The organism is Gordonia metallireducens, assembly GCF_021245825.1.
In the GTDB taxonomy this organism is placed as follows: domain Bacteria; phylum Actinomycetota; class Actinomycetes; order Mycobacteriales; family Mycobacteriaceae; genus Gordonia; species Gordonia namibiensis.
On sequence record NZ_JAJQJP010000035.1, the window covers coordinates 57,672 to 115,150 of the forward strand.

Annotated in this window: 49 protein-coding genes, 1 tRNA gene and 1 pseudogene (2 of these 51 cut by a window edge); 20 read left to right on the forward strand and 31 right to left on the reverse strand. The window is 68.2% G+C overall.

All coding sequences use genetic code 11. The features are described from left to right. Positions 1 to 1,633, forward strand: the 3' portion of a protein-coding gene (locus LQD00_RS14800; protein ID WP_232717943.1) for a class I adenylate-forming enzyme family protein. Its footprint begins 2 nt before the window's first position; 1,633 of the gene's 1,635 nt are visible here — the last part of the coding sequence; the start codon is cut by the window's left edge — 1 of its three bases falls inside, at position 1; its stop codon occupies positions 1,631 to 1,633. Here the strand turns inward: LQD00_RS14800 and LQD00_RS14805 are convergent, their stop codons facing one another. From LQD00_RS14805 to LQD00_RS14830, 6 genes are read right to left on the reverse strand one after another with little or no spacing between them, the layout of a single operon-like run. Continuing rightward, positions 1,634 to 2,275, reverse strand: coding sequence for a TetR/AcrR family transcriptional regulator (locus tag LQD00_RS14805; RefSeq protein ID WP_154883134.1), 642 nt, complete (start codon positions 2,273 to 2,275; stop codon positions 1,634 to 1,636). Positions 2,276 to 2,292: 17 nt separating this feature from the next. Continuing rightward, positions 2,293 to 2,913: a nitroreductase family protein gene (locus LQD00_RS14810; RefSeq protein WP_232717944.1), complete on the reverse strand. Its 621-nt coding sequence runs from the start codon at positions 2,911 to 2,913 to the stop codon at positions 2,293 to 2,295. A 53-nt stretch (positions 2,914 to 2,966) separates the two neighbouring features. Next, positions 2,967 to 3,365: an NUDIX hydrolase gene (locus LQD00_RS14815; RefSeq protein ID WP_232717945.1), complete on the reverse strand. Its 399-nt coding sequence runs from the start codon at positions 3,363 to 3,365 to the stop codon at positions 2,967 to 2,969. Further along, positions 3,362 to 4,831 carry an acetyl-CoA carboxylase carboxyltransferase subunit alpha/beta gene (locus tag LQD00_RS14820; protein WP_232717946.1) on the reverse strand — a complete coding sequence of 490 codons (1,470 nt, stop codon included), beginning with the start codon at positions 4,829 to 4,831 and terminating at the stop codon, positions 3,362 to 3,364. The genes LQD00_RS14815 and LQD00_RS14820 overlap by 4 nt, the downstream gene beginning before the upstream one ends. Before the next feature lie 45 nt (positions 4,832 to 4,876). Beyond that, on the reverse strand, positions 4,877 to 5,353 hold the full coding sequence (locus LQD00_RS14825; protein ID WP_232717947.1) for an RDD family protein: 477 nt from the start codon (positions 5,351 to 5,353) through the stop codon (positions 4,877 to 4,879). Further along, positions 5,350 to 6,033 (reverse strand): hypothetical protein, encoded by a 684-nt coding sequence (locus tag LQD00_RS14830; RefSeq protein ID WP_232717948.1) that lies wholly within the window; start codon positions 6,031 to 6,033, stop codon positions 5,350 to 5,352. Before LQD00_RS14830 ends, LQD00_RS14825 begins: the two co-directional genes overlap by 4 nt. Before the next feature lie 161 nt (positions 6,034 to 6,194). Here LQD00_RS14830 and LQD00_RS14835 point away from each other — a divergent pair, with 161 nt between their 5' ends. After that, on the forward strand, positions 6,195 to 7,256 hold the full coding sequence (locus tag LQD00_RS14835; protein ID WP_232717949.1) for a GmrSD restriction endonuclease domain-containing protein: 1,062 nt from the start codon (positions 6,195 to 6,197) through the stop codon (positions 7,254 to 7,256). A 79-nt stretch (positions 7,257 to 7,335) separates the two neighbouring features. Here the strand turns inward: LQD00_RS14835 and sucD are convergent, their stop codons facing one another. Together sucD and sucC are read right to left on the reverse strand one after the other, a co-directional pair. Continuing rightward, complete coding sequence (gene sucD, locus LQD00_RS14840) at positions 7,336 to 8,238, reverse strand: succinate--CoA ligase subunit alpha (RefSeq protein WP_232717950.1); 903 nt, start codon at positions 8,236 to 8,238, stop codon at positions 7,336 to 7,338. Positions 8,239 to 8,252: 14 nt separating this feature from the next. Beyond that, on the reverse strand, positions 8,253 to 9,416 hold the full coding sequence (sucC, locus tag LQD00_RS14845; RefSeq protein WP_006867802.1) for an ADP-forming succinate--CoA ligase subunit beta: 1,164 nt from the start codon (positions 9,414 to 9,416) through the stop codon (positions 8,253 to 8,255). A 445-nt stretch (positions 9,417 to 9,861) separates the two neighbouring features. On the opposite strand from sucC, the gene LQD00_RS14850 reads away from it, so the two are divergent. Then, complete coding sequence (locus LQD00_RS14850) at positions 9,862 to 11,019, forward strand: M23 family metallopeptidase (protein WP_232717951.1); 1,158 nt, start codon at positions 9,862 to 9,864, stop codon at positions 11,017 to 11,019. Between the two features lie 105 nt (positions 11,020 to 11,124). Here LQD00_RS14850 and LQD00_RS14855 read toward each other — a convergent pair whose 3' ends face one another. Further along, positions 11,125 to 13,635, reverse strand: a complete 2,511-nt coding sequence (locus LQD00_RS14855; RefSeq protein ID WP_232717952.1) for a UvrD-helicase domain-containing protein — start codon at positions 13,633 to 13,635, stop codon at positions 11,125 to 11,127. A gap of 195 nt (positions 13,636 to 13,830) precedes the next feature. On the opposite strand from LQD00_RS14855, the gene LQD00_RS14860 reads away from it, so the two are divergent. After that, a complete protein-coding gene (locus tag LQD00_RS14860) occupies positions 13,831 to 15,387 on the forward strand; it encodes a hypothetical protein (RefSeq protein WP_232717953.1) in 1,557 nt (518 codons plus the stop codon). A gap of 1 nt (position 15,388) precedes the next feature. On the opposite strand, the gene LQD00_RS14865 is transcribed toward LQD00_RS14860, so the two are convergent. After that, positions 15,389 to 17,191, reverse strand: a complete 1,803-nt coding sequence (locus tag LQD00_RS14865) for a hypothetical protein (protein ID WP_232717954.1) — start codon at positions 17,189 to 17,191, stop codon at positions 15,389 to 15,391. Positions 17,192 to 17,291: 100 nt separating this feature from the next. Here LQD00_RS14865 and LQD00_RS14870 point away from each other — a divergent pair, with 100 nt between their 5' ends. Together LQD00_RS14870 and pgi are read left to right on the forward strand one after the other, a co-directional pair. Then, on the forward strand, positions 17,292 to 17,651 hold the full coding sequence (locus LQD00_RS14870; protein ID WP_005201134.1) for a chorismate mutase: 360 nt from the start codon (positions 17,292 to 17,294) through the stop codon (positions 17,649 to 17,651). Between the two features lie 74 nt (positions 17,652 to 17,725). Then, entirely contained in the window at positions 17,726 to 19,423 is a 1,698-nt protein-coding gene (pgi, locus tag LQD00_RS14875; protein WP_232717955.1) for a glucose-6-phosphate isomerase, read from the forward strand. Positions 19,424 to 19,484: 61 nt separating this feature from the next. Here pgi and LQD00_RS14880 read toward each other — a convergent pair whose 3' ends face one another. The 4 genes from LQD00_RS14880 to LQD00_RS14895 all read right to left on the reverse strand — a co-directional run bounded on the left by LQD00_RS14880 (position 19,485) and on the right by LQD00_RS14895 (position 22,305). Continuing rightward, complete coding sequence (locus LQD00_RS14880; RefSeq protein ID WP_232717956.1) at positions 19,485 to 20,018, reverse strand: hypothetical protein; 534 nt, start codon at positions 20,016 to 20,018, stop codon at positions 19,485 to 19,487. Between the two features lie 20 nt (positions 20,019 to 20,038). Then, on the reverse strand, positions 20,039 to 20,557 hold the full coding sequence (locus LQD00_RS14885) for a hypothetical protein (RefSeq protein WP_232717957.1): 519 nt from the start codon (positions 20,555 to 20,557) through the stop codon (positions 20,039 to 20,041). 34 nt (positions 20,558 to 20,591) lie between these two features. Then, entirely contained in the window at positions 20,592 to 21,341 is a 750-nt protein-coding gene (locus tag LQD00_RS14890; RefSeq protein WP_232717958.1) for an SDR family oxidoreductase, read from the reverse strand. Positions 21,342 to 21,414: 73 nt separating this feature from the next. Further along, on the reverse strand, positions 21,415 to 22,305 hold the full coding sequence (locus LQD00_RS14895) for a DNA-formamidopyrimidine glycosylase family protein (protein ID WP_232717959.1): 891 nt from the start codon (positions 22,303 to 22,305) through the stop codon (positions 21,415 to 21,417). 25 nt (positions 22,306 to 22,330) lie between these two features. On the opposite strand from LQD00_RS14895, the gene LQD00_RS14900 reads away from it, so the two are divergent. Together LQD00_RS14900 and LQD00_RS14905 are read left to right on the forward strand one after the other, a co-directional pair. Further along, positions 22,331 to 23,071, forward strand: a complete 741-nt coding sequence (locus tag LQD00_RS14900; RefSeq protein ID WP_232717960.1) for a 3'(2'),5'-bisphosphate nucleotidase CysQ — start codon at positions 22,331 to 22,333, stop codon at positions 23,069 to 23,071. A 10-nt stretch (positions 23,072 to 23,081) separates the two neighbouring features. After that, on the forward strand, positions 23,082 to 23,831 hold the full coding sequence (locus tag LQD00_RS14905; protein ID WP_232717961.1) for an ABC transporter permease: 750 nt from the start codon (positions 23,082 to 23,084) through the stop codon (positions 23,829 to 23,831). Positions 23,832 to 23,837: 6 nt separating this feature from the next. Here LQD00_RS14905 and LQD00_RS14910 read toward each other — a convergent pair. From LQD00_RS14910 to LQD00_RS14925, 4 genes and pseudogenes are all read right to left on the reverse strand, one after another. Next, positions 23,838 to 25,441, reverse strand: a pseudogene (locus tag LQD00_RS14910) (DUF222 domain-containing protein). Positions 25,442 to 25,615: 174 nt separating this feature from the next. After that, the gene (gene cobF / locus LQD00_RS14915; protein WP_232717962.1) at positions 25,616 to 26,383 is read right to left on the reverse strand and encodes a precorrin-6A synthase (deacetylating); all 768 of its coding nucleotides are present in this window, start codon (positions 26,381 to 26,383) and stop codon (positions 25,616 to 25,618) included. A gap of 2 nt (positions 26,384 to 26,385) precedes the next feature. Beyond that, on the reverse strand, positions 26,386 to 27,195 hold the full coding sequence (locus LQD00_RS14920) for an SDR family oxidoreductase (protein ID WP_232717963.1): 810 nt from the start codon (positions 27,193 to 27,195) through the stop codon (positions 26,386 to 26,388). Between the two features lie 26 nt (positions 27,196 to 27,221). After that, the gene (locus LQD00_RS14925) at positions 27,222 to 27,437 is read right to left on the reverse strand and encodes a hypothetical protein (protein ID WP_232717964.1); all 216 of its coding nucleotides are present in this window, start codon (positions 27,435 to 27,437) and stop codon (positions 27,222 to 27,224) included. Between the two features lie 82 nt (positions 27,438 to 27,519). On the opposite strand from LQD00_RS14925, the gene LQD00_RS14930 reads away from it, so the two are divergent. Continuing rightward, positions 27,520 to 28,479: a GlxA family transcriptional regulator gene (locus LQD00_RS14930; protein ID WP_232717965.1), complete on the forward strand. Its 960-nt coding sequence runs from the start codon at positions 27,520 to 27,522 to the stop codon at positions 28,477 to 28,479. Between the two features lie 28 nt (positions 28,480 to 28,507). Here LQD00_RS14930 and LQD00_RS14935 read toward each other — a convergent pair. Then, a tRNA-Arg gene (locus tag LQD00_RS14935) sits at positions 28,508 to 28,583 on the reverse strand. 298 nt (positions 28,584 to 28,881) lie between these two features. On the opposite strand from LQD00_RS14935, the gene LQD00_RS14940 reads away from it, so the two are divergent. Beyond that, on the forward strand, positions 28,882 to 30,183 hold the full coding sequence (locus LQD00_RS14940) for an acyltransferase (protein ID WP_232717966.1): 1,302 nt from the start codon (positions 28,882 to 28,884) through the stop codon (positions 30,181 to 30,183). 33 nt (positions 30,184 to 30,216) lie between these two features. Here the strand turns inward: LQD00_RS14940 and LQD00_RS14945 are convergent, their stop codons facing one another. Next, complete coding sequence (locus tag LQD00_RS14945; protein WP_232717967.1) at positions 30,217 to 31,440, reverse strand: oxygenase MpaB family protein; 1,224 nt, start codon at positions 31,438 to 31,440, stop codon at positions 30,217 to 30,219. A gap of 151 nt (positions 31,441 to 31,591) precedes the next feature. Between LQD00_RS14945 and LQD00_RS14950 the strand changes: the two genes are divergently transcribed. After that, positions 31,592 to 32,284 (forward strand): TetR/AcrR family transcriptional regulator, encoded by a 693-nt coding sequence (locus tag LQD00_RS14950; protein WP_232717968.1) that lies wholly within the window; start codon positions 31,592 to 31,594, stop codon positions 32,282 to 32,284. A 54-nt stretch (positions 32,285 to 32,338) separates the two neighbouring features. After that, positions 32,339 to 33,967 (forward strand): MFS transporter, encoded by a 1,629-nt coding sequence (locus tag LQD00_RS14955; RefSeq protein WP_232717969.1) that lies wholly within the window; start codon positions 32,339 to 32,341, stop codon positions 33,965 to 33,967. Between the two features lie 7 nt (positions 33,968 to 33,974). Here LQD00_RS14955 and LQD00_RS14960 read toward each other — a convergent pair whose 3' ends face one another. Beyond that, positions 33,975 to 34,415: an SRPBCC family protein gene (locus LQD00_RS14960; RefSeq protein WP_232717970.1), complete on the reverse strand. Its 441-nt coding sequence runs from the start codon at positions 34,413 to 34,415 to the stop codon at positions 33,975 to 33,977. A gap of 140 nt (positions 34,416 to 34,555) precedes the next feature. On the opposite strand from LQD00_RS14960, the gene LQD00_RS14965 reads away from it, so the two are divergent. From LQD00_RS14965 to LQD00_RS14975, 3 genes are all read left to right on the forward strand, one after another. Beyond that, positions 34,556 to 35,929: an MFS transporter gene (locus tag LQD00_RS14965; protein ID WP_232717971.1), complete on the forward strand. Its 1,374-nt coding sequence runs from the start codon at positions 34,556 to 34,558 to the stop codon at positions 35,927 to 35,929. A gap of 16 nt (positions 35,930 to 35,945) precedes the next feature. Beyond that, positions 35,946 to 37,937 (forward strand): gamma-glutamyltransferase family protein, encoded by a 1,992-nt coding sequence (locus LQD00_RS14970; protein ID WP_232717972.1) that lies wholly within the window; start codon positions 35,946 to 35,948, stop codon positions 37,935 to 37,937. A 194-nt stretch (positions 37,938 to 38,131) separates the two neighbouring features. Continuing rightward, positions 38,132 to 40,303, forward strand: a complete 2,172-nt coding sequence (locus LQD00_RS14975; protein ID WP_232717973.1) for a glutamine synthetase III family protein — start codon at positions 38,132 to 38,134, stop codon at positions 40,301 to 40,303. Positions 40,304 to 40,574: 271 nt separating this feature from the next. On the opposite strand, the gene LQD00_RS14980 is transcribed toward LQD00_RS14975, so the two are convergent. Then, on the reverse strand, positions 40,575 to 42,182 hold the full coding sequence (locus LQD00_RS14980) for a PucR family transcriptional regulator (RefSeq protein WP_232717974.1): 1,608 nt from the start codon (positions 42,180 to 42,182) through the stop codon (positions 40,575 to 40,577). Positions 42,183 to 42,257: 75 nt separating this feature from the next. Between LQD00_RS14980 and pruA the strand changes: the two genes are divergently transcribed. Both pruA and LQD00_RS14990 read left to right on the forward strand, forming a co-directional pair. Further along, positions 42,258 to 43,910 carry an L-glutamate gamma-semialdehyde dehydrogenase gene (gene pruA / locus LQD00_RS14985; RefSeq protein ID WP_232717975.1) on the forward strand — a complete coding sequence of 551 codons (1,653 nt, stop codon included), beginning with the start codon at positions 42,258 to 42,260 and terminating at the stop codon, positions 43,908 to 43,910. Next, positions 43,907 to 44,857, forward strand: coding sequence for a proline dehydrogenase family protein (locus LQD00_RS14990; RefSeq protein WP_232717976.1), 951 nt, complete (start codon positions 43,907 to 43,909; stop codon positions 44,855 to 44,857). Before pruA ends, LQD00_RS14990 begins: the two co-directional genes overlap by 4 nt. A gap of 4 nt (positions 44,858 to 44,861) precedes the next feature. On the opposite strand, the gene LQD00_RS14995 is transcribed toward LQD00_RS14990, so the two are convergent. The 6 genes from LQD00_RS14995 to LQD00_RS15020 form a co-directional block, all read right to left on the reverse strand. After that, positions 44,862 to 45,410: a molybdenum cofactor biosysynthesis protein gene (locus LQD00_RS14995; RefSeq protein WP_232717977.1), complete on the reverse strand. Its 549-nt coding sequence runs from the start codon at positions 45,408 to 45,410 to the stop codon at positions 44,862 to 44,864. Further along, positions 45,410 to 46,999, reverse strand: a complete 1,590-nt coding sequence (locus LQD00_RS15000; protein WP_232717978.1) for an FAD-dependent oxidoreductase — start codon at positions 46,997 to 46,999, stop codon at positions 45,410 to 45,412. The genes LQD00_RS14995 and LQD00_RS15000 overlap by 1 nt, the downstream gene beginning before the upstream one ends. Then, positions 46,996 to 47,853 carry an FAD:protein FMN transferase gene (locus LQD00_RS15005; protein WP_232717999.1) on the reverse strand — a complete coding sequence of 286 codons (858 nt, stop codon included), beginning with the start codon at positions 47,851 to 47,853 and terminating at the stop codon, positions 46,996 to 46,998. Before LQD00_RS15005 ends, LQD00_RS15000 begins: the two co-directional genes overlap by 4 nt. A gap of 56 nt (positions 47,854 to 47,909) precedes the next feature. Continuing rightward, entirely contained in the window at positions 47,910 to 48,416 is a 507-nt protein-coding gene (locus tag LQD00_RS15010; RefSeq protein WP_232717979.1) for an FMN-binding protein, read from the reverse strand. A gap of 60 nt (positions 48,417 to 48,476) precedes the next feature. Next, positions 48,477 to 50,186, reverse strand: a complete 1,710-nt coding sequence (locus LQD00_RS15015; protein WP_232717980.1) for a substrate-binding domain-containing protein — start codon at positions 50,184 to 50,186, stop codon at positions 48,477 to 48,479. Between the two features lie 113 nt (positions 50,187 to 50,299). Then, positions 50,300 to 50,737, reverse strand: a complete 438-nt coding sequence (locus LQD00_RS15020) for a type II toxin-antitoxin system Rv0910 family toxin (protein ID WP_232717981.1) — start codon at positions 50,735 to 50,737, stop codon at positions 50,300 to 50,302. On the opposite strand from LQD00_RS15020, the gene LQD00_RS15025 reads away from it, so the two are divergent. Next, positions 50,715 to 51,356 carry a DNA-3-methyladenine glycosylase gene (locus LQD00_RS15025; protein ID WP_232717982.1) on the forward strand — a complete coding sequence of 214 codons (642 nt, stop codon included), beginning with the start codon at positions 50,715 to 50,717 and terminating at the stop codon, positions 51,354 to 51,356. The two genes, LQD00_RS15020 and LQD00_RS15025, sit on opposite strands and share 23 nt — an antisense overlap. Positions 51,357 to 51,364: 8 nt before the next feature. Here LQD00_RS15025 and LQD00_RS15030 read toward each other — a convergent pair whose 3' ends face one another. The 3 genes from LQD00_RS15030 to LQD00_RS15040 form a co-directional block, all read right to left on the reverse strand. Beyond that, complete coding sequence (locus LQD00_RS15030) at positions 51,365 to 51,655, reverse strand: antitoxin (RefSeq protein ID WP_232717983.1); 291 nt, start codon at positions 51,653 to 51,655, stop codon at positions 51,365 to 51,367. A gap of 73 nt (positions 51,656 to 51,728) precedes the next feature. Then, on the reverse strand, positions 51,729 to 54,218 hold the full coding sequence (locus LQD00_RS15035) for an HAD-IC family P-type ATPase (protein ID WP_232717984.1): 2,490 nt from the start codon (positions 54,216 to 54,218) through the stop codon (positions 51,729 to 51,731). After that, positions 54,215 to 55,399 carry an MBL fold metallo-hydrolase gene (locus tag LQD00_RS15040; protein WP_232717985.1) on the reverse strand — a complete coding sequence of 395 codons (1,185 nt, stop codon included), beginning with the start codon at positions 55,397 to 55,399 and terminating at the stop codon, positions 54,215 to 54,217. Before LQD00_RS15040 ends, LQD00_RS15035 begins: the two co-directional genes overlap by 4 nt. 175 nt (positions 55,400 to 55,574) lie before the next feature. Here LQD00_RS15040 and LQD00_RS15045 point away from each other — a divergent pair, with 175 nt between their 5' ends. Both LQD00_RS15045 and LQD00_RS15050 read left to right on the forward strand, forming a co-directional pair. Next, positions 55,575 to 56,234, forward strand: coding sequence for a TetR/AcrR family transcriptional regulator (locus tag LQD00_RS15045; protein ID WP_232717986.1), 660 nt, complete (start codon positions 55,575 to 55,577; stop codon positions 56,232 to 56,234). Beyond that, a protein-coding gene (locus LQD00_RS15050) for an alanine racemase (RefSeq protein ID WP_232717987.1) crosses the window boundary here: on the forward strand, positions 56,218 to 57,479 show its 5' portion. 34 nt of this gene lie beyond the right edge of the window; 1,262 of the gene's 1,296 nt are visible here — the first part of the coding sequence; its start codon is at positions 56,218 to 56,220; its stop codon lies off the right edge, out of view. The genes LQD00_RS15045 and LQD00_RS15050 overlap by 17 nt, the downstream gene beginning before the upstream one ends.

The following is a 57,479-nucleotide window of genomic DNA, read 5'->3' on the forward strand; positions in this document are numbered from 1 at the left end:
GAACGCCTACGAGAGCCGTCCCTGGCTGGCCAACTACCCGCCCGGACTCCCCGAGCACCTCGACCTCGAGTTCGGGTCCCCGCTCGAGGCGTTCGACGCCGCGCTCTCCGCGGCTCCCGACGCTCCGGCCGTCCACTACTTCGGCGCGACGCTGAGCTGGGCCGACCTCGACGCCGCCTCCGACGCCCTGGCCCACGCGCTCGGGGAACACGGCTTCGCGGCCGGCGACCGGCTGGGCATCGCGGTCCAGAACGAGCCGGCCATCATCCTCGGACTCCTCGCCGCCTGGAAGGTCGGTGGCGTCGCCGCTCTGATCAGCCCCATGTACAAACGCAGCGAATTCCGAAGGGCCCTCGACGATTTCACGCCGAGCGCCCTGCTCATCCTCGACGAGGTCCACGCGGAGGTCGTCGACGAGCTGGGGTCGATCGGACTCGTCATCACGGCCTCGCCGCTCGATTTCGCCGGCAGCGACGATCTGCAGCGCGTGTTCGACGTGTCCCGCGTGGCCACGGCAGGCACCGTCGAACTCCTCGACCTGATCGGCACCGGCGCGCGTTCGGTAATCCGGCACGTACCCGCACCGGATGACGTCGCGGTGCTGGCACCGACGTCGGGCACCACCGGGCCACCCAAGGGCGCGAAGCTGACGCACCGGAACCTCGCGTTCAGCGCGCAGGCCTATCGCACCTGGACCGGCCTGGAACCGGGCGAGCCGATCCTGTGCATGTCGCCGATCTTCCACGTCACCGGCCTGGTGGGCTCGGTGATGCTGGCGCTGTCCCTGCGCTCCCCGCTCGTTCTCACCCACCGATTCGACGCCGGCCTGGTCTTCGACGCGGTGCGTGCCTGGCGTCCGGCGTTCTCCGTCGCCTCGATCACCGCCTACATCGCGCTGGCCGACCATCCCGACGCGTCGCCCGAGGCGTTCGAGTCACTCCGACTCCGCTATTCGGGGGGCGCACCGGTCCTCCCCGACGTCGCCGAACGGATCGAAGAGCGCCTGGGCGGGATGATCCACAACGTGTACGGGCAGACCGAGTCCACCTCGCCGACCCACATGGTGCCGCCCGGTGTCCCCGCGCCGGTCGATCCCGAAACCGGTGCGCTGTCAGTCGGTCTGCCGATCTTCGACACGATGGCCCGGGTCGTCGACGAGCGCGGCGAACCGCTGCCGCCGGGTAATTTCGGCGAGATCGTCACGGCCGGACCGCAGATCGCCGCCGGCTACTGGGGTCAGGTCGACGACGACGGATCGGCGCTGCGCAACGGTGAGATGCGTACCGGCGACGTGGGTTTCATGGATGCCGACGGCTGGTTCTACGTCATCGACCGCAGCAACGACCTGATCAACGCATCCGGGTACAAGATCTGGCCGTTCGAGATCGAGCAGGTGCTGCAGTCGCATCCGGCGGTGCTCGAGACGGCTGTGGTCGGAATCCCCGACGACTACCGCGGTGAGTCGACCCGCGCCTACGTCGCCTTGCAACCGGGCGCGGAGGCCACGCCGACCGAACTCATCGAGTACTGCCGCGAACGGATGGCGGCCTACAAGTACCCGCGCGAGGTCGAGATCGTCGGAGCACTCCCACGCAGCGCGACCGGCAAGTTGCTGCGCCGCGAACTGCGCTGATCAGACCCGGCAGCCGAGTGCGGCCAGGGCCATCGCGGTGAGCAGACGACGCAGTTCGGACTCGTCGTAGGCGGGCAAGCGGGGCGAGGAGTTGAGCAGGCCGAACGTCGCGTGCACGCGGACGCGCGCCTCGGCCCGGTCGAGGGTGCGGCCCTCCTGCTGGTAGACGGCGATCACGACGTCGACCCAGCGTTCGACGTAGCGCCGCTGCAACAGTCGGACACGGTGGTTGGCCTCCGGCGTCATCGACGACAGATCACGATCCTGGACGACGATCAGGTCGGGTTTCGTGACGAGCACGTCGATGTGAAAACCGATGAGCGCCAACAGGGTCTCGGACGGCGGCCCGCCGCGGTCGACGACCTCGGCACCGCCGTCGTGCAGCCGCTGGCTGATGTCGACGAGCATCTCGTCGAGCAGTTCGGTCTTCGACGAGAAGTGCCGGTACATGGCCGGTCCGCTCACCCCGACCGCGCGTCCGATGTCCTCGAGACGCACACCGGCGAAGCCGCGTTCGGCCATCTGCCGGGCGGCCGCGGTCAGCAGCTCGGCGCGCCGCGCGGCCTTCGCCTGGGTGCGACGGGTCGGCGGGCGGGGAACGTCCCCCGTCTCGACCGGTGGGGTGTCACTGGTGGCGGACATGGTGATCCGCACTCTACTCACCAGCCGTCGATGTGGAGCACCGAGTCGAGAGGCTTGCGCGGAGCCGGCTTGAAGTCGGTGCCGGTGTAGTAGGCCACCGGCAACAGGACACCCTGGTGGATGCCCGCGGGGATGCCGAGCAGCTCGGCGATCTCCTTCTCGTGGGCGAGGTGGAGCGTGGTCCACGCAGAACCGAGGCCGCGGGCGCGCAGCGCGAGTTGCAGGCTCCAGGCGCCCGGCAGGAGGGAGCCCCACACGCCGGCCTGGTTGCCCTCGGGCAGGTCGCCGCCGGTGTAGATCGCGCCGATGACCAGCACCGGGACCTGTCCCATCGTGTCGGCGAGGTATTGGGCGCTCGACGCGACCCGCTTGCCGGTCTCGTCGCGCGGCTGCTGCGCGGCGTAATACTTGGCGAAGGACTGCGCGTAGTAATCGGCGACCTTCTGCTTGAGTTCGGGGTCGGTGAGCACGATCCAGTGCCAGGTCTGGCTGTTGCTCCCGGTCGGCGCCTGCAGGGCGACCTCGAGTGCTTCCTTGACCACGTCGAGCGGGACCGGGCGGTCGTAGTCGAGACGCTTGCGCACCGAGCGCGTCGTCGAGAGCAGCTGGTCGGGATCGAGCGGCAGGAGTTCGGTCATGTCCCCATCTTCCACAGGATGGGCCGCGGGCACCACCAACCGTGGTCACATGCCTATTCGAGGACCCCGTGTTTGCGGAGGTGCGCCACCAGTCCACGCGTCACCGGGAGCTCGGCGAGTTGCGCGGGCGTGAACCATCCGGCGTCGGCGGCGTCGTCTCCGGCGCACAGTGTCCCGGAGACGATCCGCGCGGCGAAGTCGTGGACCTCGAAGACGACGTCATCCGGCCCGGGGATGTCGACCGTCCACAGCAACTCGCCGACCTCGATGCGAAAACCGGTCTCTTCCAACATCTCCCGCACGACCGCGGCCTCGGTCGACTCACCGGGCTCGACCTTTCCGCCCGGGATCGTCCACTTCCCGGCCTGCGGCGGGTTGCGGCGCCGGATGAGCAGGACCCGGCCGTCGTCGTCGGTGAGCACGGCACCGACCGCGACGATGCGCGTCGTCATCGCACGTCCGCCGCGGGTACCCGGGTGCGCGCGCGAGGATCGGGCGTCGGCGACGTCGCGAGATGATCGGCGATCGCGTTGCGGATCTCGGCGAGTGCGGCGGCGTCGCAGTCGGCGTCGACGATCACGTCGACCATGTCCTGTGCCGCGAGTCGTCCTGCGAGAATGCCCTGGCGCGCAGCCATCTCGCCGGCGTGCTCGAGGTCGCGGTGGACGATGAGACTCGCACCTTCGGGAGGCAACGGCGACAACCACGCATCGGCGCGGGCCACGCGCAGGTCCGCCGGGAACAGCGCCAACGCCGCGCCGCCGGCGCCCTGCCCCAACATCACCGAGACGGTCGGCACCGCGACCTTGATCAATTCGACCGTGCAACGGGCGATCTGGGCGGCGAGTCCGCCCTCCTCGGCGACCACCGACAGTTCCGCCCCCGGGGTGTCGATGATCGTGACAACCGGTAGACCGAGATCGCCGGCGGCCATGATCGCCCGGCGCGCCTCGCGCAGATGGCGCGGACCGGGCAACTCGCCGGCTTCCTGGGAAACCCGGTCGTAGCCGACGACCATCGCCACCCGGCCGCCGAAGTCGCTGAGTGCGAAGCGAAGTGGACCTGCGTCGGACAGCGCCGCCGAATCCCCCAGTGCGAGGAACTCGATCAACCCCGCCCGACCCGGTTCACGTGTCGCCAGCACACTCGCCCAGGCGTCGTGCGCCGGCGTACCGGAGTCGTCGGGCGCTGACTGCGGAGCCTGCGTCGGCGGCGCGTCACCATGCAGGGCGAGCAGTCGCAACACCGACGCCAGCCTCCCGGCCAGATCTGTCGGCTCCACCACATCGTCGACCACCGTTGTGCGAACCAGGTTCTCGGCCGTTTGCACGCCGTCGGGAAACGGTTCGCCGTAGAGCCCCTCGTACACGCGGGGGCCGAGGAATCCGACGAGGGCGCCCGGCTGCGCCCAGGTGACGTGGCCGAGGGAGCCCCATGAGGCGAAGACACCGCCGGTCGTGGGATGCCGCAGATAGACGAGGTACGGCAGGCCGGCCGCCTTGTGCAAGGCGACGGCGCCGGTGATCGCGACCATCTGGAGGAACGCCGCGGTCCCCTCCTGCATACGGGTACCGCCCGATGCGGGCAACGCGATCAGCGGAAGCCGTTCGCGGGTGGCCCGCGAGATCGCGTCGACGATCCGCGCACCCGCGTCACGGCCGATGGACCCGCCGAGAAACCCGAACTCGCTGAGGACGATCGCCGCGCGGTGGCCACCGATCAGCCCGGCGCCGGTCATCACCGATTCATCGGAATCGCTGCGGTCCCGGGCACGGGCGAGGTCGTCGGCGTAGGCGCGGTCGTCACCGTCGGAGGTGACCGCGGGTCGGACGATCGCGGCGTCCCACGACTCCCATGATCCGTCGTCGACGATCATGTCCCGCAGGTCCGCGGCCGACAACCGTGCCCGTTCACCCATGCCTCACACCGTATCCCGCACGCGGCCTCCGTACGTCCAACGCGGTCAGCGAGAGTAGATGACCCTGGTGCGGAAGACGATGTCGGCGACCGAGCGGCGCCGTCGGTCGACGGCCACCCACACCAGGCCGATGGCGAAGACGGTGCAGAACAGGGCTCGCAGCACGGCGACGGCCGGCCGGACGCGTACGCCCTTGCTGTTCACCACGCGTAGTCCCATCACGACCGAGCCCAGGGTGCGGCCGGACACCTCCCAGCACGTGGACAGGTAGAACACCGAGGTGATCACGAACCCTGTTGTGGTGAACAGGATGTTGAGCTGCGGGAAGTGGAACTCGCTGACGGTGACGGCGAACTTCATCAGCGCGAGACCGAGATAGCACGCGCCCAGGATGGTCCAGACCACGAGCAGGTCGAGGAATGCCCCGATGCCGCGACTGACGATCCCGGCGTCCTTGTCCCGGTCTTGCACGGCATGCGCCCGATGCACCGCCGGATGGTCGGGTCTCGGTTCTGCCGTCATCGGCTTGCACCGTCCTGCCCGGGCTCGTCGGCGACCTCGGCGGCGCGTCGACGCAGGAACCTGTTGACGGCGTTGGCGACCGCGTCGTCGGCACGTTCGCTGGTGCTGCGCACGTCGGTCATCACGTCGGCGGTGACCGATGTGCTGGCCTCCCGGATGATGTCCGGGAGGTCGACGCCGTCGATGATCTCCTCGGCGAGGCCGACGAGGTCGACGCGGTCGAGAATGGCCTCGATGTCTATCCGCGAAGCCACCGCGTTGAGGTCGACGGTCCCGATGACCTCGTCGATGTCCACCAGGGCGATGGCCTTCATCAGATCCACCTGCGCGACAGCACGATCGAGGTCGACCGTCTCGATCACCGCGTCGAGGTCGATGACCGCGAGGACCCCGGCGATCAGCCGGCGCAGGTCGACGTTTCGCACCACGAGGTCGGTGAGGTCGACCTCCTCGGTGAGTACCTCGACGACCTCGCGGATGACCGCGCCGAGGACCATCCGCGTCGTCGTGGCGACCCGTACGCGGGTGTCGTCGACCAACCGCTGCGCCCTGGTACGTGTCGCGCCGATGATCCCGCCCGCGACGGGCAGGTGTTCGGCGGCGTCGACGACGACCCCGGCGAAATGCCACGACTCCCTCACCAATCGGGATGTCGCACCGCCCCGCGGCTCTGGGTTCACCGCCGAATTATCGCACGCGGGGATCGGCCCGGACCGTCGCAATCGTGTCACGTCGTGTGCCGTGTAACGACCCCGGCGCGGGACCGATATGAGGCTCGAGGCTCGTCGAAACAATTGCGCGTCATGATGGTTGAGAAGTCCTATGAGAGGTTCGTTCGACGATGCCCGAATCTGTGCCCCCACGCCGGAAGCCGCTGTCCCGGTGGTTGCTCGCAGCCCCTGTCGCCGCGGTCGCCTTTGCTGCCTCCGGCTGCGTGATGGACGGTCCGGTGACCGGTCCGTCCACGACGCCCGAGACCACCTCGGCCGCCGCGCTCCCGACCACGTCGGCCGCCGCCGAGACCCCGCTGCCCACCGCGTCAGCCGTGATCGCCGTGGTTTCGGCACCGGCCGCGGACGACGCGCTGAAGACCTTGAACACGCTGGCCGTCAAGGGACGAGCACCCAAGACCGGATACGACCGCGACCTGTTCGGACAGGCCTGGTCCGATGATGTCACCGTCGACGGCGGACACAACGGTTGCGACACCCGCAACGACATCCTGCGTCGCGACCTGACCGACATCACCCTCAAGCCGGGCTCCAATGGTTGCGCCGTCCTGTCGGGCACACTCGACGACCCGTACACCGGCACGACGATCCGGTTCGTCCGCGGTCAGAGCACCTCCTCGGCGGTCCAGATCGATCACGTCGTCGCGCTCTCGGACGCCTGGCAGAAGGGCGCGCAGCAACTCTCACCGCAGCAGCGCGTCGACTTCGCCAACGACCCGCGCAACCTGCAGGCCGTCGACGGTCCGACGAACCAGAAGAAGGGCGCCGGCGACGCCGCGACCTGGCTGCCGCCGAACAAGGACTACCGGTGCACCTACGTGTCCCGTCAGGTCGAGGTGAAGGCCGCCTACCGACTCTGGGTGACCCAGGCCGAGAAGGACGCGATCACCCGCGTCCTGACCTCGTGCGGTGCCACCGCCGCGGCACCGACGACCACCGAGCGCACCGAGACGCGTACCTCCACGGCGACCCCGGCCCCCGAGACGCCCTACACGCCGCCGCGGCTCTACGCCCCGCCGGCCGACACGGCACCGCCCGCCGAGGCGCCCGGCTCGGTCTACTACAAGAACTGTTCGGCGGCACGCGCGGCCGGGGCCGCCCCGTTGTACGCGGGTCAGCCCGGCTACCGCGCCAAGCTCGACCGCGACGGTGACGGGGTCGCCTGCGAGTAGGCGTCACCCGGAAACACCGAGCGCACGAAAAAACCCGAGCGGATGATCCCGCTCGGGTTTTTCGGTGTCGAGAGACGACTCAGAGAGCCTCGAAGAGCTCCCGTGCCAGCGCGGCGGTCTCGGACGGCGTCTTGCCGACCTTCACGCCTGCGGCCTCGAGGGCCTCCTTCTTGGCCTGTGCGGTGCCGGAGCTACCGGACACGATCGCACCGGCGTGACCCATGGTCTTGCCCTCCGGCGCGGTGAAGCCCGCGACGTAGCCGACGACCGGCTTGGAGACGTTGGCCTTGATGTAGTCGGCGGCACGCTCCTCGGCGTCGCCACCGATCTCACCGATCATCACGATCAGCTTGGTCTCGGGGTCCTTCTCGAACGCCTCGATGGCGTCGATGTGGGTGGTGCCGATGACCGGGTCGCCGCCGATGCCGATGGCGGTCGAGAAGCCGAGGTCGCGCAGCTCGTACATCATCTGGTAGGTCAGGGTGCCCGACTTGGAGACCAGACCGATCGGGCCCTTGCCGGTGATGTTGTTCGGCGTGATGCCGACCAGAGCCTCACCCGGGGTGATGATGCCGGGGCAGTTGGGACCGATGATGCGAGTCTTGGCGCCCTTCTCGACGTTGTAGGCCCACGCGAAGGCGCTGTCCTGCACCGGGATGCCCTCGGTGATGACGACCAGCAGCGGGATCTCCGCGTCGATCGCCTCGATGATGGCGTCCTTGGAGAACTTCGGCGGGACGAAGGCGATCGAGGTGTCGGCCCCGGTCTCCTTCATGGCCTCTGCGACGGAGGCGAACACCGGCAGTTCGACGTTGTTGCCGTCGGCGTCGACGTGCGACACCGTGGTGCCGGCCTTGCGCGCGTTGACGCCACCGACGACGTTGGTGCCGGCCTTGAGCATCAGGGCGGTGTGCTTGGTGCCCTCACCACCGGTGATGCCCTGGACGATGACCTTGTTGTCCTTGTTCAGAAAGATCGACATTTTCCGTGGCTCCCTTACTTGCTCGCCAGCTCGGCGGCCTTGTCGGCGCCCGAGTCCATGGTTTCGGCGAGCGTGACCAGCGGGTGGTTCGCATCGGCCAGGATCTTGCGACCTTCGTCGACCTTGTTGCCGTCGAGGCGGACGACGAGAGGCTTGTTGGCCTCCGACCCCAGCTTCTCCAGGGCGCCGACGATGCCGTTGGCGACCGCGTCACACGCGGTGATGCCACCGAAGACGTTCACGAAGACGCTCTTGACCTGATCATCGTTGAGGATGACGTCCAGGCCGGCGGCCATGACCTCGGCCGAGGCGCCGCCACCGATGTCGAGGAAGTTGGCCGGCTTCACACCGTTGTGCTTCTCACCGGCGTAGGCGACGACGTCGAGGGTCGACATGACCAGACCAGCGCCGTTGCCGATGATGCCGACCTGTCCGTCGAGCTTGACGTAGTTGAGGTCGTTCTCCTTGGCCTTCAGCTCGAGCGGATCGGTCGCCTCGATGTCGGCGAACTCCGCATGGCCGGGCTGACGGAAATCAGCGTTCTCGTCGAGGGTGACCTTGCCGTCGAGGGCCAGGATCTGATCGTCCGGGGTGCGGACGAGCGGGTTGACCTCCACCAGGGTGGCGTCTTCGGCGACGAAGACCTCCCACAGCTTCTGGATGGTCACGGCCGCGGCGTCGAGGACCTCGGCAGGCAGGTGGCCCTGCTCGGCGATCGAGCGGGCGGTCTCCAGGTCGACACCCTTCACGGCGTCGACGGCGACCCTGGCGAGACGCTCGGGCTTGGTCGCGGCGACCTCTTCGATCTCCATGCCGCCCTCGACCGAGCACATGGCCAGGTAGGTGCGGTTGGAACGATCGAGGAGGAAGGAGATGTAGTACTCCTCCGCGATGTCGCTGGCCTCGGCGACCAGCAACTTCTTCACGACGTGGCCCTTGATGTCGAGGCCAAGGATGTTGGAGGCGTGGGACTGCGCGTCGTCCGGGGTCGCGGCGTACTTCACGCCGCCTGCCTTGCCACGTCCGCCGGTCTTGACCTGCGCCTTGATCATCACGGGCTTGCCGATTTCCTCGGCGATCGCCCGCGCATCGGCGGCATCATCGGTCACCCGACCGGGTGTGGTGGGAACCCCGTGCTTGGCGAACAGTTCCTTCGCCTGGTATTCGAAGAGATCCATTCAGCTCACCATCTCGTAGATTTGCCCGCCGAAGGGTGTAACGCGGGCCATATCGGACTTTAAACCCGGGCTGTATTGCCCCTTCGCGCGCACCCTGCCCTTGTGCGACAGATCACTTGCTCGTTCCAAACCTACTCCCGAGTACATCTCGATACCTCTCACCTGGCAGATTCGACGGACCGGAGACCCGGCCTCGCGCGCCCGCGTCGCAGGGTGTTGAATCGATCGCGGCGACGAACCCGGGGAGCCCTCCATTTAGGCCGGCAAACCCCAGATTCGACGGCTTGACGAAGTTGGATAATTCATGTGACTCAGCTCACAAATTTCCGATTAGCGGCTTTCTACGGTTGGACTTGCCGCAATCATTTCGTTACCGTCGGCTCTCAGAGTTGGTCACAGAAGGATTACGGACATAACGTCGGATCCGCGGTAGCGAAGAGATGAGGTGGACGATTTGGCGGGACCCGGAGTCTCACGCGGATCGAGCCGCGTCCGATCGGGCGGGTTGGTCGACGACCTCACGGCAGAGGAGATGACCACCATCATCCCCTTCGTCGACGGCGACGCGGACTACGACCTCAGCGATTACGACTTCGGCCACGAGGCCCCCCGCTCGTCTGGTTCCACCACCCGGACACCGTCCGAAGAGACCACCTGGACTCCCTCGTCCTGGAAGGGCTACTACCGCCCGACCCACTCGGAGATCACTCAGGACATCCTGATCCCCGAGCACGAGTTCGATGAGTACGAACACGACGAGCCGTTCGACGTCGAAGGCGCCGAGCTCGACATGCTCGTCGACTCGGATTCCGAACAAGACGAGAACGACTCCGATCTCCGCCCGTTCCGCACCAACCCGGCAGGCCAGCGCGTCCGTCGTGGCGGCAAGCACCGCATCGCGGCCCCGCCGAACGCCCTCAAGGGCGGCCGCGCCGCTCTGATCGCCATGGCGGCCGGCGCAGCCGTTGCAGCGGTCTCCCAGGTGGGTGCCGGCGACGACGCCTCGACCAACACCGCCACCACCAACGCCGCAGCCGTCAACGACGCCACGGCCCCCGTCGACCTCGGTCCGGGAGTGGCCACCGCATCGCCGGTCACCGACCAGATGAACGTCTTCACCGACCAGCTCGGCGTCGGCGCCAAGATGGCTGCCGAGGAAGCGCAGCGCGAGGCCCTGGCCCGTCGCCCGCTCTACACCTCGCCCATCCCGCTCGGCCAGTACTCGTTCACCTCGGCCTTCGCCATGCGGTGGGGAACCATGCACGGCGGCATCGACCTCGCCGCACCGCTGGGCACGCCGATCCACGCGGTCACCGACGGTGTCGTGATCAAGGCCGAGCCGGCCTCCGGTTACGGCCACTGGGTCCAGGTGCGCGCCGACGACGGCACGGTCACCATGTACGGCCACATGTCCTCGTCGGGCGTGCTCGTCAGCGCGGGCCAGAAGGTCACCGCCGGCGACGTCATCGCACTCGTCGGCAACGAGGGCTTCTCCTTCGGCCCGCACTGCCACTTCGAGGTGTGGAAAGACGGCAACACCAAGATCGATCCGGTGCCGTGGCTCGCCTCCAAGGGCGTCAAGCTCGCCGGCTACACCGGCTAGATCACTAATCTCTGAGGCGTACGCCGCTCGCTCGCGCTCACGCGCCGTCACGTTGCGTTCTGCACCGGTTTCCGGCACACAACGCAACGTGATCGAGCGGGGTTTCTAGAGCTTCTCTCCAGGGATGCCGCCTGCGGTCAGCAGGGTGACGCGTCCGGCGCTGCCCCCGTAGTCGATGGTGACGCGTTCGGTGGCGCCACTGCCCTCCTTGGCCACGACCTTGCCCATGCCGTACTTGGGATGGTTGTGCCGATCACCGATGTCGAGATGGACCTGCTTGTTGCGTCCGCGGGCCGGGTCGGAGGAGTACGACGACCGGCCGCGACCGAACGACGAGCCGCTGCCGCCGCCCGAGAACGAGCCGTCGCGACCGAAGACACCGCCCGACGAGCCGCCGAAGCCACGTGCCGAGCGACGCGGCTCGGTGCGTCGCCAGTCGATCAGGTACTGCGGGATCTCTTGCAGGAAGCGGGATTCCGGATTCGACACCGGCTGTCCCCACGAGGCGCGGGTCACCGATCGGGTCAGGTACAGACGCTGCTTGGCGCGGGTGATGCCCACGTAGGCGAGGCGGCGTTCCTCACTCAGTTCGTTCGGGTCGCCGAGCGCTCGCATGTGCGGGAAATGCCCGTCCTCCCAACCGGTCACGAACACCACCGGGAACTCCAGGCCCTTCGCGGTGTGCAGGGTCATCATCGTGACGACGCCGTCACCCTCGTCGGGCACCTGGTCGGCATCGGCGACCAGCGAGACCCGCTCGAGAAATGCTGCGAGAGAACCGGGTTCGGGCTCGCCCTCGCGGTCGACCTCCATCTCCGATTCGTCGTCCGCATCCAGGTCGGCCTGCGCAGCGTCGGCGCTGAATTCTCGTGCGACGGCCACGAGTTCGTTGATGTTGTCGAGCCGGGCGCCGTCCTGTGGATCGTTCGACGCCTCCAGTTCGCCACGGTAACCGGTGCGTTCGACGATCGCGTCGACGAGTTCACCGATGTCGGCGGACTCCTCGGTGGCGTCGAGGAAGGCGGTGTCGGCGTCGTCGGTGTCGGATTCGCCGAAGTGTGTGAGGAAGTCGGCGCGCAGGCCCTCGATGAGTTCGACGAAGCCGCCGATCTGCTTGACCGCGCGGGTGTTCAGCAGCGCGACCTTGCCCTCCGCCGCGTCGATGAGCGACTCGTAGAAGCTGCGGCCGGTGTTCTCCGAATGCACGGCGACACAGGCCTCGGCGCGATCGCCGATGCCGCGTCGGGGGGTGTTGAGGATGCGTCGCAGGCTCACCGAGTCGTCGGGATTGGCGACCACCCGCAGGTAGGCGACCACGTCCCGGACCTCTTTGCGCTCATAGAATTTGGTGCCGCCGACCACCTTGTACGGAATGCCGTGGCGGACGAACACTTCCTCGATCGCACGGGAGCCGGTGTTGGTGCGGTAGAAGACCGCGACGTCGGAGTACTTGTAGCTCGACGACCCCCCGATCGAGTAGTCGGTGAGTTCCTCGATCTCCTTGGCGATGAACGTCGACTCCTCACGATCGGAGTCGGCGACGTAGCCGACGATGAGTTCGCCGTCGCCGGAGTCGGTCCACAGCTTCTTCTCGCGACGCCCGGCGTTGCGCGCGATGACCGCGTTGGCAGCAGACAGGATGGTCTGCGTCGAGCGGTAGTTCTGTTCGAGCAGAACGGTTTCGGCGTTGGTGAAGTCGCGCTCGAACTCTTCGATGTTGCGGATGGTGGCGCCGCGGAAGGCATAGATCGACTGATCGGCGTCACCGACGACGCAGAGTTCCGAGGGTTCGAGGCCGCTCGCGGTGGTCTGCTCCCCCACCAGTTCGCGGATGAGGACGTACTGGGCGTGGTTGGTGTCCTGGTACTCGTCGACGAGTACGTGCCGGAACCGGCGCCGGTAGTACTCGGCGACCTGCGGGTGACGGTGTAGCAGGGCGACGGTCTCGCCGATCAGGTCGTCGAAGTCGAAGGCGTTGGCCGCCCGCAACCGGCGCTGGTACTCGCTGAAGATCTTCGCGATGGTCGCCGCGGTGAAGTCGTCTTCGTTCGCCGAGGCGGCGGCCTCGTCGGGCGAGACCAGTTCGTTCTTGAAGTTCGAGATGGCCACCGAGACACCGCGCGGACTGAACTTCTTGGGGTCCAGGTCGAGGTCGCGGATGATCATGCCCAGCAACCGCTTCGAGTCGTCGGCGTCGTAGATGGAGAAGTTGGAGTTCATCCCCTCCAGCAGCCCCGACTGCGCCCGCAGGATCCGGACGCACGTCGAGTGGAACGTCGAGACCCACATGTAGGCGGCCCGCGGCCCGACCAGGTCGATGACGCGCTCGCGCATCTCGGCGGCGGCCTTGTTGGTGAAGGTGATGGCCAGAATCTGCCCGGGCGTGACGTCGCGCGCCGCCAGCAGGTAGGCGATGCGGCGGGTCAGGACCGAGGTCTTGCCCGAACCCGCACCGGCGACGATCAGCAGCGGAGAGCCCGCGTGGAGCACGGCGGCGCGCTGCTGCGGGTTGAGGCCCTCGAGCAGGCGGGCGACGCGGTCGTCGGTGGCAGCCGTCCCCGAGGAGGAGGAAGACGCGCGACCGGCGAGGAGAGGGGCAGAAGAAGAGCTGTTCATCGATAGTCCAGGCTACCCGCCCGCACCGACACCGCCCCGCCGGCCTCGGGCCGGAATGTCCGTCGTCCGATCGCTCGACCGCCCCGTGCGTTGGCACCCGGGAGGCCGCATCCCGCGGCTACGATGACCCGGTATCACTGGCTCGGGGCGCCCGTCGATGCGGTTGGCAAGCCTCGGCGACCGAAAGAGGCGACCATGAAGAGACCGTCGATTGCCCCCGCCGCCATCGTCCTCGGTGTCGGAGCGCTGGCTCTCGTGGTCGCCCTGGTCCTGTCGTTCGTGCCGTTCAGCAGTGCGGGCACGGTCGAGCCGACCGCCGCGTTCCGCGCGCAGAAGAGCCTCGACGAGGTGCTCTTCAAGATGGCGACGAGCCCCGCGGCAAAGTACACCGGCAAGGTCGCCTACAAGTACGACGACGCCCGCGGCGAGGGCACCGTCGAGTTCAGCGATCTCATCGTGACGACGTCGAACACCGCCGAGGGCACGGTGTCGCTGGGTTCCGAACAGGGCGAGTACCGCCAGATCAGCAACAACCCGTACATCAGCGCGCCCACCTCACTGTGGAACGAGCTGCTCGTCGCCGACGAGAAGCTCAACCTCGACATGGCACCGCTGGACAACAAGTGGGCATCGACGCGGTTCACCAGCCTCCCCCGCTTCGGCACCATCCTCGGCCCGGACAACCTGGCCGGCGACATCGGCAACGTCGAATTCGGTTCCGAACCCCAGCTCGGCGTCGAACTGCCGACCCCGAACAAGGGCACGCCCGACGCCCGCCGCTGGCCGACGAGCGATCCGCCCATCGAGTTCGTCGGTGAGGACAAGGTGAAGATCGGCAGCTGGGAGGTCACCTTCGATCCCGAGTCCAAGAACGTCACCAACGTCAAGGGCCAGTCCAAGCAGGGATCGGCGACCTACGACATCGACACCTCGGTGAGCCTGCAGCCGGCCGACCAGGCGCAGAAGGTGTTCGCCAATCAGCGCGCCCTCGTCGGCGACCTGTTGTCGGCGCCGGCACCGGGCCTGTGGGCCAAGCAGCCGGTCGTCTCCCCCCGACTCATCGGCGAGTGCACCACCGCGGCGTGCGCCTACGACTTCACCGTGTCCGGCATCCCGTGGGCCGACGACGTCAGGGGCCACTTCAACTACGGCATGACCCTGAACTTCGCCGTCGGCGGTCGTCCGGCGGGCGCGCTGGGCGGCGAGTGCAAACCCGTCGTGCGCGTCGATTTCGGCCGCACCGCGACCACGCGGTGCACGGCGACCAACCTGCCGGCGAACTCGTCGATCGGCCCGCGTTCGGCCTACACCTACCTGGCCTTCCTCGACACCACCGAGGCCGACCTCAACAAGCTGATCGACGACAACGAGAAGCAGACCAACACCGAGGTCGTGTACGTGCGCACCGGCAACAAGAGCCCCGACCAGGCCCGCTACGGCGCCGGGATCACCGGCCTCCCCAGCTACTACGCGGTCAAGCGCGGCGAGTACCTCTTCGACGGCATCGGCACCGACGGCAACCTGCACGTCACCTTCGGTCCTGGTTACTCCGAGCACATCAGCAGCGGCAGGTTCGACCCGAGCTGGGAGGGTACCGAGGTGCTGAAGAAGCAGATCGGCGAGCAGGTGAAGGCCGCCGGCGACGTGAAGGTCGTCTACTTCGTCAACGAGCCGGAGGCCGCCTCGGCACTGCGTGCACTGATCGCCGCCGAGGGGCAGACCGACAACGTCAGCGCCTACTTCTACGAGTAGGTCAGCCGCCGGCGAAGCGGGCCTCGACCGCCTCGCCGACCCGGCCGGCGCCCGTGTGGAGTCGTAGTCCTGCGGTCACCGGTCGCACCGAGATCGCATCGCCGCCGCCGTCGAGGCGGACGTAGATGGAGCCGAGGCCCGACCGGACCGGTACACGCACGGCGTCTCCGCCGTCGAGTTTCATCTCGACCTCGCCGTCGCGGGTGGCGCAGTAACTCAGTGCGACGGTCCACGGCCACGGGAACAGCGGTCCGTCGAGTGCCAGCCGTGCCGGCCCGGAGATCTCCGGCCGGGCGCAGTTGCCGATTCCTGCGCCGACGAGCCGTCGCTGGGTCACCCCGCCGGGCACCGCGTTGCCCGCGGTGTCGAGGACGAGGAGCCGGTCGGTGGAAGTGCCGAACTCCGGCCGCGGATCGACGCGACCGAAGATGCGGCTGATCTGGTTGTCCGGGTAGACCACCGGTTGCAGGATCTCCAGCGGGACCGACTGATCCAGCAGCGTCGTATCGGCGTTGTCGTGCAGGGTCGCGACCGCTGTCTTCAGGTAGTCGCCGGTGGGATTGTCACGCCACGACGCGGAGAACGACACGAGCGAGACGACCGCCGACACCATCGCGAGCGCGGCGACGACCGGTAGGAGCAGCACGGCAGGCGACTGGTCCTCGGCCGCGTGGCGGCGTTCGGGTGCGGGCGCAGTCGTCGACCGGGCCCCGACCAGCAGCGCGATCGCGATCGCGAACACGAGCGCGGTGTCGGGGAGATAGCGCATGTGCTGGGCGAGGGCGACCGCGGTCTCCGGGCTCGAGCGGTTCCACATCACCGGGATCTGGGCGGCCACCGCGTACACCGCGGCGAACACGACGATCGGCACCGCTCCACGTCGGCGGGTGACCGCCCACCACGTGGCGGCGGCCAGTACCAGCCAGCCGGCGACGATCATCCAGGTCGCGGGGAAGCCGGTGGGCGGACCGGGCGTCCACCGGTCCCACTCCCACGGGCCGCCGACCAGCGACGGCACGATCGCGTGGTTCACCGACCGCCACACCAGCCGCGCGGTCTGCCCGACCGAATGGTTGCCCGCGAACGGATCGGCGGTGACGAAGTACACGACGACCCAGAGCGCGGTCACCGCCGCGAGCGACGCCCACAACTCGCGGCCGGCGCGCAGGGTCGAGGTCAGCGCGGTCCGTCCCGTGCCGCTCGCAAGCGCCGCGGCGACGAAGGCGATCGGGAGGATGAACAACGATTTCTCGAAGAAGGCCAGCGCGACAACGAAGATCACCGTCGAGCGGATCCACACCGCGCGGCGTCGGTCCGGGTCGATGTCTCCCCGCGCGAGTCCCACGGCGTCGGCGACGATCCACGCCAGGGCTGCCTGCATCGGCAAAGTGTTGAGGCCCGCCGCCCACCAGGCGAAGGCGGGCACCGTCATCGGGCTGAACAGATAGAACGCGAGCGCCACCAGAGCACCGGCGCGGGCCGCGGGGGCGATCACGCGGACCATCCGCCACACCGCGATGGAGGCGATCGCCTGCAGGGCGATCAGCGTCAGCGCCGGCAACGCCCAGTTGACCGGCGCCAGCCAGGTGGCCACCCCGGCCAGCAGGAAGGCCGCCGGCATGAAATGCCCGTCGTGGCTGTGCCCCAGGTATTCCCAGGAAAGGACCGGATTCGACGAGGCCCGTGCGATCAGCACCAGATCGTCCCAGTAGAAGTTGCCGGTCGCGACAAGCCACCCCCGGATGATCAGCTGTCCGGCGATCAGGGCCACCGCGATCATCGACATCATGCGCGCGTTGAGCATGCGCTCCAGTGTCCATGTGGCGGGTGTGAGCACATCGACCGGAGGTGGGTCCGATCGGGTACCTGCAGGTCGGATCGGTGCGCCGTGGCAAAATCAGGCCGTGACCGATCGCAGCCCGAGCTCCGGATCCGACGAGCCCCGACAGTCGACTCCGACGTCCTTCGAGAACACGATCGATCTCGAGAAGTACCAGCTGACCTCTGATGTGGACGACCTTCCGGACGACATCGACGAGCTGCGCCTCGAGATCGACCGGCTCGATGCCGTCATCCTCGGTGCGATCAAACGACGCTCGGCGGTCTCGAAGAAGATCGGCGCCGCGCGCATGGCGTCGGGCGGTCCGCGACTCGTGCACAGCCGCGAGGTCAAGGTCATCGACCGGTTCGCCGAACTCGGCAAGGAGGGTCACACCCTCGCGATGCTCCTCCTCCGACTCGGTCGCGGCCCCCTCGGTCGCTGACGCCACTGTGAGTTTGCGCCGGCGGGTGTGACGACCGTCGCGGAGGAGACGCCGACGACATAGGGTTGGGTGTCATGAGCACGCAGGCACCCGGCAGCGACTTCACCGGCACCGACCACGGCGACATCACCGCAACGCAGTCCTGGCAGGCTCTCGCCGCTCACCAGCCGCATGTGTACGCAATGCACCTGCGCGAGGTGTTCGCGATCGATCCCGAGCGCGGCCGCGAACTGACCGTCGACGTCGGCGATCTGCACATCGACTACTCCAAGCACCGGGTGACGCGGGAGACACTCGAACTGCTCATGAGTCTGGCGCGCGAGGTCGGCCTGGAGGAGAGCCGCGACGACATGTTCGCCGGGGCGCACATCAACACCTCCGAGGACCGCGCAGTCCTGCACACCGCTCTTCGTCTTCCCGCCGACGCGACACTCACCGTCGACGGGCAGGACGTGGTCGCCGACGTGCACGAGGTCCTCTCCCGGATGGGCGAGTTCACCGACCGTCTCCGCAGCGGAGAGTGGAAGGGTCACACCGGGAAACGCATCACCGACGTGGTGAACATCGGCATCGGCGGATCAGATCTGGGGCCGGTGATGGTGTACCAGGCCCTTCGCCACTACGTCGACGCCGGCATCCGCTGCCACTTCGTCTCGAACGTCGATCCGGCGGACATGGTCGGCACCCTCGACGGTCTCGACCCCGAGACCACCCTGTTCATCATCGCGTCGAAGACCTTCACCACGCTCGAGACGCTGACCAACGCGGCCGCCGCGCGGAGCTGGCTGCTCGAGGCCCTCGACGCCGGGACCGAGGCGGTGGCAAAGCATTTCGTCGCGGTGAGCACCAACGCCGACGAGGTGGCGAAGTTCGGCATCGACACCAACCACATGTTCGGTTTCTGGGACTGGGTCGGCGGCCGCTACTCGGTGGACTCGGCGATCGGTCTGTCGGTGATGGCCGCGATCGGCAAGGAGCGCTTCGCCGAATTCCTGGAGGGCTTTCATCTCGTCGACGAACATTTCCGCACCCAGCCGCTCGAGCAGAACGCGCCGGTAATCCTGGGCCTGATCGGGCTCTGGTACAACAACTTCTGGGACATCGGCACCCGTGCGGTCCTCCCCTACAGCAACGACATGGCGCGCTTCGCCGCCTACCTGCAACAGCTCACGATGGAGTCCAACGGCAAGTCGGTGACCGCGAGCGGACACCACGTCACCACCGACACCGGCGAGATCTTCTGGGGCGAACCGGGAACCAACGGACAGCACGCCTTCTACCAGCTCCTGCACCAGGGCACACGAATCGTGCCGGCCGACTTCATCGGTTTCGCCGAGCCCACCGACGACCTGCCCGCCGGGCCCGACGGGTCAGGGTCGATGCACGACCTGCTGATGAGCAACTACTTCGCGCAGACCAAGGTGCTCGCCTTCGGCAAGACCGCCGACGAGATCGCCGACGAGGGAGTGCCCGCACATGTGGTGGCGCACAAGGTGATGCCGGGCAACCGACCCAGCACCTCGATCCTCGCTCCCCGGCTCACGCCTTCGGTGATCGGACAGCTGGTGGCACTGTACGAACATCAGGTCTTCGTCGAGGGCACCATCTGGGGGATCAACCCGTTCGACCAGTGGGGCGTCGAACTCGGCAAGACCCAGGCGAAGGCGCTGCTGGGCACCATCACCCAGTCCGACGCGCCCGCCGCCGACGCCGACTCGTCGACCGACGAACTGGTCGCCTGGTACCGCAGGCACCGGGGTCGCGCGGTCTGATCTCGATACGGCTCGTCGCAGGCTCCTCGCCTACTCAACCAGCGAGAGGGGACGGGAGGAACTACTTCCAGTAGTCCTCGTCGAACACCTCGTCGGGGATCTCGTCGCCCGGTTCGACGCCGAGCTTCTCGAGTCGTCCCATGATGGCGGCGGCGGTGGCCACGAAAATCACGAGATCCTCCGACTCGACCGATCTTTCGGCCGGATCGCCGCCGAGGAACTCGTAGAGCGCCGGCGGTACGCAGGCGCCCATGTCGAGCGCGCGGGTTCCTGTGGCGGTGCGCCAGGCATCGAAACTGGCCACGTCGACGGCTTCGGCGACCTCGCCTGTCCGGACGGCTGCCAGGACGTCGTCGAGGGTTGCCAGCTCACCCGACGATCCGCTGGACGGGTCGAATCCGAGTACCGTTTCGGCGTCGATGGATTCGTCCTCGGCGAGGGTGAAGTAGACGACCCCACGCCAGTCGGAGGCCAGGGCCTCGATGTCGGTGCGGCCGAAGATGTCGCCCAGCAACTCGCTGACCTGCTCACGTCGGCGACTCCCGAACAGCTGGAATGCGCCCGACGCCACGATCTGTCCCTGCTTGTTCGCCACAGACCGTCACCTTACGCAGGTCAGTCGTCGATGCCGAGTACGACCACGCGGCCTGTCGGCGGCGACAGATACACCGTCGCCCGCCACTCGCCCGACGAGAACGCGTCATCGAGGTGCCGGCCGCCGAGGAGGCCACCTGCCGGGACGAGGTCGCGCAGTTCGGCGGCCACCGGGTCGGGCGCGGTCACCGGTTCCGCGTGGTACTCGTCGGCCCAGGCCGTCGCACGGCCGGGTCCGACGTCGACGACGGCATCGAACCAGTACGTCGTGGGGCCGGGCACTCGCTCGGAGGCGCCCGGTGCGGAATCGAGAGTTCCGGCGGCCCAGCCGTCGACGTTCCCGTCGGCCAGCAACGGGAAGCGACGCGCAACCGGGTCGATGTCCCGGCTGGGACCCGCGGTGACGACCTTCGCGACAGCGGACGCGGTTGTACTCGGCCTGCGGTCGACCGGCGCGTCGGACGAACAGCCGACCACCGTGAAAGTGCCCGCGGCGACGGCGATCACAGCCGCCGTGCGTCGGGCGAGACGCGAGGACATCCCGCCACGCTAACCCGCCGCACGGCCCCGGGTCTCAGATCATCCGTCGACTGATCGACCCCGGCAGGTACTTGAGCGCCGCGGCGATCGGCGTCCACGGCCAGGCGGGGACCGGCGCCCAGGTCTTCTCGGCCTCGATCGCGGCGACCATGGCGTCGACGCCCTTGTCGGTGTCGACCATCAGCGAGGTCTTCACGCCCCGATTGATGTCTGTCTCGATGTAACCGGGCGCCACGATCGACACCGAGATCGGCGAGTTCGCGAACTCGGCCTGCAACCCCTGCCCGAGCGCGGTGAGACCGGCCTTCGACGCCGAGTACGCCGCCTGGGCCTTGGGCATGCCGCGGACACCCGAAATGGAGCTGACCAACACGAGGTGGCCGGCGTTCTGCTCGCGGAAGATCTCGAGGGCGGCCTCGGCCTGCGCGAGCGCGCCGACGAGATTGGTCTGCACGGTCTCGATGTTGGCGGCCGCCTTGCCGGTGCCGATCGGTGCGCCCTTGCCGAGACCGGCGTTGACGATGACGCGGTCGAGGCCGCCGAGTTCGTCAGCGAGCGTACGGAAGGCGACGGGGACCGCGTCGAGGTCGGTCACGTCGAGCTGCGCGATCGCAACCTGTTTCGCCGACGGACGGAGTTCGGCGGCCAGGGCCTCGAGGTTGTCGCGGCGCCGGGCGGCGAGCGCCAGCGAACGTCCCTGGGCGGCGAATCGGCGGGCCATGCCCTCGCCGAGTCCCGAACTCGCACCGGTGATGAGGATCTTCTGCCGTGTCGTCGAGGTCATGGACCCGAACCTACCGGCATCGCCGCCGGCTGCGCGGACCGCGACGTCAGGCGTAGTGCGCGTCCTCCATCGCTCATTTCAGGAGCCGCGACATCCGGCGGTCGGCGAGGACCTTGCCACCGGTCTGGCAGGTCGGGCAGTACTGGAAGGACCGGTCGGCGAAGGACACCTCGCGGACGGTGTCGCCGCAGACCGGGCACGGCAGTCCGGTGCGTGCGTGCACGCGGAGTCCGGTGCGTTTCTCCGACTTCAGCCGGGCGACGGCCTGACCCTCGAGGCGGCTCGTGGCGTCGGTGAGCACGGCGCGCATCGCGTCGTACAGGGTGCTCACCTGACCGGGTTTGAGGGTCTTCGACGACGCGAACGGAGACAGCCGTGCGGTGTGGAGGATCTCGTCGGAGTAGGCGTTGCCGATCCCGGCGATGGTGTGCTGGTCGGTGAGCACGTTCTTCACGCGTCCGGTGGTGCCGGCGAGGATCTCGGCGAACTGTTCCTCGGTCAGTTCCAGGGCGTCGGGGCCGAGTCCGGCGACGCGGTCGATCTCGGCGAGGTCGCGGACGAGCCACACCGCCAGCCGCTTCTGGGTGCCGGCCTCGGTGACGTCGAATCCCTCGCCGGGCAGCCCGCAGTGCACCCGCAGCGCGATCGGCGACTTACCGCCCGGGCGTAGCGGCTTGGGCGAGAGGTCCTCGCTCCACCGCACCCAGCCGGCGCGCGACAGGTGGATGACCAGCGCCAGCGTCGGCTCGGACGCGGTTGCTTCCGAACCGGGGATGGTCCGGATGACCAGGTACTTGCCGACGCGACCGACCGATTCGACGATCCGGTCGGTGAGCGCGGTGTACGGCGGATCCGCCGTCTTGAGCACGGACAAGGACGCGACGTCGACTCGCCGGATCGGGAGTCCGGCCGCACGGCCGTCGACATAGTCGGCGATGGCGGCCACCTCAGGAAGCTCGGGCATGCCACCAGTGTGCTCTAGTAAAGGGATGACTTCCCGACTTTCCGACGCCGAGCTGGCCGCCCGGATCGCCCAGGGAGCCGGGGAGATCCTCCTCGGGATTCGTCATGGCGACCTGTTGGCCGGCAGCATGCTCGGCGATGTCGGCGATGCGCTCGCCCAGGCCTGGATCTCCACCGTCCTCCGCAAACACCGTCCGCGCGACGCCGTTCTGTCCGAAGAGGCGGCCGATGTCGGCGACCGTGCGACGGCCCAGCGCGTGTGGATCATCGATCCGCTCGACGGCACAAGGGAATTCGCTGCGGGCAGCGCGGACTGGGCTGTGCACGTGGCGTTGACGGAGAACGGGGTCGTCACCGAGGCCGCGGTGTCACTGCCCGCGACCGGTGAACTGTTCCGTGCCGACACCGTCGAGAAGCCCGGCGGGGAGCTGACCCGACGCATGGTGACCTCGCGGTGGGGCGGCTCGTACGAGACGAGCTATGTGTCCAACCGGCTCGGCCTGCAGATGGTTCCGGTCGGGTCGGCCGGCGCCAAGGCGATGGCCGTCGTCCGCGGCGACGCCGACGCCTACGTCCACGCCGGCGGCCAGTACGAGTGGGACAACGCCGCGCCGGTCGGCGTCGCCCTCGCGGCCGGCCTGCACTGTAGCCGTCTGGACGGTTCGGAGATCGTCTACAACAACCGCCACCCCTACATGCCCGATTTCGTGATCTGCCGCAGCGAGATCCGCGACGACATGCTCGCAGCCCTGCAGCAGATCTGGTGAACTTGCCGGTGTGAACGGAATCGGCGACGCCGTCGTCCGGATCGGCCCGGTCCTGGCGATCGCGATCGTCGTGCTCGCCGTCGTCGCGGTGCTGGTGAACGGTCGAAGCGGTTTGGCGACCGACACTTTGGTGGCGACCCTGCGCGCCGTCGTCCAGCTCGCCGCCCTCGCGGGCGTGCTGGCGGCGGTCGTTCCGTATCTGTGGGCGTCGGCCCTGTTCGTGGTGGTCATGGCGGTGGCGGCTGCGTGGACGTCGGCGCGGCGGGTGCGCCGCGAGAACGCCGGTCTCGTCGTCATCGCACGATGCCTGGTGCCCGTGGCGGCACCGACCATCGCGATAGTCATCGTCCTGGCCCTGGTGGGCGTCCTGCCTGCAAAAGGCATCGCGATCATCCCGACGGCCGGGATTCTGCTCGGCGGAGCCATGGTCACGACGTCACTCGCGGGTCGACGCGCAGTCGACGAACTGGCGACGCGTCACGGCGAGGTCGAGGCGGCGTTGTCGTTGGGCCTGCTCCCCCGCGATGCCCGCCTCGAGATCTGCGCCGCGGCGTCGGCGAGCGCCCTCATCCCGGGCCTCGATCAGACCCGGGCGGTCGGGCTGGTCACCATTCCCGGCGCTTTCGTGGGCATGGTCCTCGGTGGCGCGTCGGTGTGGGCGGCCGCGGCCATGCAGTTGTTCGTGCTCATCGCACTGCTCGCCGTCAGTTCGATCGCCATGCTCGTCACCGTGGAGTTGGTGGCGCGCGAGGATCTGTGATGCCGGTCAGAAGGGTGGCGGGTCGGCCTGGTCGGCGAGGCGCTGAGCCTTGTTGCGGGCACGTTCGGCCCGCCGGCGCGCGTGTTTCTGTGCGAGCCGGTTGGGTGTGGGCGGGGTGTCGTCGCCCGAGATCACCCGTGGAGTGGGTGGCGCCTGGGGTGGCTGTTCGTAGCGAATGCGCCGCAGGTTCGGGAATGAGTCTTCGAGGTTCTCGGCGTCCCCGGGATGATGAACCCTTCCGGGGTGCGGTATTCGGTGACCAGGTGGCCGTCGTCGTCGCGGTACTGGGTGTCGACCCAGTCACCGAAGGTCTTGTGCAGATGCCCGAACCGGCATTTCGCGTTGAGGTTCTCACTCGACGTCGACCCGCCCTGGAGAGGATCGGTGTGGTCGTACTCGGTGACGTGGTCGAGATCGGAGTCGAAAGCCGAACATCCGCAACCGGGTTCGGTGCAGTAACCGTCACGAACCCGCACGAAGTCCGCGCAGGCAGCGGTGGGTCGATACGGATCGGCCGATTGCGCACCGGGATAGACGATCACCATGTCTGCCGGCGGGGCATCGGCCGATCTCGGCTCGACGGGGCTATCCGGACCGTCGGGAGTCTTTGTCGTCGGCCGCTCTGCGACAACGCGCGTCGGTGCGGTGCGGACCGGGGTGACGGGTCTGACGGTTGCGTCGGGCCGCTCGGCGAGGTCCCGGACGTGCTCGTCGGAGACGACACCGTGACCGTCGACCCAACCGATCCCTGGTGCCCCGGCCAGAGTCGCGGCGTCGGTGACGACGTGGATGACAGCCTCGGTGCTCACCGACCGGACCACCTTCGCCGGGTCGGGAATCTCGGCGTCACACTCCTCACGCCCGCACTGGCAGTCGAAGACGGTGCCGGTCAACAGCGCGAACATGGCATCGGAGTTGCGCTGGTTACGGTTGCGGCCATCGTGGGCGCAGACGGTGTCGGCCAGGGCTTTCACCGCTTTCGCGGCGATACGAACATTCTCGGCGGCCATCGTGCCGGTGATCTCACCGGTGCCATCGGCGAAGTTCTCGATCCACATACCGCGCTTGTCCAACGCTTCGCGACGACGCTCCCGCACCACATCGGGGTCGTAACGAAAGACCAGCCGATCGACCATGTCGCGCAGCTTCGCTCGGGTCCAGGCACCCTTGCAGTGGCGCAGGATGGATTCGATCTCGGTGTCGAGCTCAGCGATGACCGCGGCGTCGGAGATCAGGTCGGTACGCGAGATGACGGTCTGGATCAGCTGCCGCGACAGGATGCCATCACGCAGGGTGGTCAGCACTTTCGGTAACCGGTCGCGCAGGGCGAGTGCTTCACCGACCCACTGATCGGCCTGATACCGGGTGATGGCGGCTTCGCGGCACACCCGGGTGACCATCTCGGTGTACCGGTCGATGAAGAACCCGCCACCGGTGTGGATGACGAGTTGGTCGTAGACGGTGACGATCGACTCATACCGGCACCACGCCAGATAGGATTCGCCGTGCCGGATCGCCCGCAACCGTTCCATATGGGTTGCGGTAGAGAATGATTCGGGGTGGGCAGGATCGACCCCGGCGAGAAACCCGCCCGGAAGATCGGTCCACATGCCCACGCTGCCCCCACAACGTCTACAGCCCAACCTGGATGGCCGGATCTGTACCCACCAATCTAGATCACCCCACCGACAAACACGGATCCCCATCCACAGGGCCTGGGAGGAACGCGTTGCGGGGCAGACAGTTTGGCCGGATCGAAGTCGCACGCGACTTCAGTTCAGCGGCTATGCCGTGCGGGAGGCCTTGCGCAGCAAGTAGATGTCCATGATCCACCCGATCCGTTCGCGGGCTTCGGCCCTGGCTTCGACGATCTGCTCCGTCACGTCGCCGACCCGGCCGCTGATGAGGATCTCGTCGTCGGTGCCGACGTAGGCGCCCCACCAGATGTGGTCGTCGGGGTGGGCGGTGTGGCGGAAGGCGAGATCGCCGTCGAGCATCACGATCTGGTTGGCGTCGGCACCGGCAGGGGTGTCGGCGAGGCGGCGACCGGTTGTGATGTGGATCGGTTCGCCGACGCGGTTGGCGACGATGCCGTGCGCGGCGGTGAGCGCACTGGCGCTGGTCACCCCGGGGATCACCTCGACCGTGAGCTCGAGGTCGTCGCGTGCGGCGAGGTCGTCGACGATGCGCAGCGTGCTGTCGTACAGGGCGGGATCACCCCAGACGAGGAAGGCCGCCACCCCGCCGTCGCCGACCTCGTCGCGCAGTGCGGCGGCGATCAGGTCCGCACGTGTGGCGTGCCAGCGCCGGACCTCGGCGTCGTAGTCGGCGGGCGCACGGTCGCGCGGCGGGTCGGGGATCTCGACGAGCGAATACCCTTCGCGGGCATGCGCGTCGAGGATCACTCGGCGGGCGTCGAGCAGTCCACTCTTCGCCGTTCCCTTCTCGAGCGCGAGGAAGGCGTCGACGTCGGCCATGGCGTCGATGGCCTGCAGGGTGACCTGGCGTGGACCGCCGGGCCCGATCCCGATGACCCGCAGCGCGATTCGCACAGTCAGATCTTCACCTTGGGCAGCCCGTGTTTGCGTGCGGTCATGTCCAGGATCAGCTGGCGGGGTGCGAGTCGGCGCAGGAAGAACACGATACTCGCCTGATTTCCTCTGGCGTAGAACGGTTTCGGGTGTTCGGCAAGCGCGGCGTCGACGATCTGGGTGGCCATGTCCTCCGCGCTGATCCCGGCGTCCTCGTTGCGGCGGGTGGCCGCGGCGAGGGTCTCGTACTCGGCGCGGTACGGCGAGTTCTCGCCGATCTGGATGGACCGGCGGTCACCGATGCCGGTCGCGATGGTGCCCGGTTCAACCGAGATCATGCGAATCCCGTACGGCGCCACCTCACGACGCGTCGCCAGCGCGAAGGCCTTCAGCGCGGATTTCGTCGCCGCGTAGTTGGACCGGAACGCGACCGGGAAGCTCGACAGCATCGAGCCGACCATGACGACCGCTCCCCGACGCCGCTCACGCATTCCCGGGAGGACCGCCTTCGTGAGGGCGACCGGCCCGAACACGTTGACGCGGAACAGATCCTCGATGGCCTGCATCGACGTGTCCTCGAGGGCGCCGGCCTGGGATTCGCCGGCGTTGTTGACCAGGATGTCGACCGGACCGACGAGGTCGGCGCAGGCGGTGGCGGAGTCGTAGTCGGCATTGTCGAGGCGGACATAGGTGACACCGGGGAGGGGCCTGCGCACGGCATCCGGGTTCCGGGTGGTGCCGTAGACCCGATGGCCGCGCGCCACGAACTGTCGGGCGACTTCGGCGCCGATGCCGCTGGTCGCGCCGGTGACGAGAACGGTCTGGGAGCTCACGCCCGCTACGGTATCGCAGCCCCTCTCTACACGAGTCTGTCGTAGCGGCGCGTGAGGATGCTCAGCTCGACCGCGACCCGGTCGGTGTCGGGCCCATACGGGCGTCTCGGATCGCGGGTCAACCAGTCGACGAAACGCTGGAGCGGAGTACGAGCGCCGGCAGGCGTGCGGCGGGTGAAGTAGACGAGCGCGGCGACGGCCAGAACGGCCACGACGGCGAGAACGATGAGCGCGATGATCATGGCAGTAATTTTCCGTCCGACCGATTACCGCCAACAGTGGCACGAAAGTCAATGTCCGCAAATCTTCTGCCATACTGGCGTCATGCTGAAAACGGTCGGGGTTCTGCTCCACGGCAACGTCGCGATGTTCGAGTTCGGCGTGGTCCACGAAGTGTTCGGCCTCGACCGGACCGACGACGGCGTCCCCGGTTTCGACTTCCGCGTTGCCTCCCCCGACCCGTCCGTGCCGCTACCGGTCGGCAACGGCGTGTCGATCCAGGTGTCGCATTCCCTCGACGAGTGCCGCGACGTCGACCTCGTCGCCATCCCCGGCGGAAAGGTCGACGGCGACTATCCCGAGGAGATCCTCGACACCGTGCGCGCGGTGGTCGACAACGGCGGCCGCGTCCTCACGGTGTGTTCGGGCGCCTTCGTCGCCGGCGCGGCAGGCCTGCTCGACGGCCGACGCTGCACCACACACTGGCGCTTCGGCGAGGAGCTGGCACGACAGTTCCCGAAGGCCAAGGTCGACACCGACGTCCTCTTCGTCGACGACGGCCCCATCACCACCAGCGCCGGTACGGCAGCCGGGATCGACGCGTCACTGCATCTCGTCCGCGAGGCGTGGGGCCCGGGGGTCGCGAACCGAATCGCCCGTCGCATGGTCGTCTCACCCCACCGCGACGGCGGTCAGCGACAGTTCGTCGACGCCCCGATGCCCGCGTGTTCCGACGAGGGATTCGGTGCGCTGCTCAGCCGGCTGCTCGAACACCTCGACCGCGACATCAGCGTCGATGACATGGCGGAACGGATGCACATGTCCGGCCGGACGTTCGCGCGGCGGTTCGTCGACGAGGTCGGGGTGTCACCACGGAGATGGCTCACCGAACAGCGCGTACTGGCCGCCAAGAACCTGCTGGAATCGACGGATGCGCCGGTCGAGGAGGTCGCGCGACTGGTCGGATTCACCTCGGCGACGCTGCTCCGGCACCACTTCGCGGCATCCGTCGGGGTATCGCCCCTCGTGTACCGACGGCGGTTCGCGAAGTCCGCTGCGGTGTGAGAACGGCTGTTTGGTGCCCCGCTGTGTCTGGTGCCCTCGGTAGGATTCGAACCTACGACCTACCCTTTAGGAGAGGGTTGCTCTATCCCCTGAGCTACGAAGGCGGGCGCCCGTACGGGCGACGCGGCAAGTCTACGGCAGCAACCCCAGCGTTCTGAGCCCCCTCCTCAGATCTTGAGGATGGAGAACTTCCTCCGCCGACGCCGGCCCTGCGCACCCTCAAACTCCGCCGATCTGCCGCACGCTCTGCCGTCCGGTAGCCTCGCCGATGACGGTGAACCGGGCAATTCCGGCTGTGATTGTCGTCACTGAGGACACCCCGGCGTTGAGGTTCCTGCCAGATTCGGCCCGTACACTTCGTTCAGGTAACAGTTTGGTCAACCGGGGGAGGTCTTTGCGTTGGTGCACGCAGCGAGCTCGGCGCGCACCGCCGACACCGAGACCAGCACGTCTGCGGACTCGGACCTGTCGACCGGCGTGAAGCCGGCGACACCGTCCACGACGACCCCGGCCGTCACCCCGGTCGAGAAAGCGCGCTCTCGCGCCCACACCGCAGACTTCGTGCGCGTGTTCTTGTTCACCTTCGTGGTGGTCGCGCACAGCGTGAACGCGATCAACGGCGGGCCCGACGAGGTCCGCGGCGCCAACCTGGTCGGCACCCTGTGCCACCTCACCCGCTACGGATTCGTCGCGGTGACGCTCTACGTCCTCGTGCTGAGCATGCAGGGCCGCGAGATGTCCCCGGTGCAGTTCTGGCGCCGCCGCTTCGGTTTGGTGATCGGGCCGTACCTGGCCTGGACCGTCATCTACGCGATCACCGATCACATCGTCATCCGGGACAACCCGTTCCCGCCGGTCGGCGAGTGGTTCTCCGGGCTCGCACACGACCTGCTCGTCGGTGAGGGCAAGTACCAGCTGTACTTCCTGCTGATCTCGATGCAGATCTACCTGTTCTTCCCGCTCATCTCGTGGATCTTCGAACGCGGACGCAACCGACCGTGGCTCCTGTTGTCCGGTGGCGCGCTCATCCAGATCACGATGTTTGTCGTCTACCAGTACCTGCCGCGACCCTCGGGTGCCGCCTGGGACGTCACCTACCACCATCTGTGGAAGACGCTGCCGATGTACGCGCTGTTCGTCGCCATGGGTGTGGTCGCGGCGCAGCACCAGCAGGCCGTGGACAAGTGGCTGCGCGAACACATGGCGACCGTGGTCCTGGTCGCCGCCGGATGCGCGGCGTTCACCGTCGCCGGTTACCTGCTGGCGACCTCGCCGGGCAACGTGCCGTGGAAGGCGAACACCGCCTGGAACCCGGTGTCGCTGCCGTGGCTCGTGGGTGGGTTCGTGTTGCTGTGGCTCATCGGTCTCGTCTGGGACGACCGCCGCGCGGCGGGCCGGCCGGCCGCAGCCAAATTCGTCTCGCAGGCGACACTGCGTGCGTTCGGCGTCTTCGCCGTGCACCCGCTCATCCTCGACGTCCTCGGACGCGTCGGCTTCCTCAGCGGACTGTTCGAGTGGTTCCCCCACTCGGCAATCCTGCGGTCGCTGATCCTCATCGCGGTCGTTCTCACCAGCTCGCTGATCGTCGTCGACCTCCTGCTCCGCCTGCCGTTCAGCAAATGGCTGACCGCCCGGCCCCGCATCCCACTGCTGCCGAAGCGCGAGAAGAAGCAGGACCGACCGGTCGGAGCCGAAACCTCATAGCCTCGTCGGCGGTCGAGGAGGATCGACGGCCGGTCACCGGTACTTGGGGTTGTTGAACACCGGGATCTCGATGTTGATCGGCATCCGCAGTTCCGACATGTAGAAAAGGACGAACTGGCGGAGGAATTCGTCGATCATCCAGTACGCCTCGCGCGGCATTCCGACGTTCAGCAGGCCTTCACGGACCAGTACGTAGGGCGTCCAGGCGGTCTCCAGCAGGGGCGTCCACACGGGTTCACGTGGGATGTTCAGCCCATCGGCAGCCTTGTCGCCGAGCATGAATCGGGTCAAGGCCCCGAGCACTCCGCGCGAGAGCAGGGTCAGGTCCAGGTTCATGCCGAGGTCGAGCAGCATGTCCGCGAGCTTGCGACCCTCCGGTGTCGGATGCTGGATCGGGTCGAGCACCTGCGTGGCCTGGGATTCGGCAGCATTCCACGACGCCGGGATGTACTCGTCCTTGACGCCCAACATGTGAGCGGTGATCTGCCACGAATGCAGGAATCCCGCCGACTCGTCGGCGGCGATCGGCACCTGCCATTTCTCGAAGTTGCGCATCACGGTGGTCGGCAGGCTGTGCCAGGTCACCATGATGTCGGCCTGACTGATCGGCACGTCCTCCGACGCGGAGTGCACCCAGTGCGGCGACTGCGGAAGGAGGTGCCGGACGCCGGCATGTGCCATCCGGGTCTTCAGGCAGGTCACGACCATCTCGCCGCCGGGTTGATAGGCGTTGAGCGAGCCGATGTCGTAGCCGAGTTTGGCGGTCTTGGAGATGCGGTCCTTGAGGTCCCAACCACCCTTGGAGTAGTAGACCGCCCGCGCCTCCTTGGGGATGAGGGTGCTCATCATTCCGCTCGCGAAGCCGTAGATGATGCCGAGGTACGTGCCGCGCTTCTGGTTGAACCTCACCGCGGCGGCAAGCTTGGACTGGTCGGTCCACGACGGCAGCTGCCGTGCGTGCTCCATGAAGTCGCGCAGCTCCGACGGCAGCCCGGCCGGCAGCGGCTGCGAGTTCTTGTGCCAGGTCCGCAGCAGTTTGTTGACCTTCGGCGCCTGACCGCTGTCGATGACCTTCGCGATCACCGGGTCGGCCTCGTCGTCCCAGAGGGTGCGCGGGTCGGCGCCCGCACCGCGGCCCGGTAGCGAGTTCGCCGGCGACCACGTCCACGGGGTCGCCGGGGCCACCGCGGCCACCGCCCCGGCCGCTCCGACCACCCCTCCTGCCTTGAGTAGCTTGCGCCTGTTCAGATCCTGCATGGCCCCGTCCCGTCCAGTCCGATGTATCAATGTGACAATCTTCGTAACCTTGTATCCTTGATAACATCGAGTGACTCAGGACACACCGACATTCTCGGATTTGCGATCATTCATCCGGGCAGATCGATCGCCACACCGAAGGGAATCGCCGATGCCGTCGTCCGCTGCGGACATCCAGGATCCGGGCATGATGCCGGTCGGTTCGTCGTCGAGTTCGGTGATCCACCGCGCGTTCCTCGGGTCTGTGAACCCCACCGACACCGAGTCCGATCCGACGGCCGAACGCCTTCTCGACGCCGCGTTCGACCTCTTCTGCCGCCTCGGCATCCAGCGGACCCCGATGGAGAAGGTCGCGAAGAACGCGGGCGTCACGCGAGTGACCCTCTACCGGAAGTTCGCGACCAAGGACGCCCTGGTCGACGAGGTGGTGCTGCGCGAGTTCCGGCGGTACTTCGACCAGTTCCGCGCCGACATCCCCGCCGCGCAGACGGTCGCCGAGCGCGTGGTCGTCGGTTTCGTCGGATCGCTACGGGCTGTCGCGAGCAATCCCCTGATCAGCGGGATGGCCGACTCCGAGTCCAGCATGCTCATCGAATCGATGATCGGCGACGACGGCCTCCTGCTGTCCGTCGTGCAGCAGTTCGTGGCCGCTCAATTACGACGAGAACAGTTGGCGGGCAACATCTCCGAGGACCTCGACGTCGAGATCGTGGCCGAGATGATGGTGCGCATCTCGGCGTCGTTCCTCACCGTGCCGAGTCGCGTCGTCGACATCACCGACGACGCCCAGCTGGCCGACATCGCGAGACGGTTCCTCGTCCCGATGCTCGATCCGCCACGCTGACGCCTCCCCGGCTGGGACAATCGTCGGATCACTCCGGCTGAGGGGAGTCCCGCGATGCGTTCGTGGTCGGTCATCATCATCCTCGCGGTCTCCCAGTTCGTGATGGTGCTCGACAGCACCGTCATGAACGTGTCGATCTCGGTCGTGGCAGCCGATCTCGACACCTCGATCACCGGCATGCAGGCCGCGATCACGTTCTACGCCCTGACGATGGCGGCGTTCATGTTGACCGGTGGCAAACTCGGCGACCTCATGGGCCGCGCGAGGGCCTTCAAGATCGGTGCCGTCATCTACGGGATCGGTTCTCTCACGACGGCTTTGAGCCCCAACCTGACCGTCCTCTTGCTGGGCTGGTCCCTCGTCGAGGGGCTCGGCGCGGTACTCGTGATCCCGGCGATCGCGTCCTTGGCCGCCATCAATTACACGGGAAAGGCCCGGGTCACCGCCTTCTCGGTCCTCGGTGCGGTGACCGGACTCGCCGCCGCCGTCGGCCCGTTGCTCGGCGGTCTGATGACCACGTACGCCTCGTGGCGTTACGTCTTCGTCGCCGAGACGGTGGTGATGGTCGTCGTCCTGTTCGCGGCGGGCCTCATCCACGACGTCGAGCGCGACCGCGACGTAAGAATCGACCCGCTCAGCGTCCTCGCTTCCGCCGGCGGCCTGGCCCTCATCGTCTACGGAGTGTTGCAGTCGAAGACCTGGGGATGGTTGAAGCCGCAGCACCCGCCGGAGATCGGCGGAACCGAGATCGCCCCGCTCGGCGTCTCCCCGGTTGCCTATCTGCTGCTGATCGGCGTGGTCGTGCTGTGGCTGTTCGTCGACCGTCAACGCACGCTCGCCCGCACCAGCCGGCAACCACTGCTCCGCGTCGAATTGCTGCGGATCCCCGCGCTGCGCAGCGGCCTCGGCGGATTCCTCGCCCAGTACTTCGCGATCGCCGCGCTGTTCTTCGTGGTGCCGGTCTACCTGCAGACGATGCAGGGGCGTGACGCACTGCAGACCGGGGTCAAGATATTGCCGCTATCGGTGGGGCTCGTGCTGTTCTCGGTCCTCGGATCCTGGCTCACCGCACGACGCTCCGCCCGCTTCATCGCCCGCGGCGGGCAGATCATCATGGCCCTCGGCGTCCTCTTCGTGATCGCCGCGGTCGGGGTCGACCTGCGAAGTGTTGCCTTCGCCATTGGGATGTTCGTCGTCGGAGCGGGTTTCGGCCTCCTCGCCTCCCAGCTCGGCAACGTCAACATGTCCGCAGTCGAGGAGAAGGACACCTCCGAGGTCGGCGGACTGCAGGGCACCTTCCAGAACCTCGGCTCGTCGTTCGGTACGGCGGTCGCCGGTTCGGTGTTCATCCTCCTGCTGTCGTCGGGTTTCCTCGCCACCGTCGGCGACACCGAATCGCTGTCCGCCACAGAGCAACAGCAGATCGTGTCCACCGTGGACGACGCCGGGGTGCCCATCATCTCGGCGGATCAGGCACGCACCCTGGTCCTGGACTCCGGCGGCTCGGAGTCCGCCGCGCAGGCCGTGTCCGAGGCCTACGCCGACGCACAGGTCGCCGCGATCCAGCAGGCCCTGTTCATCGTGTTCGTTCTGCTCGTACTGGCACTCCTCTTCTCGAGGAACCTGCCGAACCGGGTCGTCTACCACGACGACGACAAGCCCGACAGGCTCACCGGTACGTGAGACGTGCTCAGCCCCGGGAGGCCACGTTCTTCGCGATGGTGGCCTCCGTGTGCTTGATGGCCTGGGCGGCGAACGGCCCGACGATGCCACCGAGCACTCGACCCGCGATACCGCCGGGCAGCGTGTAGCTGAACTCCACCTGCAGTTCGGTGCCCTTGTTCGTGTCGAGGAACCGCCAGGTGGTGTCGGCCTGGAAACCCTCGATCGCCTTGAGTTCGATCAGTTCGTCGACGACGTACTGGGTGCATTCCACGACCGACTTGAGCTTCTTCGGCCCGACATCGATCGTCAGCTCGAAGACGGAGCCCAGGCCCTGGGTCTGCTCGGTCCTCGGCTCGAAGCGGGTCACCCCCATCAGGTACTCGGGGACGTTCTGGTACCCGTCGACGTACTGGAAGACCTTGTCCCGAGGTGCATCGACCACGGCCTGATGACGTACCACTCCCACGCTCTACCCCGTTCTCGCGTGCCCGGCCCGGTGTGGCCGTGCTGTTCCCGATCGACACTATGCGGTCGGTACCCCTTCCGGGTGCGGGACACGGCGCACCGATTTGACCCCCGCCTCCGGGTCGGATATTCCTTCAGACGGTGTCGACGTCAACGGGCGGATGGTCCGAACTCCTCGCCCGTGAACACCGCGCCGCGGTGTCGGTCTTCGCCGGCGGCATCCTCGTCTTCGCCATCAACACCTTCCTCACCTCGGCCTCGCTGCCCAGCACCATCGCCGACATCGGCGGCGAACAGTTCTACGCCTGGGTCGTCACGGTCTTCCTGATCGCCTCCGTCGTGGCGTCGATGTTGGTGACGCGCGCGCTGGCCCAGTTCGGCGCACGGGGCGCCTATCTGATCGGGTTCTCCGCGTTCGCCGCGGGTTCGCTGGTCTGCGCGCTCACCCCGACCATGCCGATCCTGTTGGCCGGCAGGCTGATCCAGGGACTCGGCGGCGGGTTGCTCACCGGTCTGGCGTTCGCGGTCGTGCAGATCGCCCTGCCGCAGCGCATCTGGGGCCGGGCCGTGGCGATGATCTCGGCGATGTGGGGTGTCGGGAACATCGTGGGTCCGGCGATCGGCGGCATGTTCGCCGAGGTCGGACTGTGGCGGGGTTCCTTCTGGTTCCTGACCGTCGTCACCCTGGCCATCGCCGCGGTGGCCGCGCGGGTGCTGCCGCGAGGTCGCGGCTCGGGCGAACGGCACCCGTTGCCATGGGCGTCGCTGGCGGCGGTGACCGTCGCGGCCGGGGCGGTGTCGGTGGCCGCGATCTCCGGTTCGACGACGGCGGTCGCCGTTCTCGGCGGCGTCGCTCTGCTCGCCCTGGTCGGGTTCGTGGCCGTCGATCGACGCGGCGACACCGGCCTGCTCCCCCGTCTCACCTATTCGGTGGGCAATCCCCTCAAGTGGATCTACCTCTCGATCGCGGTGTTGGCGGCCGGGTCGACCGCCGAGGCCTTCCTCCCGTTGTTCGGCCAGCAGGTCGGCGGGCTGTCACCTTTCACCGCGGGTCTTCTGCCGGCCGCGTTGTCGACCGGGTGGACGGTCGCGCAGATAGCCAGCAGCACGTGGGCCCACGGCCGCTCGGCATCGGCCGCCCGCGTCGCGGGGCCGGCATTCCTCGCCGCGGGCCTGGCCGGTTACGGCGTCCTCCAGTCCTCGACCGCGTCGATTGCGATCGCCGGTTGGTATGCCTGTCTCGTCGTCGCCGGCATGGGCATCGGTATGGCCTTCCCGCACATCACGACCGCCGCCATGGGCATCACCACCGATCAGGCCGAGGCCGCGCGCGCATCGGCGGGCATCAACTCCGTGCAGATGGTCGCGAACACCGTCGGGTCGGCCGCCGCCGGTCTGCTCGTCAGCTTCGGCTCCGACGCGGTCGGATCGGCTCGACTCCTGACGTTCGGTTTCGCCTGTCTCGCGGTGATCGGGGTGGGCATCGCCGTTCGGTCGGTCCGGCCTGCGCGGTGACCGTACGCTGAGGTCCATGAGACGCCGTCGGGGAAGTCCGCATCTCGGATCCCGCGGCCTCCGGCTGACGGTGGTCGCGGTCGCCGCAACGCTGGTCGTCGCCTCGTGCGGGTCCGACGCCGACGAACCGTCCGCCGCGCCGGTCACCTGCGCGGAGATCCCGAACGGTGAATTCATCGACGCCCAGGAGGTCTCGGCGGCCCCCACCGACATCGCGACCCGACCCGAGATCGCATCGGGTTACCGCAGCGGGATGAAGCCGGTCCGGACCGGGACCTACGCGGCGGCAACGGCCAATCCGCTGGCCACCCGCGCGGCCTGCGAGGTGCTGCGCGACGGTGGCACCGCGGCCGATGCCCTGGTCGCCGCACAGATGGTGCTCGGTCTCGTCGAACCGCAGTCGTCGGGTATCGGCGGCGGCGCCTTCGCCCTCTACTACGACGCGGCGTCGAACACGGTGCGCGCCTTCGACGGCCGCGAGACGGCACCCGCGGCCGCCACCGAGACCTACCTGACGCAGATCTCCCCCTCCGATCCGGCACCGCCCGTACCGAGTGCCCGCGCATCGGGACGATCGATCGGCGTCCCGGGCGTGCTGCGGATGCTCGACATGGTCCACGGCGATTACGGCAAGCAGGCCTGGCGCGACCTGTTCGAGCCGGCAATCAACCTGGCGGACAGCGGCTTCGAGATCAGCCCACGGCTGGCCGGGGCGATCGCCGCCTCCGCGCCCGACCTGAAGGCCGACGAGGAGGCCCGCACCTACTTCCTGACCGACGAGGGCACGGCGAAGCCCGCGGGCACCGACCTGGTCAACCCGGCCTATGCGAAAACCCTTGGCGTACTGGCCACCGACGGTGCCGACGCGATGTACGACGGCCCGCTCGCGCAGGCGATCGTCGCCGAGGCGGGCAGCACCGCCGGCGGCATGACGCCCAGCCTCATGACCGTCGACGACCTGCGCGACTACCGGGCGATCGCCCGCGAACCCATCGTGACGGAGTACCGCGGCCGCCAGATCGTGGCGATGCCCGGACCGTCGTCGGGCGGCCTCGCCGTCGCCTCCGCCCTCGGCATCCTGGAGAACTTCGACCTGCCGTCGATGGGACCGACCGACATCGACGGCGACGCCGAGGCGAGCCGGGACGGTGGCCGGCCGGATCCCGCTGCGGTGCACCTGATCACCGAGGCCGAGCGACTCGCCTACGCCGACCGCGACAAGTACGTCGCCGACCCCGATTTCGTTCCGCTGCCGGGACGCGGCGTCGAGACCATGCTCGATCCCGCCTATCTGAGGGCACGGGCCGGGATGATCAAACCCGATTCCTCCCTGGGTGAGGCACCCGCCGGTGATCTCGGGCCCGTCCCGCTCGGTTCGCATCCGGGCACCGAACACGGCACCAGCCACATCACCGTCGCCGACCGTTACGGCAACGTCGCATCGATGACGACGACCATCGAATCGGCGTTCGGCAGCTCTCACATGGTCGACGGCTTCCTGCTCAACAACCAGCTCACCGACTTCTCGGCCGAACCGCGCGACGACGACGGCACCCTGCTCGCCAACCGGGTGTCCCCCGGTAAACGTCCACGGTCGTCGATGGCGCCGACCCTCGTGATGCAGCCCGGGGCCGACGGCTCTCCCGCACAGGTGGTCGCCGCGCTGGGTTCGCCGGGCGGATCGGTCATCATCCAGTTCGTCGTCAAGACGCTCGTCGGGATGCTCGACTGGGGCCTGAACCCGCAGCAGGCGGTGTCGATGATCGACTTCGGCTCCGCCAACACCCCGACGTCGAACGTCGGCGGCGAACATCCATTGGTCGACATCGCCGACGACGGCGCGAACGATCCCCTCGTACGAGGTCTTCGCGAACGCGGCGAGGAGGTCTCCGTCGACGAACAGTCCAGCGGGCTCAGCGCGATCATGCGCCACGACTCCGGGTGGATCGGCGGCGCCGACCCGCGTCGTGAAGGTGCCGTGATGGGTGACGACGCCACGCTGCAGTAAACCCCTGTCTTCGAGGCGCTGAGTCGTCCGAACGGACGAATCCTCTCTGCGCCATCAGTTTTCCTCAGCGTCACACGGGGGCAACGGGGCGCATACACCCTGCTCATAGCGTCAAGTCGCTCTCGCAACCGCGAAACCCAGCGACTTCGTCGTGCCGACCTGACGGTGGTCGACGAGAAACACCAGGAGTAACCATGAGTGGCAGCATGTCCCGCCGTCAGGCCATCGAGGCCGTGACGACCTACGAGGTGTCGGCGCCCGGATTCACCGAGCCGTTGGCAGACACCTTCGGACGCAACGTGTTCAGCTTGTCGGTCATGAAGAAGCGCCTGCCGAAGCATGTCTTCAAGGCGGTCGCGGCAACCATCGACACCGGCTGCCCGCTGGACCCGACCCTCGCCGACTACGTCGCGGTCGCGATGAAGGACTGGGCCATCGAGAAGGGCGCGACCCACTACGCGCACGTCTTCTACCCGCTCACCGGTTTCACCGCGGAGAAGCACGATTCGTTCCTCGAGCCCGATTCGAGCGGTGCGTCGCTGGCCGAGTTCGCAGGCAAGACCCTGCTGCAGGGCGAGCCCGACGCGTCGAGCTTCCCCAACGGCGGCCTGCGCGGCACCTTCGAGGCCCGCGGTTACACCGGCTGGGACGTGACGAGCCCCGCGTACATCCTGGAGAACCCGAACGGCAACACCCTGTGCATCCCCACGATCTTCATCTCGTGGACCGGTGAGGCACTGGACAAGAAGACCCCGCTGCTGCGCAGCCAGCAGGCCATGAGCAAGCAGGCGATGCGTCTGCTCAAGCTCTTCGGCCACGAGAATGTCGACACCGTCGTCTCCTACGCCGGCGCCGAGCAGGAGTACTTCCTGATCGACGAGCACTTCTTCTACGCACGCCCCGACCTGATGACCTCCAACCGCACCCTGTTCGGCGCCCCGCCGTCGAAGGGCCAGGAGTTCGACGACCACTACTTCGGCGCCATCCCCGAACGCGTGCTGTCCTTCATGATCGAACTCGACCGCGAGCTGTTCAAGCAGGGCATCCCCGCCAAGACCCGCCACAACGAGGTCGCCCCCGGCCAGTTCGAGATCGCCCCGGTCTTCGAGCGTTCGGTGCTCGCCCACGATCACCAGCAGCTGATGATGACCACGATGAAGGCGGTCGCCGAGCGCTACGGCATGAAGTGCCTGCTGCACGAGAAGCCGTTCTCCGGCGTCAACGGCTCGGGCAAGCACGTCAACTTCTCCTTGGGCAACGCCAACCAGGGCAACCTGCTCAACCCGGGCGACACCCCGCACGAGAACATGCAGTTCCTCACCTTCTGCGGCGCCATCATCCGCGCCGTCCACAAGTACGGCGGTCTCCTGCGCGCCGCGGTCGCGTCGGCGTCGAACGATCATCGCCTGGGCGCGAACGAGGCTCCGCCGGCGATCATCTCGATCTTCCTCGGCGAACAGCTGATGGACGTCTTCGAGCAGATCGCCAAGGGCGGCGCCACCGGTTCCAAGGCGGCCGGCGTCCTCGAGCTCGGCGTCGACACCCTGCCGCCGCTGAAGGCCGACCCGGGCGACCGCAACCGCACCAGCCCGTTTGCGTTCACCGGCAACCGATTCGAGTACCGTGCACCGGGTTCCAACCAGTCGATCTCCGATCCGATGGTCGCGATCAACACCATCCTGGCCGACTCCATCGACCACATCTCCACCGGACTGGAGAAGCTGCTCGCGGACGGCGCCGACCTCAACGACGCCGTGCAGAAGGTGCTGCAGGAGATCGTCAACGCCCACGGTGCCGTGATCTTCAACGGCAACGGCTACTCCGACGAGTGGCAGGAGGAGGCCGCCGCGCGCGGTCTGAAGAACCTCCGCACCACCGTCGACGCCGTCACCGAGTACACCGCGCCCGAGGTCGTCGAGATCTTCGAGAAGTACGGGGTGCTGTCGGCCCGCGAACTCGAGGCCCGCGAGGACGTCATCTTCGAGTACTACGCGCTGACCCTCCTCGTCGAGGCGAAGGAGACCGCGGAGATCGCGAAGACCATGATCATGCCCGCCGCGATCCGCTACCAGGGCGAACTGGCCGGCACCGCCGCGTCGTTGAAGATGGCCGGGATCGAATCTCCCACACCGCTTCTCGGCGAAGTGACCGAACTGATCAGCCAGCTGCACGGCGCCGTCGTGGCTCTCGACGAGGGCATCGCCGGCATGCACGGGGACAGCACCTACGAGGAGTCGAAGTACGCACTCGAGACGCTGATCCCGGCGATGGCAGCGGTACGCGAGGCCGCGGACACGCTCGAGGGGATCGTCGCCGACGACCTCTGGCCGCTGCCCACCTACAACGAGATGCTCACCATCCTGTAGATCTGTTTCTCTCACGACCTCGGGTGCTGAGATGCGATCCGCCACCTCCGCGGCCTGATCCGAAAGAACGCAACGCACCCCGGTCCGATGCCTGATCCGAAAGAGCGCGACGCGCCCAGCTCTGCTGCCTGAGGAGTGAGGAGCGCAAGCGACGAGCCTCGAAGGCCTGGTGAGACAACGTCACCAGGCCTTCGAGGCTCCTCGGCCATGGGCCTCGTCGCACCTCAGGCAGCACGTGGGCAGCGGTGATTGCGTTGCCGTACAACGATCCTCACCTCACCCTCAAGGACAACGCCACGACGAGCCGGGTCGCAGGGTCTTCGAGGTCCATCCCGGTGAGGGTCTCGATCCGACGGATGCGGTAGCGCAACGTGTTCGGGTGGACGTGCAGGTCGTTGGCGGCCGACCGGACGTCGCCGAAGCGGTCGAGGTAGGCGCGCAGGGAGACGGTGAAATCGCTGCCGGTGCGTGCGTCGAGGTCGGCGAGTTCGGACACCCGCGGGTCGACGAGGTCGGGGTTCTCGGCGAGCAGCGCGACGATCTCGCCGAGAAGCACGCCGGTGCGCGAGCCGGCGACGGTGGTGACGTCGTCGATCAGTTCGCCCTCGAGGGAAGCCGCGTCGAGCACTCGGTCGATCTGGGAGCGCAGTTCGGGTACCGCGCCGAGGTTGCGAGGCCCGGCGACCACGGCGCGGATGCGAATCCCGAACTGCCGCAGCGTCGCATCGACGGACACCCGCGCCCACTCCACCGCGGCGTCATCCGACACACCCGGCAAGACCACATACGCACGGTCGCCGATCGTCGCGGTCACCGACAGCGGGCTGAATGCGCTGGCGTGGAGCGTGAGCGCGGAGACGCGAGTGGCGTTCTCCGCCAACGGGACCGGGGCGTCGTCGGCCGAACCGGTCGTCGCGAACCCGGCCAGGACCACCGCGACGGATGGCTCGATGCCGAGCTGGTCGGCGAGCGCGTCGACGTCGACGATGTCGCCGCGCGCGCCGAGGAGTCGACGCACCAGTTCGTCGTGTTCGGTGCCCGCGGATCGACGACGGGCGATCACCCGGGCAGCCACCGCGGCCGCACCGGTGAGCACCTCGTCGGTGTCGTCGGCGAACGGTCCGGCCCCACGCTGCAACCAGACGACCCCCAGCAACTCAGCCGTGCCCGGGGCGCGGATCGCGACCGCACGGCGTTCCCGCAGGCCGAGGTCGGTGCGCGCGTCGACCGCGACCACCCGCGCCGACGTGCGCAATGCGTCCATCACACCCCACTGCCGGAGCCAGGCCAGCATCTCCGGCGGGCCCTCGCGACCGAGGATCGACAACCGCCGCAACTCGTCGGCCTCGTCGCCGGCCGTGCTGTAGGCCAGCACATGCGACCGCTCGTCCTCGATGCTGACCAGACCGCCGGTGCGCCGGGCCACCTCCGCTGCGAGTTCGAAGAGATCGCCGGTGGCACCCGACTCCATCGACTCGCCGTCGTCCGGCGAGCGCCGCGCGGTGTCGAGGACGCGCGACACCAGGTTGTAGATGCGCTCCCACCGGGCGTGGAGGTCGATGGCGACGACCGCTGTGCCGAGCCGGTCGGCGAGGTCGGTCAGCGTCGCCGACGACGTCTTGCTCAGGACCGCGACGGGGCGATGGGTGCCGAGGCCGGCCAGGAGTTCGGTGGCGACGTCGTCGGGCAGGCCCACGAGCAAGAACACATCGGCCGACCGTGCCGCGCGACCGAGGCCGAAGTGGACGTCGTCGATGTCGATCATCGCCAGGCTTCGCACCGGCACGTCGAGTCCCTGCGGCGCGGTGACCAGGGTCGCCACCGTCCGGTCGAGCGCCAGGATCAGACGCCCGAGCGCGACACCCGGCGATTTGTCCATACGGACAAGGTTACGACCGACTGGTTTGCCGATCGGCCATATCGCGGAAGACTCTAACGCAGGTGAACTGACGTCATGGACGCCATCACCACTCCCCCGCGCCCGGCCAACGAGCCGGTCCACACCTACGCCCCCGGATCGCCCGAGCGTGCCCGGATCATCAGCGAACTCAACCGTCAGTCCAACGCCGGCCGGCGCGAACTACCGCACATCATCGGCGGCCGCCTTCATCTCGGACACGGCGAACAGATCGACGTCGTGCAGCCGCATGCCCACCACGAGGTGCTCGGTGTCCTCACCAACGCCACCCATGACGACGCCCGCGCAGCCGTCGATGCCGCGATGGACGCGAAGGACGACTGGGCGCACACGAGCTTCGACGACCGGGCCGCGGTGATCCTGCGCGCGGCCGAACTGCTGTCGGGGCCGTGGCGCGAGCGGGTCGCCGCCGCGACGATGCTCGGCCAGTCGAAGTCGGTGCAGCAGGCCGAGATCGACGCTCCCTGCGAACTCGCCGACTTCTGGCGGTTCAACGTGGCCTTCGCCCGCGAGATCCTCGCCGAACAGCCGGTGTCGTCCCCGGGTGTGTGGAACCGGCTCGATCATCGTCCGCTCGACGGGTTCGTCTGCGCGGTCACCCCGTTCAACTTCACCGCCATCGCCGCGAATCTGCCGACGGCGCCGATGCTGATGGGCAACACCGTGGTCTGGAAGCCCTCCCCCACACAGGCGTATTCGGCGCAGTACACGATGGCACTTCTCGAAGCGGCCGGCTTGCCTCCCGGGGTCATCAACCTCGTCCACGGCGACGGACGCGCCGTCTCGGATGTGGTTCTCGCCGACGAGAACCTGGCCGGGATCCACTTCACCGGCTCGACCAAGACCTTCCAGTACCTGTGGCGCGAGGTCGGCAACAACATCGACAAGTACCGCAACTATCCGCGGCTCGTCGGTGAGACCGGCGGCAAGGACTTCATCGTCGCGCACTCCTCGGCCGAACCGCACGCTCTCCGAACGGCTTTGATCCGCGGCGCGTTCGAATACCAGGGCCAGAAGTGTTCGGCCGCGTCCCGCGCCTACATCGCCCGGTCGGTGTGGGACAAGATGGGCAGCGACTTCCTCGGCGAGACGGCCGAACTCAGCTACGGCGACGTCCGCGACCTGTCGAACTTCGGTGGCGCCCTGATCGACCAGCGTGCGTTCGACAAGAACATCGCGGCGCTGCGGCGCGCCAAGTCGTCGCCGATGATGACTGTCGCCGTCGGCGGACAGGTCGACGACACGGTCGGATACTTCGTGCGCCCCACCGTGTTGCTGTCCGACGACCCGCGGGACGAGGCGTTCTCCACGGAGTACTTCGGCCCGATCCTGTCGGTCTACGTCTACGACGACGCCGACTACGAGACCGTCCTCGACCTCGTCGACACCACGGCGAAGTACGCGCTCACCGGCGCGGTCATGGCGACCGACGTCGCCGCGGTCGCCCTCGCATCGGACCGGCTCCGCAACACGGCCGGCAACTTCTACATCAACGACAAGCCGACCGGCGCGGTCGTCGGTCAGCAACCGTTCGGCGGCGGTCGGGCGTCGGGCACCAACGACAAGGCAGGCTCGAAGCAGAACCTGTTGCGCTGGACGTCGACCCGCACCATCAAGGAGACGTTCAACCCGCCGACGACGTCCCGGTACCCGCACATGAGCACCGACTTCACGGGGGTCACCAGTTGAGCACGCTCTTCGACGCCCTCCTGCGCCCGACGATCACCGCCGCGGCGCGCAGCGAACGGATCCAACAGACCTCGCAGCGCTGGTCGGTGACCGAGAAGGTCGTGCGCCGGTTCGTGCCCGGTGAAACGCTCGACGATGTCCTCGCCGCCATCAGGCATGAGCTCGACGACGGACTGGCCGTGACGATCGACTTCCTCGGCGAGGACACCACCGACGAGTCCCAGGCCGATGCCACCGTCGCCGCATATGTGTCTCTGCTGGAAGCGATGTCGGGCCTGGGTACGGCACCTCCCGGTGCTCTCGAGGTGTCGCTGAAACTCACTGCGCTGGGTCAGCGGCTCCCGGAACACGGCGCCAAGATCGCCGAGGAGAACGCCCGGACCATCGCCGCGGCAGCACGTTCCGTCGGGGCTCTGGTCACCATCGACGCCGAGGACCACACGACCGTCGACGAACGGCTGGCCATCGTGCGCTCGCTGCGACAGGACTTCCCCGATGTCGGGACCGTGCTGCAGGCGTATCTCCGACGCACCGAGGACGACTGTGCGGAGTTCGCCGAGTCGGGCGCCCGAATCCGGTTGTGCAAGGGCGCCTATGCCGAACCACCGTCGGTCGCCTACCCCGACCGTCGTCAGGTCGACGAGGCGTACCTACGGTGCCTGCGAATCCTGATGAAGGGCAACGGGTATCCGATGGTCGCCAGTCACGATCCGACGATGATCGAGGCGGCGTCGGTCCTGGCGGCGGAGTTCGATCGCGCCCCCGACAGCTGGGAACACCAGATGCTCTACGGCATCCGCACCGACGAGCAGCGTCGTCTCGTCGAGTCGGGGGCCCGCGTGCGCGTGTACATCCCGTACGGCACCGAGTGGTATGGCTACTTCGTCCGACGCCTCGCCGAGAAACCCGCCAACCTCGGGTTCTTCCTGCGGGCGCTGGTCGGGTAGCTGGTCACAGCGGCTGGACCCGCTTCACCTGGTCGGCCGCGCGGGATGCGTCGAGTTCGATGTCGGTGATGATCGTGGCGGGACCGAGGTGCAGGGTCCCCGACGTCAACGGCTGGGCGCGGAGGCCGCCGCGACCGATGAGCGCCTTGCGGACACCCTCCCCGGCGACGGTGTCCATCCACGAACACGGGTGCGCCGGACGTCCACCGCGGAAGCGGATCGGCCCGGAACCGGTGTCGAGCTCGAATTCTCGGCCGCGCAGCGGATCGAGTTCGACGCCGCGGACGACGACGTTGCGTCGGGCGAGCACGGGATCGACGTCGCCGGCGGCTGCCGTCCACGCCTCGATAGCCAGGAAGGTCACCGCGGCCTCGGTGTGGGCCTTCACGCCGAAGAAGCGGTCGCCGCGAATCCCCTTGTCGGCGACGATCTCCACCGAGTCGGGAGTGAGGGTCTCGACCTCGTCCGCGGGACCGTCCTTGGGCCGCCCGAAGTACGCGTGCTTCGGCGACACCACGAAGGTGAGGATCTCGCAGGGATACTCGAAGCCCATCAGTAACCGGCGAACGAGTCGGTGTGGATGCGCCACGGGCGCCGCTTGGTGGCAGCGTCGAGGTGCCGGATCGTCGACGACGTGCGTTCGACGAATGCCGGTGGACCCGACACGTAGTAGTGCGCACCGTCGATGTCCGTACCGACGAGCTCGGCCAGTCGGCCGGCATCGTCGACGCCGTCGGCGAGTTCGGGTGCGACGACCGTCATCACGCGCGCCCCCTTCGACCCTGCGTTCCCGAGCACGTCGCCGTAGACCGCCCGGCCCGGTTCGCGGAGTACATGCACCACGGTCAGGCCCGACAGATCGCCGGACAGCGAACGCATCATCGAGACGAACGGCGTGATCCCGACCCCCGACGCGAGGAGCACGACCCTGCCCCTGCCCGGGAACGCCCGCGGCAGGACGAAGTCGCCGCCGATCTCGTCGACCCAGACCCGCCGGGCACGGCCGTCGATGAGCGCGGCCTTGAACGACGACGGCTCCCCCGCGACTGTGAAACCGAACTCGACCGGTGCCTCCTTCGGCACGGACACGAACGAGAAGACCCGCCGCGAGCCGGTCCACACCGGCGCCGACCACCGCGGCACACTCACGCTCGACCACTGCCCCGCCCGGAACGACGGTGCGCCACCCGCGGGTTCGCCGGTGAGCGCATAGGTGCGGTCCGCCAACGGCGCCGTCTCGACGTCGAGCCGCACCCGGCGCGCGGTGCGCGTCGCCAGGCGCACGGCGAAGGCGTAGAGGCTGCCGACGAGCAACGCGACCTCCGGCACGAACGCCAGGGTGTACGAGTCGGTCACCTCGACCGTGTACTGGCAGTGCATCAGCACCCCGACCAGGGCCGCGTAGATCAGCCGATGCGGTTGTCGCGCGGGGGAGGTCAACGGTTCGGGCAGCATGATGGCCGCGACGAACAACATCGGGGACGACACGATCCACGTCGACAGATCCTGGCCGCCGCGAACCAGTTCGACCACCCCGATCGTCACCAGCGACGCGACGACGAACACCGCCACGAGGAGCCATTCGCGGATCAGGGTGACCACGGCCGCGCCGATGACGATCATCGGGATCAGCAGCGGCTCGGCCGCCACCCACCAGAACGGGAAACTCAGTCCCTCGACGCCGGCATAGGCCAACGCGTAACAGCCGACGGCGCCGGCGACGGCCGGGTTCAGGATCAGCCGACGCCGCCAGGCCAGAACGTATTTCGACGCCGCCGCGATCGCCGCCGCCGTCGCGACGGTCGCCATCGCGGTGTCCTCCGAACCGCCCGGCACCACGAAGAACAGGATGAGGCCGGTGATGAGCCAGGAGTCGGAGTTCGGCGGCACCCGCAAGACAGCAGCGAACAGATAGGTGGCCGCTCCGCTCACCCCGACCGCCACCAGCAGCCACACCGCGAGTTCGTCGGGCCCGTAACCGAAGTCGGCGTCGACCGCGGACACCACGAAGGCGGCTACCGCGAGCAGGACCAGCCCGCACAACACCGCCCGGTACGGGGTCAGGTGTCGCCGCGCGGCATCGAACGGCGCGAGGAGTCGCGGGAGGACCGCGGTCGATCCGGTCGAGACATCCGTTGTCACAGGAACAACTCCAATCCGGGGATCGCGGTGTGCTCGACACTGCCGTTGCGTCGGATGGTCACGTGATGGAAGCCCTCCGCGTGATGGTCGAAGTCGCCGCGTAGGAACGCGGCCGGGGTGAAGAACAGCGCGGTCGCCAACCCGTCGGCCTCCATCGCCGTCGGCGCGATCACCCACGTGGCCAGCACTTCCCATGCAGGCGAGGCGGTGCGCGGGTCGACGATGTGATGCCAGTCCGCCCACACCCGGCGGTTGCTCGCCGACGCGCAGATCGCGCCGGCGTCGAGCGTCACCACACCGATCGCCTTGGTCGGGTCCATCGGGTGTTCCAGCGCCACCCGCAGCGGACGGGCGCGGGGTGAGACGACCATGTCACCGCCGGCGTCGACGACGAAGTCGTCGGTGGCCTTCGCGACGATCTCCGCCACCCGGTCGGCCGCGAAACCCTTTCCCGCTGCGCCGACGTCGAGCAGTGCGGGTCGGCGCAGTTCCAGCGCGGCGTCGTGCCCGGTGATCACTTCGTCCCACGCCGGGACCGCGGACACCCGGTCGACGGGCCGCAGCGTGTAGTCCGCGTCGTACCCGGCATCGGCGAGGGTCTGCCCGACCAGCGGCGTGACCGCACCGCGGGTCAGCCGATACAGCCTGCGATACCAGTCGACCAGCGGCTGATCCGACTCCGCGATCGGATAGCGCCCGGCCGCCCGCGCCATCTCGGCGACCGTCGAGTCGTCGCGAAATCGGGACCACGCGAGGTCGATCCGGTCGATCTCGGCGCGCACCGCCTCGACGACATCGGCGGACAGCGGCGCCGGTGTCGTGACCGTCCACCGGGTGCCGATCGCGTCGAACATCCAGTCATGGACGGCTGCAGGCGGATTCACGCCGGGAGAGGTCACACCGGTCGGACTCAGTTGATGGCTTCCTGTTTGATCTTCTCGATCGCCTCGTTGAAACCGCCCGAGGTCAGCGACGAGCCGGAGACCTTGTCGACGTCGATGTCGTTGATGTTCTTGCCCACGACGACATCGGAGATCCCGCCGGCGAACTTGCCCTGGTACTCCACCGAGGGGCCCTTGGTCTGACTGGTGTCGACCGACACCGCGGTGATGACGTCGTTCGACAGCGTGACAGTGACGCCGACCTTCTGCGGTCCGCCGGGCGAGATGTATCCGCCCTCCGCGGTGTACTCGCCGTCCTTGTACTGCTCGCCCGCGGCGCCTTCGGCGACCGTCGCAGTGGAGGTCTCCGTGGTCGTCGTGCTGCCGGAGCCGGAGTCGTCGGAGGAACAGGCCCCGGCGACGAGGCCGACGGCGGCCATCGCCGCGACGACGCCTCCGGTGCGCATCAGAACCGACGAACGGCTTGAACCGGACAGCTCGAGATCAGACGGGACGGGACTCGAAGTGGAGGTCATCGGCCCATTGTCCCCGATCGCCCCGAGCGCCGCCGTTCTGGTCCGGTGGATACCGGCCGGTCAGCGACCGGCCGCAGCGACCCGAGCCTGGATGGCGTCGACGAACACGGTCCGGATGTCGGCGGCGTTCTCGGCGATGTAGGTGGTGCCGCCGGTCGCCTCGGCGATCTGCTTGAGCGCGTCGGAGTCCGCGTCGTCGGAGATGCCGATCGTCAGGACCAGCACGGGTCGCGCCGGGTCCTCGAGACGCTTCAGCTCGGCGAGCAGTTCGTCGAGACCGATGCTGTTCGGGTCCTCGTTCTGCCCATCGGTCATGATGATGACGCTGTTGGAGTAGTTCGGGTCGTAGGTGTCCTGGACCTTCTTGAACGCCGCGAGCGTGGTGTCGTAGAGGCCGGTGCCGCCACCGAGATCCGACAGTCCCTCCTCGACCGCCCTGCCGAGCGCGTCTCGGTGCGTGCCACTGCCCGAGCGCGCGTCGAGACGGCGGATGGGAGCCATCTCCTCCCAGTCCTGTCCGTTGCCGCCCTTGTCGACGCTGAAGGCCCAGCCGCCGACCATCGTGTTGTTCGGGAACAGCTTCAGACCGGTCTGCGATGCGTCGATGAGCAGCCCGGCACGGGTGGTGCCGCCGGCCGGGGTCGCCATCGAACCAGAGGTGTCCTGGACGACGAGCGTGCGGATCGGCACGCCGAGGACCTGCCACTGGCGCAGCGCCTTGTCGACCGACGTGGGATCGCGCAGCTGGAGTTCCTTCACCGACTCGCCGACCCCGTTGCCGTCGGCGTCGCGGTAACCGGCGTCGGTCAGCGCCTTGCGGCCCGCGTCGGAGTCGAGTGCCGACACGAGCGCGGCACCGGCCTCGTCGGCGACCTGCTGGCGCGCGGCGGATGCGGTGTTCACAAGGGGGTAGTCGAGCATGACGGTGCCCGCGGCCGGGATGGAGGATTTGAGCTTCGACCCCTGGTGGGTACGCATGAACAGCTCGTATTGCTGCTCGGTCGTCACGACCGGCACGCCCGAGGTGTTCGCCAGATTGAGTCGGGTGCCCTCGTTGTCGTTGGTCAGACGCGCATTGTTCTGCTGGATCGCCAGGACCGTCATGGCCTCGGTGAACTTCTCCTCCGGCAGTTCGCCGGCATCGACGGCCGCGAGCGCGCCGATGATCGGGGCGTCACCGGTGCTGGTGTCGACGGGGCTACCGGTCCGCAGGTCGGGGAGCTTCATGACCTCGACCCACGTGTCCAGTTCGGGGACGTTGTCGCCGGCGACGACGGTCGGGGTCGAGGCGATGGACGGTGCCACCAGATCCAGGTCGCGACGGACCTGCGTCGTGACGCGGCGGGCCTGCACCTGCGAGTCGGCGACCCAGAGGTCGGGGGCCGCGGCGCCCTGGGTCAGCAGACCGGGCACGTCGGCGCCGGCGGCGGTCTGGACGTCGTAGTCGTAGCAGGAGTCCGCGGAGGCCTGGCGTGCCACCTCGCGGAGGGGGCCGGTCATCGCGCCGTCGGAGGCGACGGCGACTCGGGTGCGGTCACCGCACCCGCCGGAACCGGCCTGCCAGATGATCACACCGGTGACCAGGGCGACGACCGCGATCAGGGCGATGATGGCCCACAGCCAACCCCCGCGGCGACCGCTGCCGGCCTCGCGGTGTTCGAAGCCGAAGTCGTCGTCGGACCGGCTCGCGCCGCTCGCAGGTCCCCCGCTGTTCTCCGCGCGGGTCCATTCGTTTCCGCCGCGATCGGCATCTGAGCTGTGACGCCCCATAGTTTTCCCGTTCCCCTCTTGTGCGGTGCTCGCACACCGCCTGACGCATCGCTGTCACCCCGCAGCCGCGTCGGCGCGGTGGCGGATGTGCCCCGCGCGACGTCACGCTCGGGTCAGCTGAAGACCTCTCGGAATTGCTGCAGCGACTTTCGTAGATCCCCCGCTACCGCCAGGGCCGCGGTCTTACCCACGGGCCCGATCAGCGGCAACCCACCCAGATCAACAGTGAAGGTTACTTCCGATCCGGTCGAAGTGGGAACGATGCCCAGATCGAGCTTGGCCTTCACGCCGCCTTTGCCGCTTCCCTTGAGACGCACGTGCGACACCGGATCGAACTTCTCGACGACCCAGTCGAAGCGGATCCGGGTGCCCTTCACGACGACGACCGAGGCGATCTTCGTGCCCTTGGCCAGATCCTCGGAGGCCGGGATCGGACTGCGCCAGGAGTCGTGGATCAGCAGCCACTCGTCGTACCGGGACAGGTCCGAGGCGGCCGCCCAGGTATCTTCCGGAGACAGTTCAACCTCGATGGAGTCACTCGTCTTCGCCATGGTCCCAGAGCCTAGTGTCCGCACCTCCGACTCTCCCGCGCCGGTCGCCGATCAGGCCCGGGCGCTGCTCGGTGCGCACCTGACCGGTCACGGCGTGACGATCCAGGTCACCGAGGTGGAGGCCTACGCCGGCCCCGACGATCCGGCCTCGCATGCGTACACGCGAACGGCACGGTCGGAGATCATGTACGGCCCGCCGGGCCGGCTGTACGTCTACCGCATCCACGGCCACCACTGCGCCAACATCGTGGTGCGGGGGACGGGACCCGCGGCGGCGGTCCTGCTGAGGGCCGGTGAGGTGGTCGACGGGGTCGAGCTGGCACGTGCCCGACGCGGGGCCGCGCGCTCGACGCCGGTGTCCGACGACCGGCTCGCCAGCGGTCCCGGGAACCTGTGCCGCGCCCTCGGCATCACGATGGCCGATCTCGGCACCGATCTGGCCGATCCGGACACGCCTGTGACTCTCGACACATCTCGGCGCGGACCACTCCCGGACCTGCCGGTGGCGGCCGGCCCGCGCGTCGGCGTTCGACGCGCGGCCGACCTGGCGTGGCGGTTCTTCTTCGACGGCCACCCGTCCGTGTCGGGGTATCGCCGGCACCCACGCGCGGGGGTCTGACCTACTACCTACTCCGGGTTCTGCGGGTTCCGGGGCTGCGGACTCTGCTGGCCCGGCAACGTCTCTCCGGGGTTGCTGGGCGGCGTCTGTCCCTGGGTGCCCTGTCCCTGGGTGCCCTGTCCCTGAGTGCCCTGCCCCGGCGCGCCGACGGCCTTGCGGACGGCGTCCTGGGCCTTGTCGACCTGACCCGAGTACTTGTTCTTGGTGACCTTGTCGATGGCGTCGCCGCCCTTGTCGATCAGGTTGGGGTTCTTCTGCAGCGTGGCCCTGGCCTTGTTGACGAGTCCCTTGAGATCCATGACGTCTCCTGTGTCGACGAGCCGGACTTCTTCCGGCAACTCGCGGCAGAGTCTAGTCGCCGGCACGGCGTCGTCACACGGTCGACGCCTCGCCCACCCTAACCGACTGTTCCGCGGGCGAACCGTGACTTGCGATCCACCGCGGCACGATCCGCGAAACCGCTTCCACGAACACGATTCCGACGGCCGCCGAGGTGAGCGCGACCGAGTTCATCGTCCAGTTCGACGAGTCGAGGTGGAAGAGGTCCTGGGTGAACGGCCAGGCGAAGATCAGCACGTAGGCACCGGCGGAGACGGCGAGCAGGAGAACCTTCCACCAGTTGTATGGCCGTGCGACCACGGCGAGCACGTAGACCGCGATCGCGATGAGCGTCATCAGCGACGCGGTGGCCGCCTGGGTCTGGGCCGGCGACAGGTCGACGGCGTCGCCACCGACCTCGACACCCGGTCCGCCGGGGTTGACGATCACATAGGTGACGAAGGTGCACAGGCCGACGATGATGCCGTTGGGTACCGCTTGCAGCAGGACGCGACGCACGAAGCCGCGGCGGGCCCGCTCGTTGTTGGGCGCCAGCGACAGCACGAAGGCGGGGATGCCGATGGTGAACCACGCCGAGATCGTCACGTGGATCGGCTGGAACGGGTAGCTCAGCGGATCCGAGTCGAACAGCCTGCCCAGCACGCCGCCGACGCCGACGAACAGCGCCAGCAGCACCGCGTACACCGTCTTGGTGAGGAACAGGTTGGAAACGCGTTCGATGTTGCCGATGACGCGACGGCCTTCGCCCACCACATACGGGAGGGTGGCGAACTTGTTGTCCAGCAACACGATCTGGGCCACCGACCGGGCAGCCGAACTCCCCGACCCCATCGCGACGCCGATGTCGGCGTCCTTGAGGGCGAGCACGTCGTTGACGCCGTCGCCGGTCATCGCGACGGTGTTGTCCCGCGACTGCAACGCCTTGACCATGGCGCGTTTCTGATCGGGACGGACGCGACCGAAGGTGACGCCCTGTTCGACGACGTCGGCCAGTTCGCCCTCCTCCTCGGGCAGCTTGCGGGCGTCGACGGAGGTGTCGGCCGAGCCGAGTCCGAGTGATTCGGCGACCGCCCCGACCGAGCGGGCGTTGTCGCCGGAGATCACCTTGACCGCGACGTGCTGCTGTTCGAAGTAGTCGATGGTGCCGCGGGCGTCGGGGCGGACCCGCTGTTCGAGCACGACGAGCCCGACCGGGATCACGGTGCCGGGGGCGACGGCGCCGTCGGCGGGTTCGGTGTCGACGGGGACGTCGGTGCGTGCGAGCAGCAGCACGCGCAGTCCGGTGGCGCCGATGTCGGAGGCCAGCTGGGCGGTCTCCCCCGCGGGGTCGAGCAGCACGTCGGGTGCGCCGATCAGCCAGTTGCCCACCTCGGCGCCGGCCTCGTCGGCGAACGAGATCCCACTCCACTTGGTGGCCGAGGTGAACGGCTTGATCGCGGTCACCGTCCACGACGGCGGGGTCGGATATGCCTCGGCAACGGCGATCATGCTCGCATTGGGGCGCGGATCGTGGGCGGCCAGCGCGGCGAGCACCTCACCGGCGAGCTCCGGCGAATCGTCGCCGACGACACGCAGTTCGGAGAGCCGCATGCCGTTCTCGGTGAGGGTGCCGGTCTTGTCGGCGCACACGACGTTCACGCGGGCCAGCCCCTCGATCGCGGGGAGCTCGTTGACGAGGCACTGCCGCTGACCGAGGCGCACGACGCCGACGGCGAAGGCGATCGAGGTCATCAGGACCAGCCCCTCGGGGACCATCGGCACCAGCGCGGCGACCATGCCCAGCAGCGCCTGCTTGAGCCCGTTCTCGCTGATGAACAGCTGGTTGACGATGGTCAGGATGCCGGCGGGGATCAGCAGCCAGGTGATGACCCGCAGGATCTGGTCGATGCCCGAGCGGAGCTCGGAGGAGACCAGGGTGAACTTCGAGGCCTCGGCCGCGAGCTGCGCGGCGTACGCATCGGCCCCGACCTTGGTCGCCCGGTAGGCGCCGCCACCGGCGACCACGAAGCTGCCGGACATGACCTGTGCGCCCGGGTCCTTGTCGATCGGATCGGCCTCACCGGTCAGCAGCGACTCGTCGACGTCGAGTGCGGTGGCCTCGATGACCTCGCCGTCGACGACGATCTGGTCGCCGGCGCCGATCTCGATGATGTCGTCGAGCACGACCTCGTCGGGCGCGACCTCCACGACCTCACCGTCGCGTCGGACCCGCGGCCGGGTCTGGCCGACGATGGCGAGTTTGTCGAGGGTGCGCTTGGCGCGGATCTCCTGGACGATGCCGATCGTCGAATTGGCGATGATCAGCAGACCGAACAGACCGTTGATGAGCGAACCGGTGAACGCGACGATGGCGAACAGGACGCCGAGGATCGCGTTGATGCGCGTGAAGACGTTGGCGCGCACGATGTCCGCGACGCTGCGGCCCGAGCGGTCGGGCATGGAGTTGACCTTGCCCTCGGCGACCCGTTGGGCCACCTCTGCCGCGCTGAGACCCGGCTCGATCGTCTCCGCCGTGGTGCTCACGCCGAAACCTCCCACCAACTCGGATGCGCCACACCGGTTCCGGTGCGGTGTTCGAGGTCGATCGAACCACCGGGCTGCGGGACGAGCACAGTCGGGTCGCCGTGGTGTGCGGCGGCCTGCAGCCGCGCGATCGGCTCACCCCAGGGATGGCGGGCGAGATTGAAGGTGCCCCAGTGGATCGGGATCATCACCGAATCGGCCCCGGACCCCGGCGACACCATCCGGTGCACCGACAGCGCTTCCTCGGGGTTCACGTGGATGTCGGGCCACATCACGTCGTAGGCGCCGACGGCGATGAGCGTCAGATCGAAGGGACCGAGCCTCGCTCCGAGATCCTCGAATCGGTCGGTGTGGCCGGTGTCGCCGGAGAAGAAGACGCGGTGGGTGTGACCGGCGATCGACCAGCTCCCCCATTGCGTGAGGTTGCGCGCCAGCCACCGTCCGGAGAAGTGGCGTGCCGGACCGCAGGTGAACCGCAGTTCGCCACCACTGGTGGCGACGACGATCTCGTCCCACCAATCCGCCTGCCGGATACGGTCTTCGGCGATCCCCCAGGCCATGAGATGTGCGGCGACGCCGATCGTCGTGACGAACACGGCGTCGGGCTGGGTCGCCGCGATCGTGGTGACCGTCTCCATGTCGAGGTGGTCGTAGTGGTCGTGGCTGATCACCACGACGTCGATCGCGGGCAGCTGACCTGCGGACAGCGGGGCCGCATGCATGCGCCCCGGGCCGACGAGCTGACTCGGCGAACAGCGCCGGCTCAGGACCGGGTCGGTGATGATGCGGGCGCCGTCGATGTCGACGACGGCGGTGGCGTGTCCGAGCCAGGTGACGGCGAGGGGCGACGGGGCGTCGAAGGTCGGGACGGTGACCATCACCGGCCGGCGGGGTCGGCCCGGGCGGCGGGCCATGTCGGCGAGCACCTGCCGGTCCGGGGTGATGGACCCCTCCGGCGGCTCGGGGTTGTCGAAGACCCCGTCTCGCAGGTGCGGGGACGTGCGGACGTGCGGCACGATCTCCTCGCGGGTGGCGCCGAGTGCACGTGCCGGGCCGAGACCACCGGCGGCGAGCCGTTCGGCCACCGCGTCGGCCATCATCACCCCGGCCGATGTCACCCGCCCGAGGACCCGCGAGGTCGCGTCGGGGCCGGTTCTTTCGGAGTTCGTGGTCACGTCCACACAGTAATCCGATCGAGTGGGGTTCGACGCGAAGCACGGCGGCGTCGGCTCGGAAGCCTCTCACGGCGACCGTCGAGTTGTGAGCAACGATAAACATCGGCACGTTTTTGGGTGATGAACCGCGCAAACGCCGACAACGGCACTGGTAGGCTGCGGCGAACATTGTCCACCGCACATGCGCAGGCGCATGTTGGCCAAGGGGTTGACCGTCGTGCCACGGATGTCCGTCGAACAGCGTCGAAGCGCGCTCATCGAGTCGGCCTACCGCGTGATAGCCGATCACGGTGTGGAAGGGGCCACCACCCGCCGAATCTGCGCTCACGCCGGGATGCCGCTCGCGAGTTTCCATTACGCGTTCGAGAGCCGCACCGCACTGTTGTGCGCGGTGATGGAGCAGGCGGTGCCCCACGACATCGAGCGCATGCTGCACACCGTGCTGCCGGCAGCAGAGTACGGCGACACCTTCACGCTCGAAGTGATCCGGGACAACATGGAGCGGCAGTTCCATGCGTTCTACGACCTGCTGAAGGCCGATCCCGGCCGGATGCAGGCGGGTATCGCACTGGGCATCTACGCGCACAATCACCCGGAGCTCCAGCAGGTCGGCCACGCCATGTACGGCGAGTTGTACCGGATCGCCACGGCCGGACTGCAGGCCATCACCGACCACGCCCCGGTGTCCTTCACCCGCCCGGTGGAGGAACTCGGCCCGTTCGTCATCGCCGCCACCAACGCGATCACGCTGACCTTCCTGAGCACCGGTGACGACAAGGTGATCAGCTCGATCATCACCGCGGTCTCCGACCAGCTCTTCACCTATGTCAGGCTCGACTGAGCATCCCACCCATGGGTCGTCGTCGATCGGGGAGTTCGACGACGGACTGTGGGTGAACGACCCCGAGCAGTACTGGGCGTCAATCGATTCCGCGGTACGCGAGGCCGGTCTGGACGCCCCGGTCCTCGCCCTCGACCGGACAGCGCTCGAGCACAACGCGGCCGACCTGTTGCGGCGCTCCGCGGGTGTCCCGATCCGGATCGCCAGCAAGTCCCTCCGGGTGCGTTCGGTGATCGCCGACCTCGCCGGACGTCGCGGCTTCCACGGTGTACTCGCCTACGATCTCGCCGAAGCACACTGGCTGGCGACGACCTCCGACATCGGCGACATCCTCATCGGTTATCCGAGCGTCCGCCGGGAAGCACTGGCGGCCTTCGTCTCCGACGAGGCGGCGACGAGTCGGGTGAGCCTGCTCGTCGACTCGGTCGACCAGCTCGACATCATCGACGCCGTCGCCCCACCCACCGCACGACGACCGATCCGCGTGGCCATCGACCTCGACGCGTCGTACCGGCTCCTCGGCGGTCGGGTCCACATCGGCGTCCGCCGATCCCCGGTCCATTCGCGACGCGACGTGCTCGCCCTCGCCCGGACCATCGTCGCGCGGAACGGTTTCGACCTGGTCGGGGTGATGTCGTACGAGGCGCAGGTCGCCGGCGTCGCCGACGCGGTACCCGGGAAGGCCGTCGTCAACCGGGCGGTCGGGATGATGCAGCGCCGGTCGATGGCCGAGCTGCGTCGCCGGCGCGGGAAGATCATCGGCGAGCTGCGGCAGATCGCCGACCTGGAATTCGTCAACGGCGGCGGCACCGGCTCCCTGGAGGAGACCGCCCGCGACCGGTCCGTCACCGACATCGCCGCGGGCAGCGGCCTTTTCGGCGGCCACCTGTTCGACGGGTACGCCCGGTTCCGCCCGGCACCGGCGCTGTCGTTCGGACTCGACGTCGTCCGTCGCCCCGGCCGCGGCATCGTCACCTGCGCCGGAGGCGGCTGGATCGCTTCCGGACCACCCGCACCGGATCGCCTCCCGAAGCCGGTGTGGCCGAGCGGACTCGAGTTCGTCGGCACCGAGGCCGCCGGCGAGGTGCAGACCCCGCTGCGCGGCGAGGCTGCGCACGGTATCGCGATCGGTGATCGAGTATGGTTCCGGCACACCAAGTCCGGCGAGGTCTGCGAACGTGCCCGGCACGTCGCGATCATCGACCGCGACGACGCCGGTCACGCGGTGGTCGGTGAGGTCGTGCC

What these genes read in the sequence shown, in the direction of transcription:
- LQD00_RS14805 (WP_154883134.1), bottom strand. Translation starts at nt 2,275, where the DNA reads ATGTCCGCCACCAGTGACACCCCACCGGTCGAGACGGGGGACGTTCCC.
- LQD00_RS14810 (WP_232717944.1), bottom strand. Translation starts at nt 2,913, where the DNA reads ATGACCGAACTCCTGCCGCTCGATCCCGACCAGCTGCTCTCGACGACG.
- LQD00_RS14815 (WP_232717945.1), bottom strand. Translation starts at nt 3,365, where the DNA reads ATGACGACGCGCATCGTCGCGGTCGGTGCCGTGCTCACCGACGACGAC.
- LQD00_RS14820 (WP_232717946.1), bottom strand. Translation starts at nt 4,831, where the DNA reads ATGGGTGAACGGGCACGGTTGTCGGCCGCGGACCTGCGGGACATGATC.
- LQD00_RS14825 (WP_232717947.1), bottom strand. Translation starts at nt 5,353, where the DNA reads ATGACGGCAGAACCGAGACCCGACCATCCGGCGGTGCATCGGGCGCAT.
- LQD00_RS14835 (WP_232717949.1), top strand. Translation starts at nt 6,195, where the DNA reads ATGCCCGAATCTGTGCCCCCACGCCGGAAGCCGCTGTCCCGGTGGTTG.
- sucD (WP_232717950.1), bottom strand. Translation starts at nt 8,238, where the DNA reads ATGTCGATCTTTCTGAACAAGGACAACAAGGTCATCGTCCAGGGCATC.
- sucC (WP_006867802.1), bottom strand. Translation starts at nt 9,416, where the DNA reads ATGGATCTCTTCGAATACCAGGCGAAGGAACTGTTCGCCAAGCACGGG.
- LQD00_RS14855 (WP_232717952.1), bottom strand. Translation starts at nt 13,635, where the DNA reads ATGAACAGCTCTTCTTCTGCCCCTCTCCTCGCCGGTCGCGCGTCTTCC.
- LQD00_RS14860 (WP_232717953.1), top strand. Translation starts at nt 13,831, where the DNA reads ATGAAGAGACCGTCGATTGCCCCCGCCGCCATCGTCCTCGGTGTCGGA.
- LQD00_RS14865 (WP_232717954.1), bottom strand. Translation starts at nt 17,191, where the DNA reads ATGCTCAACGCGCGCATGATGTCGATGATCGCGGTGGCCCTGATCGCC.
- pgi (WP_232717955.1), top strand. Translation starts at nt 17,726, where the DNA reads ATGAGCACGCAGGCACCCGGCAGCGACTTCACCGGCACCGACCACGGC.
- LQD00_RS14885 (WP_232717957.1), bottom strand. Translation starts at nt 20,557, where the DNA reads ATGTCCTCGCGTCTCGCCCGACGCACGGCGGCTGTGATCGCCGTCGCC.
- LQD00_RS14890 (WP_232717958.1), bottom strand. Translation starts at nt 21,341, where the DNA reads ATGACCTCGACGACACGGCAGAAGATCCTCATCACCGGTGCGAGTTCG.
- LQD00_RS14895 (WP_232717959.1), bottom strand. Translation starts at nt 22,305, where the DNA reads ATGCCCGAGCTTCCTGAGGTGGCCGCCATCGCCGACTATGTCGACGGC.
- LQD00_RS14900 (WP_232717960.1), top strand. Translation starts at nt 22,331, where the DNA reads ATGACTTCCCGACTTTCCGACGCCGAGCTGGCCGCCCGGATCGCCCAG.
- LQD00_RS14925 (WP_232717964.1), bottom strand. Translation starts at nt 27,437, where the DNA reads ATGATCATCGCGCTCATCGTTCTCGCCGTCGTGGCCGTTCTGGCCGTC.
- LQD00_RS14930 (WP_232717965.1), top strand. Translation starts at nt 27,520, where the DNA reads ATGCTGAAAACGGTCGGGGTTCTGCTCCACGGCAACGTCGCGATGTTC.
- LQD00_RS14945 (WP_232717967.1), bottom strand. Translation starts at nt 31,440, where the DNA reads ATGCAGGATCTGAACAGGCGCAAGCTACTCAAGGCAGGAGGGGTGGTC.
- LQD00_RS14950 (WP_232717968.1), top strand. Translation starts at nt 31,592, where the DNA reads ATGCCGTCGTCCGCTGCGGACATCCAGGATCCGGGCATGATGCCGGTC.
- LQD00_RS14955 (WP_232717969.1), top strand. Translation starts at nt 32,339, where the DNA reads ATGCGTTCGTGGTCGGTCATCATCATCCTCGCGGTCTCCCAGTTCGTG.
- LQD00_RS14970 (WP_232717972.1), top strand. Translation starts at nt 35,946, where the DNA reads ATGAGACGCCGTCGGGGAAGTCCGCATCTCGGATCCCGCGGCCTCCGG.
- LQD00_RS14975 (WP_232717973.1), top strand. Translation starts at nt 38,132, where the DNA reads ATGAGTGGCAGCATGTCCCGCCGTCAGGCCATCGAGGCCGTGACGACC.
- LQD00_RS14980 (WP_232717974.1), bottom strand. Translation starts at nt 42,182, where the DNA reads ATGGACAAATCGCCGGGTGTCGCGCTCGGGCGTCTGATCCTGGCGCTC.
- pruA (WP_232717975.1), top strand. Translation starts at nt 42,258, where the DNA reads ATGGACGCCATCACCACTCCCCCGCGCCCGGCCAACGAGCCGGTCCAC.
- LQD00_RS14995 (WP_232717977.1), bottom strand. Translation starts at nt 45,410, where the DNA reads ATGGGCTTCGAGTATCCCTGCGAGATCCTCACCTTCGTGGTGTCGCCG.
- LQD00_RS15005 (WP_232717999.1), bottom strand. Translation starts at nt 47,853, where the DNA reads ATGTTCGACGCGATCGGCACCCGGTGGACGGTCACGACACCGGCGCCG.
- LQD00_RS15010 (WP_232717979.1), bottom strand. Translation starts at nt 48,416, where the DNA reads ATGACCTCCACTTCGAGTCCCGTCCCGTCTGATCTCGAGCTGTCCGGT.
- LQD00_RS15015 (WP_232717980.1), bottom strand. Translation starts at nt 50,186, where the DNA reads ATGGGGCGTCACAGCTCAGATGCCGATCGCGGCGGAAACGAATGGACC.
- LQD00_RS15025 (WP_232717982.1), top strand. Translation starts at nt 50,715, where the DNA reads ATGGAGTCACTCGTCTTCGCCATGGTCCCAGAGCCTAGTGTCCGCACC.
- LQD00_RS15020 (WP_232717981.1), bottom strand. Translation starts at nt 50,737, where the DNA reads ATGGCGAAGACGAGTGACTCCATCGAGGTTGAACTGTCTCCGGAAGAT.
- LQD00_RS15030 (WP_232717983.1), bottom strand. Translation starts at nt 51,655, where the DNA reads ATGGATCTCAAGGGACTCGTCAACAAGGCCAGGGCCACGCTGCAGAAG.
- LQD00_RS15045 (WP_232717986.1), top strand. Translation starts at nt 55,575, where the DNA reads ATGCGCAGGCGCATGTTGGCCAAGGGGTTGACCGTCGTGCCACGGATG.